Raw genomic sequence first — 42,441 nt, forward strand, 5'->3', positions numbered from 1 at the left:
GCGGCGGATGCCGGCGGCGGCGAGGTGGAACTCGACGCCGCCATCGCCGACGGCCAGCTGCAACTGCGCATCCGCAACCGTCGCGGCCGCCTCAGCGCCGCCCAGCTGGCGCGCGCCGGGCTGGCACCGCTGGACAGCGACAAGCCGGCCGGCCTCGGCCTTGGCGTGATGCTGTCGCACGTGACGCTGTCGCACCTGGGGGGCGAATTGCGGCTGGAAAACGATGCCGCCGGTGGCGTGTGCGCCACGCTTCGGCTGCCGCTGGAGGGCGACGCATGATGGACATCCTGTTGGTGGAAGACGACGCGGTGTTCGCCGCGATGCTGGCGCGCAGCCTGCAGCGCCGCGGCCATGCGGTACGCCATGCGGCCAACGTGGCCGCCGCGTTGCAGGCGGTGACCAGTGCGCCGCAGGCGATCATCCTCGACCTCAATCTTGACGGCGACAGTGGCCTGCGCCTGCTGCCGCAACTGTTGGCCGCCGCGCCGCAGGCACGGCTGCTGGTGCTGACCGGCTACGCCAGCATCGCCACCGCGGTGGAGGCGGTGAAGCTGGGCGCGGTCAACTACCTGGCCAAGCCGGCCGGCGCCGACGAAATCCTCGCCGCGCTCGGTGAGCAGGCGGCAAACCCGGAACGCGCGCTGCCCGTCGCGCCGATGTCGCTGAAGCGCGTCAGCTGGGAGCACCTGCAGCGGGTGCTGGCCAAGCACGACGGCAATGTCTCCGCCACCGCCCGCGCACTGAACATGCACCGCCGCAGTGTGCAGCGCATGCTGGCCAAACGTCCGGTCCGTGATTGAGGCGCCGATCCGCCCGCCGCGGCGGGTGCCGGCAGCGGTGTGTCGTCGCCAAGAACCTGTGCACGATCTGCTGCGACCTGATATCAGTGGGTGATCCTGTGTTGGCATTGGCCAAAACATGGGTATCGATATCAGCATCAACGGCGCTTTTTGGGCCAGCTCCGCCTTGCCTGACTTGCGCGCGCGGGATCGTGAACCGCGGCTAAGCCCCTGATAAAGCAGTGGACAAATTAGAGCAATTGCCTTAAATTGTGCGCTGCACTCAAGCCGAAAGGTTTTTGTGGTGTTAGCCCCTCGAAGCATCCGTCGGCCCCGTGCCGGTGTGGTGTTTCTTCCTCGTGTTGGCCCCTGTGGAAACCCTCAGGGGATTTTTTTTGCCTGCTCGCCGTGACCGGCCGGCCGCGCGACCAGCACCGAATACGCCAATGCGGCCAACCTTGAGACAAGGTTGGCCGCATTGTTTTGTGGGTGTTGCCGCTCATTCGAGCGCCGGTGGCGCGGCCTGCCGTGCGTGCGCTGGCAATAACGCCCGCAGCGCCCTGAGCCGTGGCGCGCCGCCGCAGACGACAGGCGCAACGCAGGCGTAGTGAAGGCGTAGTGAAGGCGGCGCTTAGACTTGCAGCAGCCGCAGCACGTTCTGGCTCTGGCTGTTGGCCTGCGCCAGCATCGCGGTGCCGGCCTGTTGCAGCACGCTTTGCCGCGTCTGGTTGGCGGTTTCCTGCGCGTAGTCGGCGTCCATGATGCGCGAGCGCGCGGCGCTGGCGTTCTCGGTCGAGCTCTGCAGGTTCTGGCTGGCACTGTCCAGCCGCGACATCATGCCGCCAATCTTGGCCCGCTCCTGAGAGACGTAGTCCAGTGCCTGGTCGAGGTGGAAGATGGCGAACTTGGCCAGCTTGTCGAGATCAAGATCCTGCAGCCCGAGCGAGGCCACGTTCACCGCGCCGACCGAGCCTTGCAGCGTGTCGCCGGCATTGCTGCCGCTCTGCACGGTAAAGAAGTTCTGCCCGGTGGCGCCGGCAATGTCGGGGAAATCCAGCTTGAAGCCCTGCAGCACGTTGGCGCCGGACAGCGAGGCGTTATTGTCGTCCAGCGCCGTTTCCGCGTTCAGCACCGTGCCGCCGTCGGCATCGGCACCGCCGACGGCGCCGGTATCGGCATTGCTCAGGTCCATGCTGCCGATAAAGGCGGCGCCGTTGGTGTTCCACGAGGCGATGAAGGCGGCGCTGCTGGCCAGGTTGCCCTTGGTGGCGCTGTTGATCGCGGCGTCGAGCGTGGCGCCGCCATTCAGCGCCTGCATCACGTCCTTGATGCCGCTGCCGCCGGCCTGTTTCACCTGCTGGTGCAGGTAGCGGGTGGCGGCATAGGCAGCCGAATAGTGCGCCGAGTCGCTGGCCCAGGCGCCGCCGAGGTTATTGCCGCCGACCAGAGCGGCGGCACTGCCGGCCGCCGCCACGTCGCCGGCCAGGCGCTCGTCGGCGCCGTGGATGAATTCGGCGGTGCCCTCCATGAACCAGATCGGCAGCGTGGTGATGTTCATGCTGCGTCCCATCACCGCGTGCACCATCTCGTGGGCGATCACGCGATCGTTGTAGAACGGGGCGCTACCGCCGTTGGGCAGGTTGGCCGGCGTGAAGTCGGCCATCTCGACATTGAGCGCCACGCCCAGCATCCTGCCGCCGCCGTCGGTACCGGTGTAGCTGACCGAGGCCAGCGTGCCGCCCGGCGTGCCCGGATCCAGATTCACCGTCATGGTGGCGCCGTCGCCCTGGATACCGTAGAACTGCTTGATGCGGCGTTCCGACGCCTCCAGCCAGCCCAGCTGCAGGCCGTCCATCACCGCGCGCTTGTCGGCATCGCCGCCAAGGCTGGTGGTGGATTGCGAAAACACCTGCTGGCCGTTGAATTCGGTCTCGCGCCCGATCTGGTCGATGCCCTGCAGCAGCTGGTTGGCTTCCGCCTGCAGTGCCTGCCTGTCGGTGCTGCTCAGCGTGCCGTTGGCGGCCTGCACCGACAGCTCGCGCATGCGTTGCAGCATGTCGCTGACCTTGGCCAGCGCGCCTTCGGTGACCTGCAGCATCGAGGTATTGTCGGTGACGTTGCGTAGCCCCTGGCGCTCGCCGCGGATTTTTGCATCCATACGGCTGGCACTGGCCTGGCCGGCGGCGTCGTCCATCGCGCTGTTGATGCGCAGGCCGGAAGACAGCCGCGCCAGGGTCCGCGTCAGGCTGTTGCTCGACTTTTCTAATTGCCGCTGTGCATGCATGGCCAGCGTATTGGTATTGATTTGCACGAAGCGCGATCTCGCAGAGCGATGCTGGTGGCAAGGGATGATCCCTTATCGGCGCGGCGCGCTTGTTCTTGAGGGCTTTTGTTGCCGGATTATGGCTGTTTTGTATTTCCATGCCATTGTTTTTTATAGAAATACAAATGCATGGCCGATGTGCTTGCGGCCAACCTTGAGACAAGGTTGGCCGCATTGTTTTTGGTGCGTGGCCGTGTTTACAGCCACTTGCCCGGGTTCATGATGCGCTGCGGATCGAGCGCCTGTTTCACCGCGCGCATCACCGCCAGCGCCGCCGGGTCCTTGTAGCGCTGCAGCCAGTGGCCCTTGAGCTGGCCGACGCCGTGTTCGGCCGCCAGTGTGCCGCGCAGGCGGTGAACCTGTTCGTAGACGATGGCGTTGACCGCGTCCTCGTCGGCAAACAGTTCGGCATTGCCGGGGCGGGTGTGGCTGATGTTGTAGTGGAGGTTACCGTCGCCGGCGTGGCCGAAGGCGACGATGCGCACGCCGGGGAAGGCGGCTTGCAGCGCCGCGCCGCAGGCGTCGAGAAAGGCCGGGATCGCCGAGGTCGGCACGCCGATGTCGTGCTTGATGCTGGGGCCGTCGCGCTTTTGCAGCTCCGACATCTGTTCGCGCAGCTGCCACAGCCGCGTGCGTTCGTTGTCGTTCTGCGCCAGCACGCCGTCGCCGAGGCCGCGCGCGGCCAGCCACTGCAGCAGCCGCTCCTGCAGGCTGGTGTTGTCGCCGCTGTCGGACAGCTCGACCAGCAGCGCCCACGGCGCCCGGAACGGCAGCGCGCCCGGCTGGTATTTGGCAACCAGCTGCTGGCACACCTCGGACATCATCTCGAAGCTGGTCAGCCGGTCGCCGAACGCCGCCTGCAGCGCGTTGAGGGTGGCGATGGCCTCGTCGGCACTGGCAACACCGAGCAGCGCGGTGGCGTGCGCGGTGGGCTGCGGGAACAGCTTCAGCGTGGCGGCGGTGATCAGTCCGAGCTGGCCCTCGGCGCCGATGAACAGCTGCTTCACGTCCAGGCCGCTGGTGTCCTTGCGCAGCGCGGTCAGCGCGTCCAGCAACTGCCCGTCCGGCAGCACCACCTCCAGCCCCAGCGTCAGCTCGCGCATGGTGCCGAAGCGCAGCACGGCGAGGCCGCCGGCGTTGGTGGACAGGTTGCCGCCGATCTGGCAGCTGCCCTCGCTGGCCAGCGACAGCGGGAACAGCAGCCCGGCGCCGGCCGCCGCCGCCTGTACCGCCGCCAGCGTGCAGCCGGCCTCGACGGTGATGGTCTGGTTGGCCGCATCGACGGCGCGGATGCGGTTCAGCCGCCGCAGCGCGATGACCAGCTGCCGGCCGCTGCCGTCCGGCGTCGCCGCGCCGCAGGTGGAGGTGTTGCCGCCTTGCGGCACGATGGCGATGCGGTGGGCGGCGCAGAAGCGCACCAGCGCCGCCACTTCGTCGCTGCTGGCCGGCAGCGCCACCGCCAGCGGCGAGCCGTGGTAGCGGCCGCGGTAGTCGGTAATGAAGGGCGCGATGTCGTGCGGCGTGGTCAGCAGGTTGGCGGCGCCGACAATGGCGGCCAGTGGCGCAAGCAGATCGGTCATGAGGTGGTTTCCGGTTCGGCGCTGGTGTCCGAGTCGCAACCGGCGCCGATCGCCAGATAGCGTCGCGCCAGCAGCGCGAACAGCGGCACGGCGACGGCGGGCAGCCAGCGCAGGTAGTGGGTGGGGGCGGCGAGCAGGCCGCAGTGGTAGCGCGCGGCCGCGGCCTGCCACTGCAGTGCCGGGCAGGCGCCGCCACGGTGGCGCAGCAGCAGTTTTGACAGCGGGCAGGGTGCGGCGGCGCAGCACACGCCGCAGCCGTTGCAGGCGGCGCCGAGTGCCGGTTTGGCCGGGGCGGCGCGGGCCAGCCAGATGCGCTGCGGCGCGCTCATGTCAGTGCCCACTCTCCGGCACCATCAGCGCGTCCGGATGCTGCCAGCCGGGCTGGGCGGCGATGCGCGCCAGCCAGGCGCCGACCTGCGGCCAGGCTTGCAGGTCGATGCCGGCGTCGGCGGCCCACCACAGGTAGGCGCTGGCCGACAGGTCGGCGAGAGACAGACCGCCGGCAAGCAGGTAGTCCTGCGTCGCCAGTTGCGCGTCCAGCACGTCGAGGTCGGCGCGGCAGCGCTGTTCCAGCCAGGCTTCGACTGCTGCCGGCTGCGGCTCGAAGCGGCGCGCGTAGCGCAGATTGGGCAGCGACAGCCCGATGCGGTTGCTCTCCCAGCTCAGCCATTCGCGCAGCGCCTGGCGCTCGCCGGGCTGGCCGGCCAGCACGCCTTTATTCTCCGCCAGCCACTGCAGGATGGCGTTGGACTGCACCATCGCCACGCCGTCGACCACCAGCGCCGGCACCTCGTCCCAGCGGCTGGCGGCGCGGAAGTCGGCCGGGCGCTCTGCGCGCGGGGTGGACAGCGCAACGTGGCGGTATTCATGCGCGATATTGCCCAGCACCAGCGCCAGCCTGATCTTGTAGCTGTGGCCGGACAGACGGTTGCCGTAGAGGACGAGACTGCTCATGGGGGAATCCTGTGCCAGACGGGCTCGGCCCGCTCAAGCCTCCGATGATACGCGCAAGTGGCGGCTTGGCGCTGCTCACCACACCTCGCCGTGTCCCCGGCCAGCGCCGACCGTCGCAGCGGTACGGCAAGGTGGCGCCACGCAGGAGCGGGGGGCGTGGTGCTTAAGCCGGCCAGCCGCCGCGCAGCAGGCGGTAGCCCCAGGCCAGGATCTCGGCGCCGGCCCACCACAGCAGCGCGACATAGGCCCACGCCAGCGCGGTGGCGACGTAGCCGGCCAGCAGCAGTGCGCCGTCGCGCAGCCGCAGCCCCCACGCCAGCAGCACCACCGCGGCGGCGGGCACCATATTGTCGAAGGAGATCACCGGCACCGGCACCATCATCGACAGCCCGGCCAGCGCCAGCATGCCGCCATTGAGGTAGCGGTAGCGCGGCGAGCTGAGCCGCAACAGTCGCGGCCGGCTGCGCGTCAGCAGGCGCCGGTTGAATTGTGCCAGCAGCCGTTGCAGGCGCTCGCCCAGCGCCGGCGGCAGGCGGCGTTGCGCCAGCCACGACGGCAACGTCACCGGTCGTGCCAGCAGCAGGCCGCCGGCCAGCAGCAGGCACAGCACACCGACGCTGGTGGCCATGCCGGGTACGGTCAGTGGCAACAGCAGCGGCAGCGCCAGCAGCCCGAGCCAGCGCAACTGCTGGCGCGGGTGGCGGCCGACGGCCTCGCCGAGGGTGGCGTGCGACAGCGGGGCAGAGATGGCAGGCGCGCGGTCTTGGCGCGCGCGGCGGGAGCGGTGAGGCAGCATGGCGGTCCACGGAATGAAGGCAACAAGCACTATGCGACCGGCGCATGGCGAATTTGTTGCAGGCCGCGGCCGCCACGTGCCTTATTTTTGCCAGTAGGTCTTCACGTTGACGAATTCGTAGAGGCCGAACTCGGACAGCTCACGGCCGTAGCCGGAGGCCTTGACGCCGCCGAAGGGCAGCCGCAGGTCGGAGCTGGTGTAGCGGTTGATGAACACCGCGCCGGCCTCGATCTCGCGCCCCAGCCGCCACGCCTGCTCGGTGTCGGCGCTGAAGATGGTGGCGCCGAGGCCGAACGGGGTGTCGTTGGCCAGACGAATGGCGTCGTCGACGTTGGCCGCACGCAGGATGCTGGCCACCGGGCCGAACACCTCCTCGTGGTAGATGCGGCAGGCGCTGTTGACGTGGTCCAGCACCGTGGCCGGGTAGTAGAAGCCGGCGCCGTGCGGCATGATGCCGCCGGCCAGCAGCTGCGCGCCGTGGCCCTGCGCGTCCAGTACCTGCGCGTGCAGCGCCTCGCGCAGGTCGGCGCGGGTCAGCGGCGCCAGCGTGGTGGCAGCGTCGGCCGGATGTCCGGGTACCAGCGCGCGGACGTGTTCCAGGAAGGCGGCGACAAAATCGTCGGCGATCTCCGGCACCACGATCATGCGCTTGGCGGCGTTGCAGCTCTGGCCGGCGTCGCGAAAGCGCGAGTGCGCGGCCTCGCTGGCGGCGGCTTCGACATCGGCGTCGGCCAGCACGATGAACGGGTTGCTGCCGCCCAGCTCCAGTACGGTCTTTTTCAGGTGGCGGCCGGCCATGGCCGCGATCTGGCGCCCGGTGGTGGTGGAGCCGGTGAAGGCCACCGCGTCGCAGCCGCGGATCGCGTCGTCGACCGCCTCGTGGTCGATCCACGCCACGTCCAGCACCGCCAGCCCGGCACGGCGCACGATGTCCAGCAGCAGCGCGCTGCACTGCGGCACCGACGGCGCCGGCTTCACCAGGCAGGCGTTGCCGGACATCAGCGCCGGCACGGCAAAGCGCAGCACCTGCCAGATCGGGTAATTCCAAGGCATGATCGCCAGCACGATGCCCAGCGGTTCGAAGGCGACGCCGCTCTTGCTGGCGCCGGTGGCGATGTCCTTGCTGGCCAGCAGCGTCGGCGCCAGGTCGGCGTAGTAGCGGATCAGCTGCACCGACTTGTCGATCTCGGCCAGGCATTCGCGTTCCAGCTTGCCCACTTCCAGCGACACCAGGGCCGCCAGCGCATGACGGCTGGCCGCCAGCTGGTCGGCCAGCAACAGTAGGTGTTCGGCGCGTTCGGCGGTCGCGAGGTGCGACCACGCGTGCTGCGCACGGCGCAGCGCGGCCAGTTGTGGCGGCAGGGAATCGGCGGACAGGGCGGGGCGGGTGTACACCACCTCGCCGGAGGCAGGGTTGCAGCTGGTAAAGGCGGTCATGACGCGGCGGCTTGGCTACGGGGAAAGACGGTCACTGTAGCAAAAATCCACCCGCCGCGGCAGGCGGCAAGGTTGGCCGCAAGGGCTGCGGCCAAGCTGGTGTTGGCTTGGAGAGCGTTCACGATCTCGCGCTTACGCAAGACCAAGGCGAAAACGGCTGAGGAAGCGGCGTTTATCCGGCTTTAAACACGCATGCCGACGCCGTACTCACCGCGCAAGGTTTCACGAGGCGCAGCAGATCGTGAACAGGTTCTCAGCGGCCGGCGGTGTCGGTGCCGGGCACGCCGCGCACGCCGGCCAGCAGCGCGTGCAGCGTGGCATCGTCGCCCCAGTAGCCCAGCCGCGCCATGCAGTCGATGGCGGTCAGCGCGGCATCGCTCATGAACTGGCCGTTGACCAGATGCTGTTCCACTTCTGGCAGCGGCATCAGTACGTGCTCGGCCACTTCGCCGTCCTGGTTCTGCGGGATTTCGCCTTCCTTCAGCCACAGGTCGAACACGTACAGCCACTCGCGGTGCAGGCCGCGCGGCACCGGGCGCTCGGCCAGCAGCAGCGCGGTCTGCGGCAGCAGTTCCAGCCGTGTCGGCGGAATGCCGGCTTCTTCCCAGCCCTCGCGCTCCAGCGCGATCTGGATGCTCTCGCCGGCGGCGATGCCGCCGCCCATCAGGTTGTCGAGGCGGTTGGGCGCCACGTCCTTGAACGGACTGCGGCGACCGACCCACATGCGGATTTCGCCGTCGGCCATGCGCTGCAGGCCGTTGAGGTGCACTGCGCGGCTGGTCAGCCCCAGCGGGCGGAACGCGGCGCGTTCCATCTCGAAGGCCGGCGTGCCGTCGGTGAAATAGGCGGTGAATTTCTCGTCGCGCCAGCCGTTGAGCCAGCCGGCATCGCGCCAGCGCAGCGCGGCGGCGGCGAAGGTGGCGCTGCGCGCGGCAAAGTCGGCTTCGTCATCCAGCGCCTTCAGTACGCCGTTTTCCTCGCGGAAGATCGCCGCTTCCTGCGTCAGCAGGCGTTCGCGCCAGATGTCGTTGACACAGCCGATACGCTGACCTGCGAGTTCAAGAGGGGAATAACCAGTCTTGTCGTAGCACACGATCTGTTCGAGTGCGGCGGTAACGGCTTGCAACTGCATGACATCTCCTGCCTGTTTTCGTGAAGGCGACATCTTACGGAGATTTGCCGCGACGGACAGGAATTTGCAGCAGGATGGCATCTGGCGCGCGTGCCGGCGTGTGCATGTGCAACAGTCGTGGCGATTGCCTGCGCACGGAACATGCCCAGGGTATATAAATGCAGCTGACAGCGAGGGGAGACGCAGCGAGGAGGCTGCTTTGACAATCCGCAAAGAACACTGCGGCGGGATGCCGGATAATCCGGCGGATTGGCGCACCCGAGTGGGATCGAACCACTGACCTTCAGCTTCGGAAACTGACACTCTATCCAACTGAGCTACGGGTGCTGCGCAAAAAAGCAGGCGGATCATAGCGCAAAGCGGCGCCCAGCGTCCAGTCGTGACTGCCGGTTTCACGGATTTCCGGAAAGTTCCTGGCGCCTTTGCCTTGTGCGGGGGCTTTCCGTATAATTTCCCCAATTTTTGAATGACATTATTACAGCGAGGCTGGAATGAGTAACGAAACCAAAGCGCCAGGCCAGATCGTCACGATCTTGCTCGGTATCGTCGTACTGGTCGTGGTGGGTATCTGGTTGCTGGCGAAACTGGCCACCAGCGGTTTTGATGTCAATGCGGAAGTGATGAGCAAGGAAGCCGTTGCCGCCCGCCTCAAGCCGATCGGCGAATCCGTGGCCAGCGACGCGCCTCCGGGCATGCGCACCGGCCAGCAGGTTTACAGCGGCATCTGCATTTCCTGTCACGGCGCCGGCCTGGCTGGCGCACCGAAATTCGGTGACGCCGGTGCCTGGGCACCGCGCGTGGCACAGGGCTGGGATACCCTGGTCAAGCACGCACTGGAAGGCTTCAACGCGATGCCGGCCAAGGGCGGCGCGGCCGACCTGTCCGACGACGAGCTAAAACGCGCGGTGGCCTATATGGGTAACGCCGGCGGTGGCCAGTTCACCGAGCCGCCAGTTGGTGGTGCCGAAGCTGGCGCCGCTGCCGATCCTGCGGTCGTCGGCAAGAAAGTGTACGCCAGCGTGTGCATGGCCTGCCATGACAGCGGCGCGGCCGGCGCACCGAAGTTCGGCGACAAGGCCGCCTGGGCGCCACGTCTGGCCAAGGGCCTGGACGGTCTGGTGGCTTCCGCTACCAAGGGCCTGAACGCGATGCCGGCCAAGGGCGGTTACAGCGGCTCCGATGCCGAATTCAAGGCCGCCGTGGAATACCTGACCAACGCCGCCAAGTAAGTTGCCGGCAGTTGTCATCAAAAACGCCGCGCTGTTGCGCGGCGTTTTTCATTGCGGCCAACGTTGGCCGCAAGGCGGCGCTCACTCCTCCGGCTTCTGCACCTTGCTGTCGAGGCTGGCCATCAGGCTGGCCAGCTTGCTCTTGCCTTCGCGTTTGCTGACGATGGGCTCGGCGCCGGGTTTGCCGAAGTGGCGGATGTCGTCGCCGTTGATCTCGCCGATGAAGCGCGACGGCTCGACGAACAGCCACTCGCCGGCGCGGCGGCGCTTGACGCAGTAGGTCAGCGTCAGGCTGCGCTGGGCGCGGGTGATGCCGACGTACATCAGCCGCCGTTCTTCCTCCACCATGCCGTTGTCCACCGATTCGCTGTGCGGCAGGATGCCTTCCTCGCAGCCGATCAGGAACACGTGCGGGTATTCCAGCCCTTTGGACGCATGCAGGGTCGACATCTTCACCGCGTCGACCTCGCCCTCGTCGCGGCCTTCCAGCATGGTGATCAGCGCGATGGTCTGCGACAGCTCGATCAGGTTCTTGCCGTCGGCGTCGCCCTTCTTCTGTAGCCACGCCACCAGGTCCATCACGTTTTTCCACTTCACTTCCGCGGCGCGCGGGCTGTCCTCGCTGTCGTACAGCCAAGCCTCGAAGCCGATTGCCTTCAGCATTTCCATCACCAGCTCGCCGGCCGGCTCGCGCGTGGCGCGGTATTCCAGGTTGACGATGAAGCGGCAGAAGTCCTGCAACGGCGCCAGCTGCGCGGCACCGACCTGCAGCTGGAAGCCTTCCTCGTGCGCGGCGGCGAACAGGCTGTTGCCGCGCTGGCCGGCCCAGGCGCCGAGCCGCTCTAGCGTGGTGGCGCCGACGCCGCGTTTGGGCGTGGTCAGCGCGCGGATGAAGGCCGGATCGTCGTCGGGGTTGGCGATCAGGCGCAGGTAGGACAGCACGTCCTTGATTTCCGGCTTGTCGAAAAAGCTCTGCCCGCCGGCCATCTGGTAGGGGATGCGCTGGTTACGCAGCGCCTGCTCGAAGATGCGTGCCTGGTAGTTGCCGCGATAGAGGATCGCGTAGTCCTTGAACTCGGTGCGGTGCTCGAACTTGTGCGCCAAGAGACGCTGCACCACCACGTCGGCCTCGTGTTCCTCGTCCTTGCACTGCACCACGTGGATAGGCTCGCCAAGGCCCAGTTCGCTCCACAGCTGCTTCTCGAACAACTTGGGGTTGTTGGAGATCACCGAATTGGCGGCACGCAGGATGCGCGCGGTGGAGCGGTAGTTCTGCTCCAGCTTGATCACCTTCAGCCTGGGGAAGTCGTGCTGCAGCAGGCGCAGGTTTTCCATGTTGGCGCCGCGCCAGGCGTAGATCGACTGGTCGTCGTCGCCCACCGCGGTGAACATGCCGCGCGCTCCGGTGAGCAGCTTCACCAGCTGGTACTGGCAGGTGTTGGTGTCCTGGTATTCGTCGATCAGCAGATAGCGCAGCTTGTGCTGCCATTTCTGCAGCACCTCGGCGTTACTCAAGAACAGCTCGACCGGGAAGCGGATCAGGTCGTCGAAATCCATCGCCTGGTAGGCGGTGAGCGTGGTCTGGTAGCTGGCGTAGGTCATTGCGCAGATGCGGTCAAACTCGTTGTCGGCCTGCACGATGGCGGCGTCGGGGCCGAGCAGCTCGTTCTTCCACAGCGAGATGCGGCTTTGCACCTTGCGCACCTCGTCCTTGTGCGTGGTCTTGAGCACGTCGGAGATGATCTTGGCGGCGTCGTAGCTGTCGAGGATGGAGAACTGCGGCTTGTAGCCGAGGTGCGGCGCCTCCTGGCGCAGCAATTGCATGCCCAGCGAGTGGAAGGTCGACACGGTGATGCCCTTCAGCTCGCGGCTGTTCATCAGCTTGCCGACGCGCTCCAGCATCTCGCGCGCCGCCTTGTTGGTGAAGGTGATGGCGGCGATGTTGCGCGCGTCGTAATTGCCCTCGCGGATCAGGTACTCGATCTTCTGGGTGATCACCCGCGTCTTGCCGGAGCCGGCGCCGGCCAGCACCAGGAGCGGGCCGTCCAGCGACATGATGGCGGCGCGTTGCGGCGGATTCAGTTGCAGCAGGGACATGAGGTGTCGTCAATCTTTCATGGACAACGCGCATTGTAGAGCCAGCGGCACGATACGGCCATGCGCTTTCCTTTATCATTGGCAGCCGGCGCGCTGCCGTGGCAATCGCGGCGGGCGCGACGTTGCGGCACGGCTCAGGCCAAGGTTGGCCGCATTCATCCACAGGACAACAACACATGGCCACCTACGCGATTGGCGATTTGCAGGGCTGCTTCACGCCCTTTATGGCGCTCTTGCGCCAGATTGAATTCAACCCCGGCCGCGACACGCTGTGGCTGACCGGCGACCTGGTCAACCGCGGCCCGGAATCGCTGGCGGTGCTGCGCTGGGTGTTCGAACACCAGGACTGCACGCAGATGGTGCTCGGCAACCACGACCTGCACCTGCTGGCGGTGGCCGAGGGCTACGGCAAGATCCACAGCGACGACACCATTAACGACGTGCTGGACGCCGCCGACAGCAAGCTGCTGCTGGACTGGCTGCGCTGCCAGCCGCTGATGATCTACGAACAGGGCTACGCGATGGTGCACGCCGGCCTGCTGCCGGAGTGGAGCATCAACAAGGCGCTGCGGCTGGCGGAGGAGGTGGAGGACGAGCTGTCGGGCAAGGACTACCGCAAGCTGTTCGCCAAGCTGTACGGCAACAAGCCGGCGCGCTGGCACGGCGAGCTGAAGGGCATGGACCGCTGGCGGCTGATCATCAACGCGATGACGCGGATGCGCTTCATCAACAACGACGGCGAGCTGGACCTGTCCTACAAGGGCGAGCTGGACGGCGCGCCGGCGCAGCTGCGGCCGTGGTTCGCGGTGGACGGGCGGCGCAGCATGGACACGCCGATCATCTGCGGCCACTGGTCGGCGCTGGGACTGATGCTGACAGAGGACGTGCTGGCCATCGACAGCGGCTGCCTGTGGGGCGGCAGCCTGACCGCGGTGCGGCTGGAAGACCGCGCCCAGTTCTCGCTACCGTGCCCGCCGTACCGCCAGATCGGCAAGGGCAAGTAAGCCCCGGCGGCTGCGGCCAACCTTGGCAATGAAAAAGCCCCTGTCTTGCGACAGGGGCTTTGTGTTGGCGGTGCGCGGGATCAGCTCAGCTCTTGCGACACTTCGCGGATCAGGTGCGGTGCTTGTACCGGTGCACCGTGGTTGATCGGCGTCGGGTTGGCCAGCTCGCGCTGCATCTGCGCCACGTCCAGCGAGTCTTCCCACTTGGCGACCACCACGGTGGCCACTGCGTTGCCGATCAGGTTGGTGATGGCACGGGCTTCGGACATGAAGCGGTCGATACCGAGGATCAGCGCGAGGCCGGCGACCGGGATTTCCGGTACCACGGCCAGGGTGGCGGCCAGGGTGATGAAGCCGGAGCCGGTGACACCGGCGGCGCCCTTGGAGGTCAGCAGCAGCACGCCGAGGATGGTCAGCTCTTGCGTCAGGGTCAGGTCGATATTGCACGCCTGGGCAATGAAGATCGCCGCCATGGTCAGGTAGATCGAAGTGCCATCCAGGTTGAAGGAGTAACCGGTCGGTACCACCAGGCCAACGACCGGCTTGGCGCAGCCCAGCTGTTCCAGCTTGGTCATCAGGCGTGGCAGCGCGGATTCGGACGACGAGGTGCCCAGCACGATCAGCAGCTCTTCCTTGATGTACTTGATCAGCTTCCACACGCTGAAACCGTAGAAGCGGGCGATGCTGCCCAGCACCAGGCCGACGAACAGCACGCAGGTCAGGTAGAAGGTGCCCATCAGCGATGCCAGCTGCACCAGGCTGCCGACGCCGTATTTGCCGATGGTGAACGCCATCGCGCCAAAGGCACCGATCGGGGCCAGCTTCATGATGAAGCCGATCATCGCGAACAGCACGTGCGACACTTTCTCAAAGAAGCCCAGTACCGGTTTGCCCTGCTCGCCCATCAGCGACAGGCCGGCGCCGAACAGCACCGAGAACAGCAGCACCTGCAGGATCTCGCCATCGGCAAAGGCGCCGATCGCGCTTTGCGGAATCACGTGCAGGATGAAGTCCACCGTGCTCTGGCCGGCGGCTTTTTCGGTGTACTTGGCGATGGCACCGGCGTCCAGCGTGCTCGGGTCCACGTTCATGCCGGCACCCGGCTGCACGAAGTTCACCACCAGCAGGCCGATGGCCAGCGCCAGCGTGGTCACCACTTCAAAGTACAGCAAGGCCTTGCCGCCGACGCGGCCAACCTTTTTCATGTCTTCCATGCCGGCAATGCCGACCACGATGGTGCAGAAGATGATCGGCGTGATCATCATCTTCACCAGCTTGATGAAGCCGTCACCCAGTGGCTTCAGTTTGGCGCCGAATTCCGGCATCAGGTGTCCGAGGGTGACCCCCAGTACGATGGCGACAATGACCTGGAAATACAGGCTCTTGTAGAACGGTTTTTTCTGCATGGTGCACTCTCCTGTGTCTGGCGCCGTGATGGTCGCCCACGCTGTGTTGGCGTCTTGGCGAGGATCATGCGGCAGGCGGGCAGGGCGCCAACATTGGGTATTTCCCCATCGCGGAAAACCCTATTGGGGAATCTCCGTATTGGCTTTTGCCGGCTAGCAGGCTGACATGGTTGCGGTGCAGCATCGGTGATGCCCCATGCCGGCGGCGTGCAGGCCGGCCGGGGCTGGCCTGCACGGCTATTCGGCGGCGGCGACGGGCTCGGCCGGCAGCTGCAGTGCGTCGCGGATGGCGTCGCGCGCGGTTTCCGACAGCTGGAAGCGGCTGGCCAGCGCGGTGTCGTAGGGCGGGATGGCGGCGGTGTAGCTCAGCTCCACCACCATGGCGCGGCTGGCCAGGATCAGGCACAGGCTCTGCCAGAAGCTGGTGTCGCCGGCGTAGGCGGCGGCAGCGCAGTAGTGGCCGCCGGGCGTCAGGTAGCGGATCGCCACCGGCTGCACCGTGGCGTGCGCCAGGCGCGAGGCCTCGAACAGCGAGGCCTTGAACGGCAGCAGGCTGCGGCCGTCGGAGGTGGTGGCCTCCGGGAATACCGCCATGCAGCCGCCGTCCTGCAAGGCCTTGGCCAGCTGCTCGTTGACGCGGCTGGCGTCGCGGCGGTTGTTGCGGTCGATGAACAGGGTGCCGGCGTTCTTGATCAGGAAACCGGCCAGCGGCCAGTCGCGCAGTTCCTTCTTGGCCACGAAGCGCGACACGGTGACGCTGTTGAGCGCGAAGATGTCCAGCCACGAGATGTGGTTGGCGACCACCAGCGTGTTGGCCGGGTACACCGCCGGCGGCGTGCCGTGGACGCGCACCTTGATCGCCAGGATGTGCAGCAGGTGCCGCGACCAGCGCTGGGTGATCACCGCGCGGGCAGGTTGCGACAGGCGCGGATAGCGGGTGGCGATCACCAGCAGGCCGCGCAGCAAGTGCATGCCGAGGCGGCCGAGGCGGAGCAGGCGGGTAGGCCAGGAGGTGGGACGATGCACGATAGGCTTTATCAGTCAGGCGACGCGGCGCAATTTAACACGGCTGGCAATGCGGGCAAAAGCAGGAGCTGCGCTGCCCCTGGCGCAGCTCGCGGATCAGGCTGCCGCAGACGTGGCAGGGCAGGTCGCGACGGCCATAGACCATATAGCTTTGCTGGAAGTAGCCCGGCTTGCCGCGGGCGTCGACAAAGTCGCGCAGCGTGCTGCCACCGGCGTCGATGGCACGCGCCAGCACCGTCTTGATCTCGGCGGCCAGCCGCGCGCATTCCTCGCCGCTGAGGCCGTTTGCGGCGCGGGCCGGGTGGATGCCGGCGTGGAACAGCGCCTCGTTGGCGTAGATGTTGCCAACGCCGACCACCACGTGGTTGTCCATGATCGCCAGCTTGATGGCGCTGCCGCGGCGCTGGATCGCCCGCTGCAACACCGCACCGTCGAAGGCGTACGACAGCGGCTCCGGCCCCAGCTGCGTCAGCAGCGGGTGCGCCTCGATCGGACCCTGCTGCCACAGGATGGCGCCAAAGCGGCGCGGATCGCGATAACGCAGAACCGTTTGCCCCAGATCGATGTCTATATGGTCATGCTTTTCCGGCGGCGTGCCCGGCGCCACGAAGCGCAGGCTGCCGGACATGCCCAGGTGCAGGATCAGCGTGCCGTGTTCGAAGTCGACCAGCAGGTACTTGGCGCGGCGGCTGATGCCGAGCACGCGGCGGCCGGTCAGGTTGGCCGCCAGATCCGGCGGCACCGGCCAACGCAGGCGCGCCTCGCGCACGGTCACGCCACGGATGGTGGCGTGCAGCAGCAGGGGCGCGATGCCGCGACAGGTGGTTTCGACTTCTGGCAATTCCGGCATTGCAGTTTTCCTTGCCGTGAGCATGATTAAATGAATGGGCGTGGTATTCTACCCGTCTGAACCGATGTTTAGGCCAAGCATGAACGCACTACTCCGTATCGCCGCAGCACTTGCCCCCCTTGCCCTGGTCGCCTGCGCCAGTGTCCCGCCCGCTCCCCCCGCGTCGTCCGTCAGCGCGGAAGCGGTGGTCGAGGATCTCGCCGACGAGGCGGTCGAGGAGGAAACGGTCGACAACCCGCGCATTCCCAAGCTGGAGCTGAGCGAGGAGTGGCTGTACGGCCTGCTGGCCGGCGAGATCGTGGTGCAGCGCGGCGGCGCCGGTGTCGCCGCGGAAACCTATCTGCAACTGGCGCGCGAAACCCGCGACCCGCGCGTGGCGCAGCGCGCCTCCGAGTTCGCGATGTTCTCCGGCAACGTGCGCCAGGCCTCCGAGGCGCTGGCCTTGTGGATCGAGCTGGACCCGGATGCCGATTCGGCACGCGAACAGCTGCTGATCGCGCTGCTGCGTGCCGGCAAGCTGGCGGAAAGCCAGCCGCTGGTGGAAGGCATGCTGGCGCGACAACCGGCGCGTGCCGGTGCCATTTTCGTGCAGCTGGCGCGGCTGCTGGCACGGCAGCCGGACCGGGTCGCCGCGGCGAAGCTGGTCAGCGATCTCGCCGAGCGCTATCCGGAACTGCCGGAAGCGCGCTTTGCCCATCTGGCGGTGGCCGCCGAGGCCGGCGAGCAGGCCGAGGTCGACAAGGAGTTCGCCCGTCTCGCCAAGATTGCCCCGACGTGGGATCTGCCGCTGCTGTGGCAGGTCGACCGCCTGCGCCGCCACTCGGTGCCTGGCGCCATCGACTTCCTGCAGGCACAGCTGCAACTGCGTCCCGCCGCCAGCCTAGAGCTGAACCTGACCATGGTACGGTTGCTGGCCAGCGAGAAGCGCTACACCGACGCCCAGCGCCACGCCGAAAAGGCGCTGCAACAATATCCGAAACAGGCCGAACTGCTAAACATGGCCGGCCTGCTGGCGTTCCAGAACGGCAACCTGCCGCTGGCGCGCCGCCAGCTGGAGGCCTCGCTGCAGGCCGGTTACGCCGATGCCGACACCCTGCGCTACACCCTGGGCCAGCTGGCGGACGAACAGAAACAACCGCAACAGGCGCGCCACTGGTACCAGCAGGTGGGGCAGGGCGAGAACTACCTGCCGGCACGGCTGCGCCTGGCACAGCTGGACGCGGCGGACGGCAACTGGCAGCAGGCGATCAACGACCTGCAGCCACTGGGCAACGACGGCAACCAGCTGGTGCGGGTGGTCACGCTGCAGGCGCAGATCGCCAAGAATGCCGGCGACCGCGCGCAGGCGATGACGCTGCTGAACCAGGGCCTGCAACGCCAGCCGCGTGCCACCGAACTGCTGTACGACCGCGCGCTGCTGTCGGAGCTGGACGGACAGTTTGCGCTGGCGGAAAAAGACCTGCTGCAGGTGCTGGAGCTGGTGCCGGACCACGTGCACGCGCTGAATGCGCTGGGTTACGCGCTCAGCAACCACACCACCCGCTACCGCGAGGCACTGGCCTACGTGGAGAAGGCGCACCAGGCGGCACCGGACGATCCGATGATTCTCGACAGCCTGGGCTGGGTGTACTACAAGCTCGGCAAGCTGGAGCAGGCGCTGCAATACCTGCAGGCGTCCTACGCCAGCATGCCGGACGCCGAAGTGGCCGCCCATTTGGGCGAGGTGCTGTGGCAGTCCGGACGCCTCGACGAGGCGCGCAAGCTGTGGGCCGAGGCGCGCAAGAAGGAGCCGGATCACCCGGTGCTGCGTGAAACCCTGCAACGCCTGCAGCCATGATTGCGCGTTGGCTGTTACTGCTGCTGCCGCTGTGGCTGCTCGCTGGCTGTGCCTCGTTTCAGGAAGTGCCGTCCACTGCGGCACCGCTGCAGCCACAGGTGCAGGACCAGCCTTTCGACGTCGCCGGCCGGCTGGCGGTAAATCTGGACGGCAAGGGCCACGTCGCCGGCTTTGACTGGCAGCACACCGTGGACGACGACCAGCTGGCGATCAAGACGCCGGTGGGCAATACCGTGGCCAGCCTGCACCGCGACAGTCATGGTGTCACCCTGCTGGCCGACGGCCAGCAGCAGTTCGCCAGCGATGTCGAGACGCTGACCGAGCGCCAGCTGGGCTGGCCGCTACCGCTGGCCAATCTGGTGTGGTGGGTGCGCGGCCACCCGGCGCCGCAGTTTCCCTACACCACCACCCCGGAAGGCCACCTGCAGCAGCAGGGCTGGCTGATCCGCATCCACCGCGATGCGGCCAACCTTGCCCAGCCGCGCCGCGTCGAGCTGGAGCGCGAGGGCCTGACCATCCGTCTGGTGCTGTCCGACTGGCGCCAGTTTGTTCCCCTGCTACCCGTTGCCCCCGCTTTGCCATGACCGATTCCGTTTTTCATTCCTTTCCCGCTCCGGCCAAACTCAACCTCAACCTGCTGATCACCGGCAAGCGTGACGATGGCTATCACCTGCTGGACAGCGATTTCCGCTTCATCGACCTGTGCGACAGCATCGACATCGCGCTGCGCGACGACGGCGACATCGTGCTGCTGAACCCGATCCCCGGTGTGCCGCCAGACAGCGATCTGACCGTGCGTGCGGCGCGCCTGTTGCAGCAGGCCAGCGGCAGCACGCTGGGCACCAGCCTGCGCCTGCACAAGCGCATTCCAATGGGCGGTGGCCTCGGCGGTGGCTCTTCCGATGCGGCGACGGTGCTGCTGGCACTCAACCGCCTGTGGGGCTGCGGCCTGTCGCGCGCGGCGCTGATGCAGCTGGGCGTACAGCTGGGGGCCGACGTGCCGGTGTTCATCTTCGGGCGCAATGCGCGCGCCACCGGCATCGGCGAACAGCTGAGCGAGATCAGCCTGCCAGCGGCCTGGTATGTGGTGTTGCACCCAACAGTGCATGTGCCGACGGCGACGGTTTTCAAGGAATTTTCACGTCAGGTGTTGACAGGGCAGGCCAGTTTCTCCACAATGCGAACCCTAGCAACGACGCCGCAAAAACAAAACGATTTGCAAAGCGTTGTTTGCCAAATGTATCCAGCGGTAAATGAAGCCTTGAGCGCATTAAGAGAATGTGGCTCGCCGTTGATGACCGGTTCCGGAGCCTGTGTTTTCCTGGAATGCGGTAACGAAGATCAAGCAAAAACAGTATATCAGTCCTTGTCGTCACGATTCAGCGGCTTTGTTGCCAAGGGGTTGGCAGCGCATCCGATGTTTGACGGGGAATAGCAGTGCTACTGGGGAGTCGCCAAGTTGGTTAAGGCACCGGATTTTGATTCCGGCATGCGAAGGTTCGAATCCTTCCTCCTCAGCCAATACCCTGCACAATTTAAAGAATACTGGGGAGTCGCCAAGTTGGTTAAGGCACCGGATTTTGATTCCGGCATGCGAAGGTTCGAATCCTTCCTCCTCAGCCAGGCTTACGAGAGTAAACTAAGAAAAAAAGCGTGTAAGGCTCCTTACACGCTTTTTCTTTATCTACCGATTTAAGGCAATTCTTTTATGGCTGCATACGATAGTTTGATGGTCTTCACCGGGACGGCAAATCCGGAACTGGCGCAAAACGTGGTCAAGCACCTCGACATTTCGCTGGGACGTGCCGATGTCGGCAAATTCAGCGATGGCGAAGTCGCCGTTGAGCTGCTGGAGAACGTGCGCGGTCGCGACGTGTTCATCCTGCAGTCGACCTGTGCGCCGACCAACGACAACCTGATGGAGATCCTGACCATGGCCGACGCGCTGAAACGCGCCTCCGCCGGTCGTATCACCGCCGCGATTCCGTACTTCGGTTACGCCCGCCAGGATCGTCGTCCTCGCTCCGCCCGGGTGCCGATTACCGCCAAACTGGTGGCCAACATGCTGACCAGCGCCGGTATCGACCGCGTGCTGACCGTTGACCTGCACGCCGACCAGATCCAGGGCTTCTTCGACATGCCGGTGGACAACGTGTACGCGACACCGGTGCTGCTGAAAGACATCCGCTCGCAGCGCATCGAAGACCTGATCGTGGTCAGCCCGGACGTCGGTGGCGTGGTCCGTGCCCGTGCCGTGGCCAAGGCGCTGAATACCGATCTGGCCATCATCGACAAGCGTCGTCCGAAAGCCAACGTGGCCGAAGTGATGAACATCATCGGTGACGTGCAGGGTCGTACCTGCCTGATCATCGACGACATGATCGATACCGCCAATACGCTGTGCAAGGCTGCCTCCGCGCTGAAAGAGCGTGGTGCCGAGCGCGTACTGGCTTACGCAACCCACGCCATCTTCTCCGGCCAAGCCGTGGATCGCATCAACAATTCGGACATCGACCAGGTCGTGATCACTGATACCATTCCGCTGTCGGCGCAAGCCAAGCAGAGCAGCCGCATCCGCGTGGTATCGATTGGTGGCCTGATCGCAGAAACCCTGCGTCGTATCAACAACGAAGAATCGGTGTCCTACCTCTTCAATGAGGATCTGGTTTCGTCGGGCGCCTGCCTGCCGTAAACGTTCAGCCCACTGGTCGCGGTGGGCTGGAGATTTAAATCAAGCTGCAAAGCTAACTGGAGTTATTCAAATGGCAATCGAAGTTATCGCTACCAAGCGCGTTCTGGAAGGTACTGGTGCGAGCCGCCGCCTGCGTCGCGCTGGTCAAACCCCTGCTGTTGTTTACGGCGCAGGTAAAGAAGCCGTGTCCATCACCCTGGACCACAACACCATGTACTACGCGCTGAAAACCGAAGCCTTCCACAACGAAGTGCTGGAACTGGTGATCGACGGTCAGAAAGAGCAAGTTAAAGTTGCTGCTTTCCAGAACCACCCGTTCAAGCAACTGGTGCTGCACATCGACTTCGCTCGCGTGTAATGCTTAAGCGCCTCACCGTTTGACGGTGCGGTACGAGGCCCGCTGCTGATACTCTCTGCAGCGGGTTTTTCATTGTTGGGATCAAGAGAATGTCGGCAATCCGTCTGGTGGTGGGGCTGGGAAATCCCGGGCCGGAATACGAAAGAACGCGCCATAACGCAGGTTTCTGGCTGGTGGACGAACTGGCCTGGCAGCACAAGGCACCGCTACGTGGCGAGGGCAAGTATTTCGGCGAGGTATCGCGCGCCACGTTGGCCGCAGGCGATCTGTGGCTGCTCAAGCCGATGACCTACATGAACCTGTCCGGCCAGGCGGTGGGCGCGCTGGCGCGCTTCTACAAGATCGCGCCGGAAGAAATCCTGGTGGTGCACGACGAGTTGGACCTGCCGCCGGGCGCGGCACGGCTGAAGCAGGGGGGCGGCCACGGCGGCCACAACGGGCTGAAGGACATCATCGCCAAGCTGGGCTCGCCCAACTTCTGGCGTCTGCGCCTGGGCATCGGCCATCCCGGCGACCGTAACGAGGTCGCCAACTTCGTGCTGAAGAAGGCGCGCGCCGAAGAGCAGCAGGCGATCGACGAGGCCATCACCAAGGCGCTGCAGGTGATGCCGGACGTGCTGGCCGGCAACAGCGCGGCGGCGATGAAAACGCTGCACACCGCCGCCAAGTAAACGTTGGCCGCAGGCTGCGGCCAAGCCAGAGTGCACAAAAAATGATCGGCCAGGTGGTACAATGCCACCGGTCAATGCCTGCGGCGCCAAGCGCGCAGGCCGGAAAATTCGAGGAATTCCCATGAGTCTGAAATGCGGTATTGTCGGTCTGCCCAACGTCGGCAAGTCCACCCTGTTCAATGCACTGACCAAGGCCGGTATCGAAGCGGCCAACTATCCGTTCTGCACCATCGAGCCGAACGTCGGCATCGTGGAAGTACCGGATCCGCGCCTGGACGAGCTGTGCAAGATCGTCAATCCGCAGAAGACCCAGCCGGCCATCGTCGAATTCGTCGACATCGCCGGTCTGGTGGCTGGCGCCTCCAAGGGCGAGGGCCTCGGCAACAAGTTCCTGGCCAACATCCGTGAGACCGACGCCATCGTCAACGTGGTGCGCTGCTTCGACGACGACAACGTGGTGCACGTTGCCGGTCGTGTCGATCCGATCGCCGACCTGGAAACCATCGGCACCGAACTGGCACTGGCCGACATGTCGGCGGTGGAAAAGGCGATCATCCGCGATGGCAAGAAGGCCCGCGCCGGTGACAAGGACGCGCAGAAGCTGGTGGCGCTGCTGGAAAAACTGATGCCGCACCTGAACGAAGGCAAGCCGGTACGCAGCATGAAGCTGGATGCCGACGAGCAGGCGCTGCTCAAGCCGCTGTGCCTGCTGACCATCAAGCCGGCGATGTATGTCGCCAACGTGGCGGAAGATGGCTTCGAGAACAACCCGCACCTGGACAAGCTGAAGGAGCTGGCCGAGGCCGAAGGCTCGCCGGTGGTGGCGCTGTGTGCCGCCATCGAGAGCGAAATCGCCGACCTCGACGACGCCGACAAGGTGGAATTCCTCGCCGACATGGGCCTGGAAGAACCGGGCCTCAACCGCCTGATCCGTACCGGCTACAAGCTCCTGGGCCTGCAGACCTACTTCACCGCCGGGGTGAAGGAAGTGCGCGCCTGGACCATCCACGTCGGCGATACCGCGCCGCAGGCGGCCGGCGTGATCCACACCGACTTCGAACGCGGCTTCATCCGCGCGCAGACCATCTCCTACGCCGATTTCGTCGCCTACGGCGGCGAAGCCAAGGCCAAGGAAGCCGGCAAGATGCGCGCCGAAGGTAAGGACTACGTGGTGCAGGACGGCGACGTGCTGAACTTCCTGTTCAACGTCTAAGCCCGTTCCCGGCCGTGCCGGCCGCGACGGCATCAGCAAGCCCGGCGCCGCCGGGCTTTTTCTTTGCCGGCGGGCTGTGGCGCGGCGGGCCGCCTTGCCGGTGACTGGCAATACTTCCGCGCCAGCGCGCGGGATATTGCGTACAATCGCGCTCTGGATTGCCGCCCCGCGGCACCGCTGTTATCCGCTTTTGGTGATTTCCTTATGCGTTTTCATTCGCTGCCAAGGCTGGAGCAAAGCGGTCGGCTTTGTTATAGTTCTTTCTGTTTTATTGATTTTGAAATCAATATCAAAAAGGAATAAAAAATGAAAAAAGTTCTGCTTACCCTGACGCTGCTGGGCGTTGCGGCCAACGTTTACGCTGCCGACCTGCTGGACACCGTGCAGCAGCGTGGCACGCTGAAGATCGCGCTGGAAGGCACCTATCCGCCGTTCAACTTCAAGGACAAGGACCAGAAGCTGACCGGTTTTGAAGTGGAGCTGGGCGCGGCACTGGCACAGAAGCTGAAGCTGAAGCCGGAATTCATCACCGGCGAGTGGAGCGGCCTGCTGGCTGGTCTGCAGGGCGGCAAGTTCGACGTGGTGCTGAACCAGGTGTCGATCACCGACAAGCGCAAGGAAGTGTTCGACTTCTCGCAGCCGTACACCATCTCCAGCGCGCAGCTGATCGTGCGCAAGAACGAGAAGCGCAGCTTCAAGAGCTTGGCCGACCTCGCCGGCAAGAAGATGGGCGTGACCCAGGGCAGCAACTACGCCGAGATGGTGAAGGCGCAGGGCGGTATCGAGTCCAAGTTCTACCCGTCGGCACCGGAAATCTTCCAGGATCTGGCCACCGGCCGCATCGACGCCGGCATCAACGACAGCCTGCTGATCCCGTTCGCGATCAAGGAAGCCAAGCTGCCGCTGAAGGCAGGCGCCGCGGTGGGCAGCGCGACGCAGATGGGCATCCCGTTCGCCAAGGGCAATCCCAAGTTCAAGGTGGCGCTGGACGGCGCGCTGAATGCCTTGCACAAGGACGGCAGCTTCAAGAAAATCTCGGTGAAGTGGTTCGGCATCGACGTATCGAAGGCTCCGGGCGCACGCTGAGCGCTGCGGCCAACCTTGACGCCTCCGCCAGTCGCGGAGGCGTTTGTATTTGAAGGATGAATGATGGAATGGCTTGAGTTGGCAATGACTGCCGTCCCGGTGCTGATGACCGGGGTCGGCTATACCTTGCTGTTCGCGGTCTCGGCGATGGTGCTGGGCCTGACGCTGGGCTTCGCCGTCGCGCTGGTACGCATCGCGCAGGTGCCGCTGCTGTCGCAGCTGGCGGCGCTGTACGTCAGCCTGATGCGCGGCACGCCGCTGCTGGTGCAGATTTTTGTCATCTACTACGGACTGCCCAGCGTCGGCATCGAGTTCGAGCCGGTCTCCGCCGGCATTCTGGCGCTGACGCTGAACGTGGCCGCCTACCTGTCGGAGAGCCTGCGCGGCGCGATGGCCGGCGTCGAGCGCGGGCAGTGGGACGCGGCGCTGTCGCTGGGACTGGGCTGGTGGTCGGCGGTGCGCTTCGTCATCGCGCCGCAGGCGGTGCGGCTGGCGGTGCCCAGCCTCGCCAACAGCCTGATCTCGCTGATCAAGGACACCTCGCTGGTATCGGTGATCACCGTCTCCGAGCTGATGATGGTGACCAAGGACCTGATCGCGCAGACTTTCCAGCCGCTGCCGCTGTACCTGATGGCGGCGGCGATCTACTGGGTGTTGAGCGCGCTGTTCGAACAGGTGCAGCAACGGGTGGAGCGCCACTTCGGCCGCGCCCACGCCCGCTGACGCGCTCCATGCGGCCATGAGCGAAACGAGGGATACCATGAAATTTGCCACCAAGGCGATCCACGCCGGTTTTGACTACCACCAGCACAACCGCGCGGTGATGCCACCGATCTACCAGACCTCCGCCTTTGCCCACGACGCGGTGGGCGAGTCGCTGGAATTCGCCTACGCCCGCACCGGCACCCCGACGCGGGCGGCGCTGGAGGCCAACTTTGCGGCACTGGAAGACGCCGCCCACGGCCTGGCCTTTGCCAGCGGCATGGCGGCGATCGACGCGGTACTGCGCGCCACGCTCAAGCCCGGTGACGAGGTGATCGCGGTGGCTGACCTGTACGGCGGCGCCTATCGCATCCTCGACAAGGTGCTGGCGGCGCAGGGCATCAAGGTGACCTTTGCCGACCTGTCCGATGCGGCCAACCTTGAGGCCGTCATCAGCAGCAACACCAGGCTGCTGTGGCTGGAGACGCCGACCAATCCGCTGCTGGGCATGGTCGACATCGCCGCGCTGGCGGCGATCGCCCACAGCCACGGAGCGGTGGTGGCGGTGGACAACACCTTCGCCACACCCTACCTGCAGAACCCGCTGAACCAGGGCGCCGACATCGTGGTGCACTCCGCCACCAAATACCTCGGCGGCCATTCCGACGTGCTGCTGGGGCTGGTGGCGGTCAACGACGCGGCGCTGTTCAAGGCGATCAAGTTCATCCAGAACGCTGCCGGCGCGGTACCGGGGCCGCAGGACTGTTTCCTCACCCTGCGCGGCATCAAGACGCTGGCGCTGCGCATGGAGCGCCACTGCGACAACGCCGAGAAGGTGGCCGCCTTCCTGCAAAACCACCCGGCGATCGACAAGGTGTTCTTCCCCGGCCTGCCCGAACACCCGGGCCACGAGCTGGCGAAACGCCAGATGCGCCGCTTCGGCGGCATCGTCACCGTGTACCTGAAGGAAGATAGCCGCGCCGCCGCCAGCCGCGTCGCCAGCCGGTTGCAGCTGTTCCTGCTGGCGGAATCGCTGGGCGGGGTGGAGTCGCTGGTCAACCACAGCTACACCATGTCGCACGGCGGTATGCCGCCGGAGCAGAAGGCGGCGCTGGGCATCCGCGAGGGCCAGCTGCGCTTGTCGATCGGCATCGAGGACATTGACGACATCCTCGCCGACCTGGCGCAGGCGCTGGCGGAGTAAGCGCTGCGGCCAACGTTGGCCGCAACGCAGTTGCTGACAAGCCACGCTCCCGGGCGTGGCTTTTTCATGGCCGGCTGGCCGCTGCCTGGCGCTTCGCCGGGCTACGTTTTTGGTGCGGGTATGTCCTGCGGCCAACCCTGGCCGCAACTCAGCCTGGGAAAACAAAAGCCACGCTCTCGGGCGTGGCTTTTTTCATGCTGCGAAACGCGGGCTGGGACTTACTTGAACAGCGCGGCGTTGGCGTCGATGGCTGCCAGTGCGCACTGCTCGTCGAGGTGGCCGCCGGGGGCGCCGCCGATGCCGATGGCGCCGATCACCTCGTTACCGGCCTTCAGCGGCACGCCGCCGCCCAGCAGCAGGAAGCCGGGGATGTCGGTGAGGTTGGCCGCGCCCGGATTCTTCTGCGCGTTTTCCATCATCGCCTGGGTCGGCGCCTTGGCGGAGGCGGAGGTGAACGCCTTGGCACGGCTGGCCTCGATGGTGTGCGGGCCTGCATTGTCGGCGCGGGCGAAGGCTTTCAGGTTGCCGGCGCGGTCGACCACGCTGACGCCGACGTTCCAGCCCTTGGCCTGGCACTGCGCCACCGCGTCGCTGGCCAGCTTCTGCGCGTCGGCCAGCGCGATATTGCGTTCGGTTACCGGGGCGGCATGGGCGGCGCTGGCGGCGAGCAGGGTAACGGCGATGAGGGTACGGATCATGATCAAGCTCCTGTGCGGAATGAGTGGGGACGACAGGATCAGCTTAGCTGCTGCGCCGCCGGCGCGATATTCGGTCGACTTACGCGGCGGCCTCCGTAGCAGTACGGAGCCGGCGGCTGGCCGCGGCACGAGCGGCGGCGAGCTCAGGGCTGCCCGGCGCGCGTGACGCCGGGGCGCCGCGCATTGCCGGCGCGGTGCTCAGCGCTGCGGCAGCAGCAGCAGGTAGTGGCGGATCAGTTGCGCCAGGGTGTCGACCTCCAGCTTGGCGAACACGTTGGCGCGGTAGGTCTCCACCGTGCGCGGCGACAGCGCCAGCTCGCGCGCGATCTCCTTGTTGGTCATGCCGTCGGCGATGCGCTGCAGCACGTCCAGCTCGCGCCCGGACAGCCGTTGCAGCCGCTGCTGCGCGGCGAGGCTGGCGGCCTGCTTGTCGCGCCGGGCGATGTGCTGGCGCACCGCTTTTTGCACGCTGTCGAGGAATACGTCGTCGTCGACCGGTTTCTGCAGGAATTCCTCGGCGCCGTTCTTGAACGCGCGGCGGCAGAGGTCGACGTTGCCGTGGCCGGTGAGCATGATCACCGGCAGGTCGCTGCCGGCGGCGAGGGTGTCGAGCACGTCCAGCCCGCTGATGCCGGGCATGCGGATGTCCAGCACCACGCAGCCGATGCTGTGGCGGTCGTGCTGGGCCAGGAACTGCTGCGGGCTGGCAAAGCCCTCGGCGCGCAGGCCGACGCTTTTCAGCAGCAGTGCCAGCGCGTCGCGCACCGCGTCGTCGTCGTCGACCAGGTAGATCAGTGGAGAGTGCTGCTGGTTCATGCGTTGTCCTCGTCGGCCAGCGGCAGGCGCAGCGTGAAGCAGGCACCACCGGCGGGCAGGTTGGCCGCAGTGAGCTGGCCGTGCAGGCTGTGCGCCAGTGTCTCGCACAGGCTCAGTCCCAGCCCCATGCCGCCGGCTTTGGTGCTGAAAAACGGCTGGAACAGCTGCGGCAGGTCGGCGGCGGCGATGCCGGGGCCGCTGTCGCTGACTTGCAGTCGGTAGCGGCCGGCGTCGCTGTCGGCGCGGATCTCGATGCTGCCGGGCTGGCCGGCCAGCGCGTCGACCGCGTTCTGCAGCAGGTTGTGCACGATCTGCTCCAGCGCCACGCTGTCGGCCAGCGGCCGCCGCCCGGTGCTGGCATCGAGGCAGTGCAGGCGGATGCCCAGCGCTGCCAGCTCGGCCTGGCGCAGGTCCTGTACCGAGGCCAGCAGTGCGGCGCTGTCGACGCCAGCCAGCGGCCGCGGCGCCTGCTGCGTCACCAGTGCGCGCAGGCGGGCGATGATGTCGCCGGCGCGCTTGGCCTGCGCCGCGCTGCTGGCCAGCGCCTGGCGCACCGTGTCGCGCTCGTCGTCGTCGTCCAGCAGCCGCTGGCAGGCGCGCAGGTTGGCGAGGATGGCGGTCAGCGGCTGGTTCAGCTCGTGCGCCATGCCGGCGGCCATCTCGCCGAGGGTACTGAGGCGGCTGACTGCGGCCAACCTTGCCTGTTCCCGCTCGCGCTGCGCCTGTTGCCGCGCCAGCCGGCGGCTGTGCTGCCACGCCAGCAGCAGCGCCAGCGCCGTGCTGACCGCCAGCCAGCTCAGCCACGGCCACTGCGCGATGCCGTAGCGCTGCCGGCTGTGAAAGGTGAACGGCTGCGCGCTGGTCGGCAGCGGCTTGTCGAGCGCCATCGGCCAGCCCCAGTCCGGCATCGGCTGGTTCAGCAGCACGCTGTTGCCGCCGGGCAGTTGCAGCTGCACCCGCTGCAGCGTGGCCGGCCATTCGCTGGCCGCCAGCAGGCGGCGGCTGTCGAGCAGCAGGCTCCAGCCGGACGGCGCCACCAGCCAGTATTGCGTGACCCCGGCGGCCTGGGTCTGGATGCGGCGCTGTTGCCGCGCCCGTGCCAGCGTGGCGGCCAGTGGCGGCGGTGTGCTGCCGCTGCCCAGCCAGCGGCCGTCCTGCCGCAGGCCCAGCGCCAGCAGCTGCGGCATCGCCGGGCGCAGGCCGGCCAGCAGTTCCGCCGCTGGCGGCGGCCGTTGCTGCAGCGCGAGGGTGGCCAGCACCGCCTCGTGCTGCACCATCTTCTGGCTGAGCAGGCGGTGGGCGATGCTGCTGTTCTGCTGGAACAGGCTGCGTTGCTGGCTGAAGCCGGCCAGCAGCAGTACGCCGCCGGCGAGCAGGCTGAGCAGCAGCCAGCTGGCGGGCAGCAGATAGGGGCGCAGGGGTGTCATGCTGCCATTATGGCATTGCCGCTGGTGGCAGTCGTTCCGTAGCGCTACGGAGCCGTGGCGCTTTGCTGGCGGCCGGCTTGTGCCGCGTGCCGCGGTGGGCTACAACGCAGCAAGAGGCTCCCTTGTCCCGTCGCGGAGGGCTTATGCGGCTTGCGAATGCTCTGTTGCTGGCCTGTTGCTGCCTGCAGCCGCTGCTGGCGGGGGCACATGCCATGCTCAAGGTGGTGACCGAAGACGCGCCGCCGTTCAATTTCATCGTCGGCCAGCGCCTGCAGGGGCCGGCGCCGCGCTTTGTCGAGCAGTTGCTGCGTCATGCCGGGCTGCCGTTCCAGCAGCATGTCTATCCGTGGGCGCGTAGCATGGCGCTGGCCAGCCACCAGCCCAACGTGCTGATCTATTCGCTGGCGCGCACGCCGGCGCGCGAGGCGCAGTTCCACTGGCTGGGGCGGCTGGGCTCGGAGCGGGTGGCGCTGTATGCGCTGGTCAGCCGTCGCGACCTGCGCGCCAGCACGCTGGCGGAGGCGGGTCGCCTGCGCATCGGCATCAGCAACCAGGATGTGCGCGGCCAGTGGCTGCGCGAGCAGGGCTTTGCCGAGGCCAGCGCCAACCGTCACGCCGGGCTGGATGTCGCCGACAATATGGAAACCAATCTGCGCCGGCTGCAGCTGGGCTGGATCGATGCGGTGCCGATTTCCGCGGACAGCTTGCAGGCGTATTGCCGCCGCGAGCTGCTGGATTGCCGCCAGTTCCGCCAGTTGCTGCCCTTGCCGCTGACCATGGAGCTGTACCTGGCCGCCAGCCTTGGCACGCCGCCGGCGACGCTGGCACGGCTGCGCCACAGCTACCAGGCCCTGCTGCGCGACGGCAGCTTCGCCCGCATCTTTCGCGGCTACCAGTGAGCCTGCCGCGCGGCCATGAAAAATGCGGCCAACCTTGTACAAGGTTGGCCGCATCGTTTGCCAGCGCTCGGGATCAGGCCTTCACGCAATCCACGAAGTAGGTCTTCTTGCCGTCACGGACTTCGGCGATCAGACCGTGCACGTCGGTCTCGAAGCCGGGGAAGCCGCGGTTGAACTGCTCGGTGAAGCGCAGATAGTCGACGATGGTCTTGTTGAACACTTCACCCGGGATCAGCAGCGGGATGCCCGGCGGGTACGGGGTCAGCAGTACCGCGGTGATGCGGCCTTCCAGCTTGTCGACCGGCACGCGCTCCACTTCGCGGTGCGCCATCTTGGCAAACGCGTCCGATGGCTTCATGCCCGGCACCATTTCCGACAGGTAGATCTCGGTGGTCAGCCGTGCCACGTTGTGCTCGTGGTAGGCGCGGTGGATCTTCAGGCACAGGTCCTTGAGGCCGACGCGCTCGTACTCCGGATGCTTGGCGATGAAGTCCGGCATGCAGCGCCACAGCGGCTGGTTCTTGTCGAAATCGTCCTTGAACTGTTGCAGCGCCGCCAGCAGCGTGTTCCAGCGACCCTTGGTGATGCCGATGGTGAACATGATGAAGAAGCTGTACAGGCCGGTCTTTTCCACCACCACGCCGTGTTCGGCCAGGTACTTGGTCACCATCGAGGCCGGGATGCCCAGCTCTTCGAAGCTGCCGTCCACGTTCAGGCCCGGGGTCAGGATGGTGGCCTTGATCGGGTCCAGCAGGTTGAAGCCGTCCTCGATGCCGGCAAAGCCGTGCCAGGTTTCGCCGGTTTTCAGTTCCCAGTCCTGTGGGTCGCAGATGCCGTCTTCCGACAGCTTTTCCGGGCCCCACACGCGGAACCACCAGTCCTCGCCGTACTCCTCGTCCACCTTGCGCATCGAGCGGCGGAATTCCAGCGCCTCGGCCAGCGATTCTTCCACCAGCGCCTGGCCGCCCGGCTGTTCCATCATCGCCGCCGCCACGTCGCAGCTGGCGATGATCGCGTACTGCGGGCTGGTGGAGGTGTGCATCAGGTAGGCTTCGTTGAAGCTGTGGGTGTCCAGCTGGCGGTTCTGCGGGTCCTGCACCAGGATCTGCGACGCCTGCGAGATGCCGGCCAGCAGCTTGTGCGTGGATTGCGTCGAGAAGATCATCGACTCCTTGCAGCGCGGACGGCCTTCACCGATGGCGTGGAAGTCGCCGTAGAAGTCGTGGAAGCTGGCGTGCGGCAGCCACGCTTCGTCAAAGTGCAGGGTGTCGACCTCGCCATCCAGAATGCCCTTGATTTCCTCGACGTTGTACATGATGCCGTCGTAGGTGGACTGGGTGATGGTCAGGATGCGCGGCTTGGCGTTCGGGTTCTTGGCCAGCGCTTCGCGGGCGAACGGGTTGGCCGCAATCTTGGCGCGGATCGCGTCCAGCGAGAATTCCGCCTTCGGGATCGGGCCGATGATGCCGTAGTGGTTGCGCGTCGGCATCAGGAATACCGGAATGGCGCCGGTCATCATGATCGCGTGCAGGTTGGACTTGTGGCAGTTGCGGTCGACCAGCACGATGTCGCCGGCGGCGACGGTGCTGTGCCACACGATCTTGTTCGAGGTCGAGGTGCCGTTGGTGACGAAGAAGCAGTGGTCGGAGCTGAAAATGCGCGCCGCATTGCGTTCCGACGCCGCGACCGGGCCGGTGTGGTCCAGCAGCTGGCCGAGTTCTTCCACCGCGTTGCACACGTCGGCGCGCAGCATGTTTTCGCCGAAGAACTGGTGGAACATCTGGCCGACCGGCGACTTCAGGAAGGCCACGCCGCCGGAGTGGCCGGGGCAGTGCCAGGAGTAGGAGCCATCCTGCGCGTAGTTGACCAGTGCGCGGAAGAACGGCGGCGCCAGGGTGTCGAGGTAGCTCTTGGCCTCGCGGATGATGTGGCGCGCCACGAATTCCGGGGTGTCCTCGTGCATGTGGATGAAACCATGCAGCTCGCGCAGGATGTCGTTGGGGATGTGGCGCGCGGTGCGCGTCTCGCCGTACAGGTACACCGGGATGTCCGGGTTGCGGCGGCGGATTTCGGCGACAAAACCGTACAGGCCGCCCAGTGCCGAGGTGGCATCTTCGTCGGTCTGGAATTCCTCGTCGTCGATCGACAGGATGAAGCCGGCGGCGCGGCTTTGCTGCTGCGCGAACGAAGTCAGGTCGCCGTAGCTGGTGTAGCCGATCACGTCCATGCCTTCGGCCTGGATGGCGTTGGCCAGCTCGCGGATGCCGGAGCCGCTGGTGTTCTCGCTACGGAAATCTTCGTCGATGATGACGATCGGGAAGTGAAAACGCATACCTGAGTCCTTGTTGCGGTTAACTCGGACACTGCCGTGATGCGCAAGGCGGCTGCAGACGGAGGCTTGGGTCCCCTGCTGCGGGCAGGGGTGATCCCGGGCACCTGTAACGCCTGTTACGGCCTTCGCGGCATGGCCGGAAGTGTCACTCGGTGCGCGTTGGGGCACAGTTCTGTACGTACGACGTGATGCCGCCGCCCTGGATGGCTGGCCTTGAGGCGCGTGGTTTTTCCGTCTTGCCGTCCCGATGGAAATCGGGCGCAAGGCCGGAGCAAAGGGGCGCTTTGCACCGCGGTCCGCACTGGGCAAAGCCTTGCTTTGCCTTCACGTCTGCCGGCTTAGGGTGTTGTCGTCCGGGTGGCCCTGCAAGGTTGGCCGCAACGGAAAACACCTTCGAATAACCCAAGAAAGCGCGCATTGTAGCGGCAATGGCGGCACAGATGTTGCACAGCAGTATCGTGTGCCCGCCGTTGCTGTCATTTCGCGGTAATACTGCGCCGGGCAAGGCTGGCCGGGGCGCGGCGGATGGTCGCAAAATCAAGGCTTAACATCATCGTCCGGCGGCGGCTTGTCCTGCCTGGCGGGCACGGCGGGGTGTTGTTTTTTTTGCCAGCGGCGGCGGTACAGCGTGGCGGCGCGCAGCAGCACCGAGATGCCGGCAAAACCGAGCAGCAGCGCCAGCGGTAGCGCCGCCAGCCACGGAAACAGCAGCACCAGCAGGGTCAGGCCCAGCAGGGTCAGCGCGATGCTGAGGAAGGAGGCGGCCTCGCTCTGCTCCACGTTGCGGGTGCCGCGCACCGCGGCGCCGACGGCATCGCCGATGCGCAGCGCCTGGCGCGCGGCGGCGGCGGCACCGACCACCGCCTGCTGTCGCACCGGCAGGCGGCGGCGCTCGCCGCGCGCGTGTTTCAGCGCCGGGCGCAGGTGCTGGCCGCTGAGCACGATCTCGGTGGCGTTGTCCAGGTCGTGCAGGAAGCGGGTTTCCATCTGCCGCGCCAGCGCCTCGTCCTCGATCGCCAGGTCCAGCTCGCGGTTGGCCAGCCAGCTGGAGACATTGAGATTGGTGGAGCCGATGCGCGCCCATCGGCTGTCGGCGACCGCGGTCTTGGCGTGGATCATGGTGCCGTCCCACTCGAACACCCGCACCCCGGCGCTGAGCAGCGGCCGGTACAGCGTGCGCGACACGGTGGCGATCCAGCCGATGTCGCTGGAGCGCGGCACCAGCAGCCGCACGTCGACACCGTCGCGCGCCGCCTGCTGCAAGGCGGTGAGATAGGTGCTGGTGCCCATGAAGTAGGCATCGGTCAGCCACAGCCGCCGCCGCGCAAAGCCGGCGATCAGCAGATCCAGCCGCATCAGGTTGGCGGTGGCCGGGGTGGTGGCGATCAGCCGCGCGGCGACCTCGCCGTGGCTGCTGCGGTCGGTGGCGACAGGCGGCAGCGCGCCGTCGCCGGCGTGCAGCCAGCTGTCGGCAAAGGCGGTGACGGCATCGTCCAGCAGCGGCCCCCGCAGCCGCAGCCCGGTATCGCGCCAGTCGTTCCAGCGCGAGCTGGCGCACAGCCCGCCGATGAAGGCGGTGTGGCCGTCGACCACGATCAGCTTGCGGTGATCGCGGCCCAGCAGGCGGAAGCCCTTGCCGAACGACGGCGGCTGCCACACCCGCACCTCGGCGCCGGCCTGCAGCAGCGGCCTGAAAAAGCCGCGGTAGTGTTCGCGCCAGCTGCCCAGCCAGTCGTAGAGCAGGTACACCCTGACGCCTTGCCGTGCCTTGTCCTGCAGCGCGCTGCGCAGCTGGCGGCCGAAGTCGTCGTCGGCGAACAGGTACATTTCGATCAGGATGCAGTGTTCGGCGCGAGCGATGGCGTCCAGCCAGGCGGCAAAGTTGGCCGCGGCGTCGAACAGCAGCTCGACACGGTTGCCGGCCACCAGCGGGGCACCGGCCGAGCGTGCCAGCGCCTGCTCCGCCAGCTGGCGGAACAGGCTGGGCGTCGGGGCGGGACGGCCGTCGCGCATGCTCATCGCTTATCCTATTTTGTATACATTACACAGTAGTTTGTAGGGTGTCAGACGTGGCTTTGTCTGGTCGTGTTTTTGAATGTTGATGTCTCTTAAACATAAACTTTTGTGGTGTTTGCGTTGTATTTTTTTTGCATAAAAACAGCTCAAGTTATTGATTTTATGTCAATAATGCGTCGCACAAAAAGCGGTTGCAGGTCAGCTATCTTGACCTTAGAATCAATCCATTCGCTACACATTATAATCAGGGACCTAGAATGGACAGACAGCGTTGGTTGGAGGGCACCTTATACAGCCCCGACTTCGAACAAGACAGCTGTGGTTTCGGCTTGATCGCGCAACTGGACGACAAGCCGTCACACTGGCTGGTGAACACCGCCATTTCCTCGCTGGCCAAGCTGACGCACCGCGGTGCCGTCGCCGCCGATGGCAAATCCGGTGACGGCTGTGGCCTGCTGTTTCGCAAGCCGGACGGCTTCCTGCGCGAAGTAGCCGCCGAAGCCGGCATCACCCTCAAGGCAGTGTACGCCGCCGGCCTGGTGTTTGCGCACCCGCAAGAGGGCGAGCGCAGCCGCAACCGGCTGAAGGAGTATCTGGAACAGCAGGGTCTGGAAGTGGCGGGCTTCCGTGCCGTGCCGATCCATCTGGATGCCTGTGGCGAACAGGCCATGGCGTCGCTGCCGAGCTTCTATCAGGTATTCGTCAACTGTCCGTTCGGCATGGACGAATTGTCGTTCCAGCGCCGCCTGTACATGGGCCGCCGCCAGGCGGAAAAGGCCAATAAGGCCGACGACCCGTACTTCTACCTGCCGACGCTGTCGCCGCACACGCTGTCGTACAAGGGGCTGGTGACGCCGGACAACCTGCACAAGTTCTACCTCGACCTGTCCGATCCGCGTTTCGAGTCCAGCCTGGCGGTATTCCACCAGCGCTTCTCCACCAACACCTGGCCGCAGTGGAAGCTGGCGCAGCCGTTCCGCTTCCTCGCCCACAACGGCGAGATCAACACCGTGCAGGGCAACCGCCACTGGGCGCGCGCGCGCGAGCGCATCATGTCCTCGCCGCACATCGACATGGATGCCATCCGCCCGATCGTGCAGACCGACGGCTCGGACTCGATGTCGCTGGACAACATGCTGGAAGGCCTGCTGATGGGCGGCATTCCGCTGTTCCGCGCACTGCGCCTGCTGGTGCCGCCGGCATGGCAGAACGTCGATTCCACCGACAAGGACCTGCGCGCATTCTACGAATTCAACTCCATGCACATGGAGCCGTGGGACGGCCCGGCCGGTATCGTGCTGACCGATGGCCGCTACGCCGGCTGCATGCTGGACCGCAACGGCCTGCGCCCGGCGCGCTGGGTGCTGACCAAGGACAATATCCTCACCATCGCCTCCGAAGTCGGCGTCTGGGACTACAAGCCGGAAGACGTGGTGAAGAAGGGCCGCGTCAAGCCGGGGCAGTTGTTCGCCGCCGACCTGCAGACCGGCGAGATCCTGTATCCGGAAGACATCGACGCGCAGCTGAAGTCCGCCAAGCCGTACCGGCAGTGGATCAAGGACGCCGGTTCGCGTCTGGAACTGTCGATCGAGGACGACGCCGGCCTGGAAGCGTGGCCGAAAGAGCAGCTGCTGACCTACCAGAAGCTGTTCAACATCAGTTTTGAAGAGCGCGACCAGATCCTGCGCGTGCTGGCCGAGGAAGGCCAGGAGGCGGTCGGCTCGATGGGTGACGACACCCCGATGGCGGTGCTGAGCCAGAAGGTGCGCTCGCCGTTCGACTACCTGCGCCAGCAGTTCGCGCAGGTGACCAACCCGCCGATCGACCCGATCCGCGAAGCGATCGTGATGTCGCTGAACACCGTGTTCGGCCCCGAGCGCAATATGTTCGAGGAAACCGCCGAGCACGCCAAGCGGCTGGAAGTGCGCAGCCCGGTGCTGTCGCGCGAGAAATTCCTGCGCATCACCACCCGTCCGGAAGCCTACCTCAAGGCCACCACCTTCGACCTGTGCTACGACCCGGCCGAAGGCAATCTGGAGCAGGCGATCCGCAAGCTGTGCGCCCACGTGGTCGAGGCGGTACAGGAAGGCACCGTGATCGTGGTGCTGTCCGACCGCACCATTGCGGCCAACCGTCTGCCTATCCACGCGCTGTTCGCCACCGGTGCCGTGCACCACGCGCTGATCGATGCCGGTCTGCGTTGCAAGTCCAACATCCTGCTGGAAACCGGTACCGTGCGCGACCCTCACCAGATGGCCGCGCTGATCGGCTACGGCGCCACCGCGGTGTACCCGTACCTCGCGTACCAGAGCATTGTCGATCTGGTGGCCACCGGTGACGTCAACCTGCGCATCAACGAAGCGCTGCAGCACTACCGCAAGGGCATCAACAAGGGCCTGATGAAGGTGCTGTCCAAGATGGGTATCTCCACCATCGCCAGCTATCGCGGTGCGCAGCTGTTCGAAGGCATCGGCCTGCACGAAGACGTGGTGGCGCTGTGCCTGAAGGGCACCGTGTCGCGCATCTCCGGCGCCAACTTCGACGACTTCGAGGACGACCAGCAGAAGCTGTCCAAGCTGGCCTTCAACCCGATGCGGGCGGTGACGCAGGGCGGCCTGCTCAAGTACGTGCACGGCGAGGAGTACCACGCCTACAACCCGGACGTGGTGATGACGCTGCAGAAGGCGGTGCAGAACACCGACTACGACGCCTACAAGCAGTATGCCGAGCTGGTCAACAACCGTCCGGTGGCGATGTTCCGCGACCTGATGACGCTGAACTTCGACGGCATCACCCCGATCTCCATCGACGAGGTGGAACCGGTGGAAAGCATTCTCAAGCGTTTCGACTCCGCCGGCATGTCGCTGGGCGCGCTGTCGCCGGAAGCGCACGAGGCGATGGCCACCGCGATGAACCGCCTCGGCGGTCGTTCCAACTCCGGTGAGGGCGGCGAAGACCCGTCGCGTTACGGCACCGAGAAGATGTCCAAGATCAAGCAGGTGGCGTCCGGTCGTTTCGGCGTCACCCCGCACTACCTGGTCAACGCCGAAGTGCTGCAGATCAAGGTGGCACAGGGCGCCAAGCCGGGTGAGGGCGGCCAGCTGCCGGGCGACAAGGTATCGCCGCTGATCGCCAAGCTGCGTTGCTCCAAGCCGGGCATCTCGCTGATCTCGCCACCGCCGCACCACGACATCTATTCCATCGAAGACCTGGCACAGTTGATCTTCGACCTGAAACAGGTCAACCCGACCGCGCTGGTGTCGGTGAAGCTGGTGGCCGAGCCGGGTGTCGGCACCATCGCCGCCGGCGTGGCCAAGGCCTACGCCGACCTGATCACCATCTCCGGTTACGACGGCGGTACCGGTGCCAGCCCGCTGGCGTCGGTGAAGTACGCCGGCAGCCCGTGGGAGCTGGGCCTGACCGAGGCGCAGCAGGTGCTGCGTGCCAACGGCCTGCGTGGCCGGGTGCGGGTGCAGACCGATGGCGGCCTGAAGACCGGCCTCGACGTGATCAAGGCCGCGATCATGGGCGCCGAGAGCTTCGGCTTCGGTACCGGCCCGATGGTGGCGCTGGGCTGCAAGTTCCTGCGCATCTGCCACCTGAACAACTGCGCCACCGGCGTGGCGACGCAGGAAGTGAAGCTGCGCTCGAAGTACTTCATCGGCCTGCCGGAAATGGTGATGAACTACTTCCTGTTCATCGCCCAGGAAACCCGCGAGTGGATGGCCAAGCTCGGCGCCCGCAACATGGAAGAGCTGATCGGCCGCATGGAGCTGCTCAATCTGGAAGCCGGCGTCACCGACAAGCAGCACAAGCTGAACCTGGCGCCGCTGCTGTCGCAGGGCACGGTACCCGATGACGTGCCGCGTTTCTGCGTCACCGATTCCAACCCGTCGTTCGACAAGGGCGAGCTGGCGGAGCAGATCCTCAAGGATGCACTGCCGGCGATCCACAACAAGCAGATGCTGGAACTGCGTTACGACATCGAGAACATCCACCGTTCCATCGGCGCGCGCCTGTCCGGCGAGATCGCCCGCGTGCACGGTGCCGCCGGCCTGCCGTTCGGCTGCCTGAAGGTGAAGTTCAGCGGTTCCGCCGGCCAGAGCTTCGGCGTGTGGAACGCGTCGGGCCTGCACCTGGAGCTGGAAGGCGATGCCAACGACTACGTCGGTAAGGGCATGGCCGGTGGCCGCGTGGTGATCTACCCGCCGAAGGACGCCGCCTACAAGCCGGACGAGTCCATCATCATCGGTAACACCTGCCTGTACGGCGCCACCGGTGGCCAGCTGTTCGCGGCCGGCGTCGCCGGCGAGCGCTTCGGGGTGCGCAACTCCGGCGCGCTGGCGGTGATCGAGGGCGCCGGTGACCACTGCTGCGAGTACATGACCGGCGGCAGCGTCATCGTGCTGGGCGAGACCGGCTACAACTTCGGTGCCGGCATGACCGGTGGTTTCGCCTTCGTGTTCGACCGTGCCGAGAAGTTTGCCTACCGCTACAACAACGAGCTGGTGGACATCAACCTGATCAACGGCGAGGCGATGGGCATGTACCGCGCCTACCTGCTAGAGAAGATCGCCAAGCACGTCGAGCTGACCGGTTCCGAAACCGGGCGCGCGATGCTGGAGAACTTCGACGACTACGTCGACTACTTCTGGCTGGTGAAACCGAAGGCGGCCAAGCTCGACAGCCTGCTGAAAGACTAAGCGACGGGCGGCCTGTCCGCCCCTGGACAAGAAAGAAACGCCTTGCGGCCAACGTTGGCCGCAAGGACGGAGGAATGATCATGGGTGACGTTTTCCAGTTCATGAAGCTCTCGCGCAACCCCGGCGACAAAGTCGAAGCCGCGGTGCGCAAGATCGAATTCAAAGAGATTTACACCCCGCTGCACAGCGTGGATGCCGGTGACCAGGCCGGGCGTTGCCTGTCCTGTGGCAACCCGTACTGCGAATGGGAATGCCCGGTGCACAACTACATCCCCAACTGGCTGAAGCTGGTGAAGGAGGGCAAGCTGTTCGAGGCGGCCGAGATGTCGCACAAGACCAACAGCCTGCCGGAAATCTGCGGTCGCGTTTGCCCGCAGGACCGGCTGTGCGAAGGCGCCTGCACCCTGGAGCAGGGCGGCTTCGGCGCTGTCACCATCGGCAGCGTGGAGAAGTACATCACCGACGAGGCGTTCAAGGCCGGCTGGCGTCCGGACATGTCCAAGGTGATCTGGACCGACAAGAAGGTGGCCATCATCGGCGCCGGCCCGGCCGGCCTCGCCTGTGCAGACGTGCTGGTGCGCAACGGCGTCAAGCCGGTGGTGTTCGACCGCTACGAGGAAATCGGCGGCCTGATCACCTTCGGCATCCCCGAGTTCAAGCTGGAAAAGAGCGTGATCAAGACTCGCCGCCTGATCATGGAAGAGATGGGCGTCACCTTCCGTCTCAACACCGAGATCGGCGTGCAGGTCACCATCGACGAGCTGCTGGAAGAGTATGACGCGGTGTTCATGGGCATGGGCGCCTACAAGTTCATGAAGGGCGGCTTCGACGGTGAATACCTGCCCGGCGTGCTGGAAGCGCTTCCGTTCCTGATCAACAACGTGCGCCACAGCATGGGCACCCTGCCGGAAGGCGAGGCGCACCTGTCGATGCAGGGCAAGCGCGTGGTGGTACTGGGTGGCGGCGACACCGCGATGGACTGCAACCGCACCGCCATCCGCCAGGGCGCCAAGAGCGTGATCTGCGCCTACCGCCGTGACGAGGCCAACATGCCGGGCTCCAAGCGCGAAGTCGGCAATGCCAAGGAAGAGGGCGTCGAGTTCCTGTGGAACCGCCAGCCGCTGGGCATCGGCGAAGGCGCCGACGGCAGCCTGCGCCTGCACCTGGCAGAAACCCGGCTGGGCGCGCCGGACGAAAAAGGCCGTCGTGCCGCCGAGGTGGTCGAAGGCTCGGAACAGGTCATCGAGTGCGATCACGTCGTGATCGCGTTCGGTTTCCAGACCGAGGCGGCAGACTGGTTCGGCCACACCGGCATCAAGACCGACAAGCGCGGCCGCACCGTGGCACCGGAACAGCAAGCCTTCAAACACCAGACCAGCAACCCGAAAATCTTCGCCGGCGGCGACCAGGTCCGCGGTGCCGATCTGGTGGTGCGGGCGGTGTTCGAAGGGCGGCAGGCGGCGGAAGGGATGCTGAGCTATTTGCAGGTGTGGTAAGTTCAGCGAACTCAGGTAAACGGCACTTGCCTTGGCAAGTGCCGTTTTTTATTGCACCAATGTCAGTTTGGCGGATATTTATCCTGTAAGCGTTCCGATACAATGCCGTACATAAAGCTGCTTTTAACGATCAAGCGTGCTGCTTGAACCATGTAGGTACCTTCTAAAAACATGTTGTTATCGATTTTTATTGTAGCGCTGCTTACCAGCCTGGCTGGCTGTATCGCGCTGATTCATACCCAGCATCTGCATGCACGGCTAAGCATGGATAGCAGTAACGGTGTGCAGAAATTCCACGCGAATCCAACGCCTCGCATCGGCGGGCTACCGGTCTTCCTAGGGATGGTGGTGGCGGCGCTGGTATCGCAGTTTGCCCATGACCACGTCGGCAAGTTGTTTGGTGGGTTATTACTGGCCGGGCTACCCGTATTCCTGGCTGGTCTGGCAGAGGATTTGACCAAGCGGGTTTCCCCGCTATGGCGGCTGCTGGCTGCATTCGCCTCTGCTGGGTTGGCCGCGTGGCTCAGTGGCAGCATCCTGCCCAAACTGGGGATACCTGGGGTGGATTATGTCTTGCAGGCATTCCCCACTGTCGCGATCCTGTTTACCGTGTTTGCGGTGGGAGGTGTATGTCATTCCATCAATATTATTGATGGCTACAACGGGCTGATGGGGGGAGTCGCACTTTTTGCCTTGGCGGCATTCGGCTATACCGCACTTGCAGTTGGCGACCTTGAATTGCTGGTACTTTGCTTGGCAGGGGCAGGGGCAATCTTCGGATTTCTGGTTTGGAACTATCCACGTGGATTGATCTTTGCAGGGGATGCCGGAGCTTATTTCATCGGCTTCTTACTGGCGCAAATCGCGGTTTTGCTGGTAAGCCGACACCCGGATGCTGTGTCCCCCTGGTTTCCGTTGCAGATTCTGATTTATCCGGTTCTGGAAACATTATTTTCAATCTACCGGCGCAAGAAAAGAAATGTACCGGCAGGATTACCTGATAGCTTGCATTTCCATCAAATAGTTTACAAGCGTCTTGTTCGTTGGATGGTGGGTAGTCAGGAAGCCAAGCATCTTACACAAAGAAACAGTAAAACTACACCGTATTTGTGGGGCGTTGCCCTATTTTCGATTATGCCTGCACTACTGTTTTGGAAAATACAGTGGATGCTGCAGTTATGTGCAGTTATATTTGTTTTTGTTTATATATGGGCATACCGACAGCTAGTTACGTTTCGGTCTCCAAGAGTTCTGCTATTGCACAAGGCTTACCTAGGTTTGAATGGAAAGTCGCGTAAGATACTGAATAAGAATTCGTAACAGGACTGTCCCAAGGGTAATTGACAAATACCATTATCATGTCGGGGTGCGTTCAAAGGCTTTGGGACTGATGCCAGCTAGGTTATAAGGCTCCTCAAGGCCGAAGTCGTCAAAGAGACGCTGGAAAAAAGGGGGGCTGGAAAAAGTGTGATGCCATCTCGACTGCGGGAGATGGCACAATGGGCGCTAGACCGGCATCGCCTATCGCTCCGGCAGGCCTGCTTGGTGTTTGGCATCAGCGAAGCCTGCGATCGTTATTCGCCACGACAGTCGGACAAGAACACAGAGATTGCGGATCACCTGCTGCGCCTGACCCGCAATCAATGCAACTGGGGCCTAGGCCTGTACTTTTCAGTAT

The 42,441-nt window shown here is 65.3% G+C and carries 34 protein-coding genes, 3 tRNA genes and 1 pseudogene; 21 read left to right on the plus strand and 17 right to left on the minus strand.

The features are described 5' to 3' along the window. Positions 1-279 (plus strand): ATP-binding protein (locus ACG97_RS17795; protein WP_047967942.1); only part of this gene is annotated, 279 nt, incomplete at its 5' end. Next, positions 276-800 carry a response regulator transcription factor gene (locus ACG97_RS13730; RefSeq protein WP_047967943.1) on the plus strand — a complete coding sequence of 175 codons (525 nt, stop codon included), beginning with the start codon at positions 276-278 and terminating at the stop codon, positions 798-800. The genes ACG97_RS17795 and ACG97_RS13730, both read left to right, overlap by 4 nt. A gap of 610 nt (positions 801-1,410) precedes the next feature. On the opposite strand, the gene ACG97_RS13735 is transcribed toward ACG97_RS13730, so the two are convergent. From ACG97_RS13735 to ACG97_RS13770, 8 genes are all read right to left on the minus strand, one after another. Beyond that, on the minus strand, positions 1,411-3,090 hold the full coding sequence (locus ACG97_RS13735; RefSeq protein ID WP_202902785.1) for a flagellinolysin: 1,680 nt from the start codon (positions 3,088-3,090) through the stop codon (positions 1,411-1,413). Positions 3,091-3,299: 209 nt separating this feature from the next. Beyond that, complete coding sequence (locus tag ACG97_RS13740; protein WP_047967944.1) at positions 3,300-4,682, minus strand: FAD-binding oxidoreductase; 1,383 nt, start codon at positions 4,680-4,682, stop codon at positions 3,300-3,302. Further along, on the minus strand, positions 4,679-5,011 hold the full coding sequence (locus tag ACG97_RS13745; RefSeq protein ID WP_047967945.1) for a hypothetical protein: 333 nt from the start codon (positions 5,009-5,011) through the stop codon (positions 4,679-4,681). The genes ACG97_RS13740 and ACG97_RS13745 overlap by 4 nt, the downstream gene beginning before the upstream one ends. Position 5,012: 1 nt before the next feature. Beyond that, entirely contained in the window at positions 5,013-5,636 is a 624-nt protein-coding gene (locus ACG97_RS13750; protein WP_047967946.1) for a glutathione S-transferase family protein, read from the minus strand. 163 nt (positions 5,637-5,799) lie between these two features. Beyond that, positions 5,800-6,432 (minus strand): exopolysaccharide biosynthesis protein, encoded by a 633-nt coding sequence (locus ACG97_RS13755; protein WP_082133802.1) that lies wholly within the window; start codon positions 6,430-6,432, stop codon positions 5,800-5,802. An 81-nt stretch (positions 6,433-6,513) separates the two neighbouring features. Then, a complete protein-coding gene (locus ACG97_RS13760; protein WP_047967947.1) occupies positions 6,514-7,869 on the minus strand; it encodes an aldehyde dehydrogenase family protein in 1,356 nt (451 codons plus the stop codon). Between the two features lie 253 nt (positions 7,870-8,122). After that, a complete protein-coding gene (locus tag ACG97_RS13765; RefSeq protein WP_047967948.1) occupies positions 8,123-9,001 on the minus strand; it encodes a DUF4743 domain-containing protein in 879 nt (292 codons plus the stop codon). Positions 9,002-9,251: 250 nt separating this feature from the next. Continuing rightward, a tRNA-Arg gene (locus tag ACG97_RS13770) sits at positions 9,252-9,328 on the minus strand. Between the two features lie 164 nt (positions 9,329-9,492). Here ACG97_RS13770 and ACG97_RS13775 point away from each other — a divergent pair. Next, positions 9,493-10,230 carry a cytochrome c5 family protein gene (locus ACG97_RS13775; protein ID WP_047967949.1) on the plus strand — a complete coding sequence of 246 codons (738 nt, stop codon included), beginning with the start codon at positions 9,493-9,495 and terminating at the stop codon, positions 10,228-10,230. A gap of 81 nt (positions 10,231-10,311) precedes the next feature. Here the strand turns inward: ACG97_RS13775 and ACG97_RS13780 are convergent, their stop codons facing one another. Further along, the gene (locus ACG97_RS13780) at positions 10,312-12,327 is read right to left on the minus strand and encodes a UvrD-helicase domain-containing protein (protein WP_047967950.1); all 2,016 of its coding nucleotides are present in this window, start codon (positions 12,325-12,327) and stop codon (positions 10,312-10,314) included. A gap of 176 nt (positions 12,328-12,503) precedes the next feature. Here ACG97_RS13780 and ACG97_RS13785 point away from each other — a divergent pair, with 176 nt between their 5' ends. Beyond that, positions 12,504-13,331 carry a symmetrical bis(5'-nucleosyl)-tetraphosphatase gene (locus tag ACG97_RS13785; RefSeq protein WP_047967951.1) on the plus strand — a complete coding sequence of 276 codons (828 nt, stop codon included), beginning with the start codon at positions 12,504-12,506 and terminating at the stop codon, positions 13,329-13,331. An 80-nt stretch (positions 13,332-13,411) separates the two neighbouring features. On the opposite strand, the gene ACG97_RS13790 is transcribed toward ACG97_RS13785, so the two are convergent. The 3 genes from ACG97_RS13790 to mutM all read right to left on the minus strand — a co-directional run bounded on the left by ACG97_RS13790 (position 13,412) and on the right by mutM (position 16,613). Beyond that, the gene (locus ACG97_RS13790) at positions 13,412-14,737 is read right to left on the minus strand and encodes a dicarboxylate/amino acid:cation symporter (protein WP_047967952.1); all 1,326 of its coding nucleotides are present in this window, start codon (positions 14,735-14,737) and stop codon (positions 13,412-13,414) included. Between the two features lie 237 nt (positions 14,738-14,974). Next, positions 14,975-15,763 (minus strand): 1-acyl-sn-glycerol-3-phosphate acyltransferase, encoded by a 789-nt coding sequence (locus ACG97_RS13795; protein ID WP_238377341.1) that lies wholly within the window; start codon positions 15,761-15,763, stop codon positions 14,975-14,977. Between the two features lie 34 nt (positions 15,764-15,797). Further along, positions 15,798-16,613: a bifunctional DNA-formamidopyrimidine glycosylase/DNA-(apurinic or apyrimidinic site) lyase gene (gene mutM, locus ACG97_RS13800; protein ID WP_047967954.1), complete on the minus strand. Its 816-nt coding sequence runs from the start codon at positions 16,611-16,613 to the stop codon at positions 15,798-15,800. Between the two features lie 79 nt (positions 16,614-16,692). Here mutM and ACG97_RS13805 point away from each other — a divergent pair, with 79 nt between their 5' ends. From ACG97_RS13805 to ACG97_RS13860, 12 genes are all read left to right on the plus strand, one after another. Continuing rightward, positions 16,693-18,450, plus strand: a complete 1,758-nt coding sequence (locus ACG97_RS13805; protein WP_162199014.1) for a tetratricopeptide repeat protein — start codon at positions 16,693-16,695, stop codon at positions 18,448-18,450. Beyond that, complete coding sequence (lolB, locus tag ACG97_RS13810) at positions 18,447-19,034, plus strand: lipoprotein insertase outer membrane protein LolB (RefSeq protein WP_202902786.1); 588 nt, start codon at positions 18,447-18,449, stop codon at positions 19,032-19,034. Before ACG97_RS13805 ends, lolB begins: the two co-directional genes overlap by 4 nt. Next, positions 19,031-19,885 (plus strand): 4-(cytidine 5'-diphospho)-2-C-methyl-D-erythritol kinase, encoded by an 855-nt coding sequence (gene ispE / locus ACG97_RS13815; protein ID WP_047967955.1) that lies wholly within the window; start codon positions 19,031-19,033, stop codon positions 19,883-19,885. The genes lolB and ispE overlap by 4 nt, the downstream gene beginning before the upstream one ends. A 9-nt stretch (positions 19,886-19,894) precedes the next feature. Continuing rightward, positions 19,895-19,971, plus strand: a tRNA-Gln gene (locus tag ACG97_RS13820). Positions 19,972-19,996: 25 nt separating this feature from the next. Beyond that, a tRNA-Gln gene (locus tag ACG97_RS13825) sits at positions 19,997-20,073 on the plus strand. An 85-nt stretch (positions 20,074-20,158) separates the two neighbouring features. Beyond that, entirely contained in the window at positions 20,159-21,142 is a 984-nt protein-coding gene (locus tag ACG97_RS13830) for a ribose-phosphate pyrophosphokinase (RefSeq protein WP_047967956.1), read from the plus strand. A gap of 70 nt (positions 21,143-21,212) precedes the next feature. Further along, on the plus strand, positions 21,213-21,500 hold the full coding sequence (gene rplY / locus ACG97_RS13835) for a 50S ribosomal protein L25 (protein WP_047967957.1): 288 nt from the start codon (positions 21,213-21,215) through the stop codon (positions 21,498-21,500). An 89-nt stretch (positions 21,501-21,589) separates the two neighbouring features. Beyond that, positions 21,590-22,171 carry an aminoacyl-tRNA hydrolase gene (gene pth, locus ACG97_RS13840; RefSeq protein WP_047967958.1) on the plus strand — a complete coding sequence of 194 codons (582 nt, stop codon included), beginning with the start codon at positions 21,590-21,592 and terminating at the stop codon, positions 22,169-22,171. Between the two features lie 121 nt (positions 22,172-22,292). After that, on the plus strand, positions 22,293-23,384 hold the full coding sequence (ychF, locus tag ACG97_RS13845) for a redox-regulated ATPase YchF (protein WP_047967959.1): 1,092 nt from the start codon (positions 22,293-22,295) through the stop codon (positions 23,382-23,384). Between the two features lie 306 nt (positions 23,385-23,690). Beyond that, positions 23,691-24,470, plus strand: coding sequence for a transporter substrate-binding domain-containing protein (locus ACG97_RS13850; protein ID WP_047967960.1), 780 nt, complete (start codon positions 23,691-23,693; stop codon positions 24,468-24,470). Between the two features lie 84 nt (positions 24,471-24,554). Then, entirely contained in the window at positions 24,555-25,193 is a 639-nt protein-coding gene (locus tag ACG97_RS13855; protein ID WP_255348036.1) for an amino acid ABC transporter permease, read from the plus strand. 16 nt (positions 25,194-25,209) lie between these two features. Then, positions 25,210-26,376, plus strand: coding sequence for a cystathionine gamma-synthase (locus ACG97_RS13860; protein ID WP_156168051.1), 1,167 nt, complete (start codon positions 25,210-25,212; stop codon positions 26,374-26,376). A gap of 218 nt (positions 26,377-26,594) precedes the next feature. On the opposite strand, the gene ACG97_RS13865 is transcribed toward ACG97_RS13860, so the two are convergent. The 3 genes from ACG97_RS13865 to ACG97_RS13875 all read right to left on the minus strand — a co-directional run bounded on the left by ACG97_RS13865 (position 26,595) and on the right by ACG97_RS13875 (position 29,317). Further along, positions 26,595-27,074, minus strand: coding sequence for a heme-binding protein (locus ACG97_RS13865; RefSeq protein ID WP_047967962.1), 480 nt, complete (start codon positions 27,072-27,074; stop codon positions 26,595-26,597). Between the two features lie 198 nt (positions 27,075-27,272). After that, the gene (locus ACG97_RS13870) at positions 27,273-27,890 is read right to left on the minus strand and encodes a response regulator transcription factor (RefSeq protein WP_047967963.1); all 618 of its coding nucleotides are present in this window, start codon (positions 27,888-27,890) and stop codon (positions 27,273-27,275) included. After that, the gene (locus tag ACG97_RS13875; protein WP_047967964.1) at positions 27,887-29,317 is read right to left on the minus strand and encodes a sensor histidine kinase; all 1,431 of its coding nucleotides are present in this window, start codon (positions 29,315-29,317) and stop codon (positions 27,887-27,889) included. Before ACG97_RS13875 ends, ACG97_RS13870 begins: the two co-directional genes overlap by 4 nt. A 143-nt stretch (positions 29,318-29,460) precedes the next feature. Here ACG97_RS13875 and ACG97_RS17000 point away from each other — a divergent pair, with 143 nt between their 5' ends. After that, complete coding sequence (locus tag ACG97_RS17000) at positions 29,461-30,216, plus strand: ABC transporter substrate-binding protein (RefSeq protein WP_082133803.1); 756 nt, start codon at positions 29,461-29,463, stop codon at positions 30,214-30,216. 73 nt (positions 30,217-30,289) lie between these two features. Here ACG97_RS17000 and ACG97_RS13885 read toward each other — a convergent pair whose 3' ends face one another. Then, positions 30,290-32,548, minus strand: a complete 2,259-nt coding sequence (locus ACG97_RS13885) for an arginine/lysine/ornithine decarboxylase (protein WP_047967965.1) — start codon at positions 32,546-32,548, stop codon at positions 30,290-30,292. Between the two features lie 537 nt (positions 32,549-33,085). Next, positions 33,086-34,567 carry a phosphatidylserine/phosphatidylglycerophosphate/cardiolipin synthase family protein gene (locus ACG97_RS13890; protein ID WP_238377342.1) on the minus strand — a complete coding sequence of 494 codons (1,482 nt, stop codon included), beginning with the start codon at positions 34,565-34,567 and terminating at the stop codon, positions 33,086-33,088. Positions 34,568-34,821: 254 nt separating this feature from the next. Between ACG97_RS13890 and gltB the strand changes: the two genes are divergently transcribed. From gltB to ACG97_RS18080, 4 genes and pseudogenes are all read left to right on the plus strand, one after another. After that, positions 34,822-39,267 carry a glutamate synthase large subunit gene (gene gltB, locus ACG97_RS13895; RefSeq protein WP_047967966.1) on the plus strand — a complete coding sequence of 1,482 codons (4,446 nt, stop codon included), beginning with the start codon at positions 34,822-34,824 and terminating at the stop codon, positions 39,265-39,267. An 80-nt stretch (positions 39,268-39,347) separates the two neighbouring features. Beyond that, positions 39,348-40,763 carry an FAD-dependent oxidoreductase gene (locus ACG97_RS13900; protein ID WP_047967974.1) on the plus strand — a complete coding sequence of 472 codons (1,416 nt, stop codon included), beginning with the start codon at positions 39,348-39,350 and terminating at the stop codon, positions 40,761-40,763. A 171-nt stretch (positions 40,764-40,934) separates the two neighbouring features. Further along, positions 40,935-42,083 (plus strand): glycosyltransferase, encoded by a 1,149-nt coding sequence (locus ACG97_RS13905; RefSeq protein ID WP_053068186.1) that lies wholly within the window; start codon positions 40,935-40,937, stop codon positions 42,081-42,083. 150 nt (positions 42,084-42,233) lie between these two features. Continuing rightward, positions 42,234-42,441 (plus strand): annotated as a pseudogene (locus ACG97_RS18080) (IS3 family transposase); the annotation flags it as partial.

Origin of the sequence: Vogesella sp. EB, assembly GCF_001037925.1 — a bacterium.
Classification (GTDB): Bacteria; Pseudomonadota; Gammaproteobacteria; order Burkholderiales; family Chromobacteriaceae; genus Vogesella; species Vogesella indigofera.

Excerpts from the sequence above, each read along its gene's own strand:
- ACG97_RS13740 (WP_047967944.1), bottom strand. The coding sequence starts at position 4,682 with ATGACCGATCTGCTTGCGCCACTGGCCGCCATTGTCGGCGCCGCCAAC.
- ACG97_RS13850 (WP_047967960.1), top strand. The coding sequence starts at position 23,691 with ATGAAAAAAGTTCTGCTTACCCTGACGCTGCTGGGCGTTGCGGCCAAC.
- ACG97_RS13785 (WP_047967951.1), top strand. The coding sequence starts at position 12,504 with ATGGCCACCTACGCGATTGGCGATTTGCAGGGCTGCTTCACGCCCTTT.
- ACG97_RS13750 (WP_047967946.1), bottom strand. The coding sequence starts at position 5,636 with ATGAGCAGTCTCGTCCTCTACGGCAACCGTCTGTCCGGCCACAGCTAC.
- ACG97_RS13755 (WP_082133802.1), bottom strand. The coding sequence starts at position 6,432 with ATGCTGCCTCACCGCTCCCGCCGCGCGCGCCAAGACCGCGCGCCTGCC.
- ACG97_RS13865 (WP_047967962.1), bottom strand. The coding sequence starts at position 27,074 with ATGATCCGTACCCTCATCGCCGTTACCCTGCTCGCCGCCAGCGCCGCC.
- ACG97_RS13765 (WP_047967948.1), bottom strand. The coding sequence starts at position 9,001 with ATGCAGTTGCAAGCCGTTACCGCCGCACTCGAACAGATCGTGTGCTAC.
- ACG97_RS13805 (WP_162199014.1), top strand. The coding sequence starts at position 16,693 with ATGAACGCACTACTCCGTATCGCCGCAGCACTTGCCCCCCTTGCCCTG.
- ACG97_RS13855 (WP_255348036.1), top strand. The coding sequence starts at position 24,555 with ATGACTGCCGTCCCGGTGCTGATGACCGGGGTCGGCTATACCTTGCTG.
- ACG97_RS13780 (WP_047967950.1), bottom strand. The coding sequence starts at position 12,327 with ATGTCCCTGCTGCAACTGAATCCGCCGCAACGCGCCGCCATCATGTCG.
- ACG97_RS13890 (WP_238377342.1), bottom strand. The coding sequence starts at position 34,567 with ATGAGCATGCGCGACGGCCGTCCCGCCCCGACGCCCAGCCTGTTCCGC.
- ACG97_RS13885 (WP_047967965.1), bottom strand. The coding sequence starts at position 32,548 with ATGCGTTTTCACTTCCCGATCGTCATCATCGACGAAGATTTCCGTAGC.
- ACG97_RS13905 (WP_053068186.1), top strand. The coding sequence starts at position 40,935 with ATGTTGTTATCGATTTTTATTGTAGCGCTGCTTACCAGCCTGGCTGGC.
- gltB (WP_047967966.1), top strand. The coding sequence starts at position 34,822 with ATGGACAGACAGCGTTGGTTGGAGGGCACCTTATACAGCCCCGACTTC.
- ACG97_RS17000 (WP_082133803.1), top strand. The coding sequence starts at position 29,461 with ATGCGGCTTGCGAATGCTCTGTTGCTGGCCTGTTGCTGCCTGCAGCCG.
- mutM (WP_047967954.1), bottom strand. The coding sequence starts at position 16,613 with ATGCCGGAATTGCCAGAAGTCGAAACCACCTGTCGCGGCATCGCGCCC.
- ACG97_RS13830 (WP_047967956.1), top strand. The coding sequence starts at position 20,159 with ATGGCTGCATACGATAGTTTGATGGTCTTCACCGGGACGGCAAATCCG.
- ACG97_RS13875 (WP_047967964.1), bottom strand. The coding sequence starts at position 29,317 with ATGACACCCCTGCGCCCCTATCTGCTGCCCGCCAGCTGGCTGCTGCTC.
- ACG97_RS13860 (WP_156168051.1), top strand. The coding sequence starts at position 25,210 with ATGAGCGAAACGAGGGATACCATGAAATTTGCCACCAAGGCGATCCAC.
- ACG97_RS13900 (WP_047967974.1), top strand. The coding sequence starts at position 39,348 with ATGGGTGACGTTTTCCAGTTCATGAAGCTCTCGCGCAACCCCGGCGAC.
- lolB (WP_202902786.1), top strand. The coding sequence starts at position 18,447 with ATGATTGCGCGTTGGCTGTTACTGCTGCTGCCGCTGTGGCTGCTCGCT.
- ACG97_RS13870 (WP_047967963.1), bottom strand. The coding sequence starts at position 27,890 with ATGAACCAGCAGCACTCTCCACTGATCTACCTGGTCGACGACGACGAC.
- ispE (WP_047967955.1), top strand. The coding sequence starts at position 19,031 with ATGACCGATTCCGTTTTTCATTCCTTTCCCGCTCCGGCCAAACTCAAC.
- rplY (WP_047967957.1), top strand. The coding sequence starts at position 21,213 with ATGGCAATCGAAGTTATCGCTACCAAGCGCGTTCTGGAAGGTACTGGT.
- ychF (WP_047967959.1), top strand. The coding sequence starts at position 22,293 with ATGAGTCTGAAATGCGGTATTGTCGGTCTGCCCAACGTCGGCAAGTCC.
- pth (WP_047967958.1), top strand. The coding sequence starts at position 21,590 with ATGTCGGCAATCCGTCTGGTGGTGGGGCTGGGAAATCCCGGGCCGGAA.
- ACG97_RS13745 (WP_047967945.1), bottom strand. The coding sequence starts at position 5,011 with ATGAGCGCGCCGCAGCGCATCTGGCTGGCCCGCGCCGCCCCGGCCAAA.
- ACG97_RS13775 (WP_047967949.1), top strand. The coding sequence starts at position 9,493 with ATGAGTAACGAAACCAAAGCGCCAGGCCAGATCGTCACGATCTTGCTC.
- ACG97_RS13730 (WP_047967943.1), top strand. The coding sequence starts at position 276 with ATGATGGACATCCTGTTGGTGGAAGACGACGCGGTGTTCGCCGCGATG.
- ACG97_RS13790 (WP_047967952.1), bottom strand. The coding sequence starts at position 14,737 with ATGCAGAAAAAACCGTTCTACAAGAGCCTGTATTTCCAGGTCATTGTC.
- ACG97_RS13760 (WP_047967947.1), bottom strand. The coding sequence starts at position 7,869 with ATGACCGCCTTTACCAGCTGCAACCCTGCCTCCGGCGAGGTGGTGTAC.